Annotated in this window: 53 protein-coding genes (1 of these 53 running past the window's edge); 17 read left to right on the top strand and 36 right to left on the bottom strand. The window is 60.1% G+C overall.

Features of this window, described 5'->3' with window-relative positions:
• Positions 1-653 carry the 3' portion of a GntR family transcriptional regulator gene (locus D460_RS0106215; RefSeq protein ID WP_037110901.1) on the top strand. It extends 328 nt beyond the left edge of the window, so only the last 653 of its 981 coding nucleotides appear in the window; its start codon lies beyond the left edge, outside the window; the stop codon is at positions 651-653.
• A gap of 147 nt (positions 654-800) precedes the next feature.
• A complete protein-coding gene (locus D460_RS0106210; RefSeq protein ID WP_018897656.1) occupies positions 801-1004 on the top strand; it encodes a hypothetical protein in 204 nt (67 codons plus the stop codon).
• On the opposite strand, the gene D460_RS0106205 is transcribed toward D460_RS0106210, so the two are convergent.
• Positions 1001-1915, bottom strand: a complete 915-nt coding sequence (locus tag D460_RS0106205) for an AraC family transcriptional regulator (protein WP_018897655.1) — start codon at positions 1913-1915, stop codon at positions 1001-1003. The two genes, D460_RS0106210 and D460_RS0106205, sit on opposite strands and share 4 nt — an antisense overlap.
• A 331-nt stretch (positions 1916-2246) precedes the next feature.
• Here D460_RS0106205 and D460_RS0106200 point away from each other — a divergent pair, with 331 nt between their 5' ends.
• Both D460_RS0106200 and D460_RS0106195 read left to right on the top strand, forming a co-directional pair.
• The gene (locus D460_RS0106200) at positions 2247-3203 is read left to right on the top strand and encodes a phytanoyl-CoA dioxygenase family protein (RefSeq protein WP_018897654.1); all 957 of its coding nucleotides are present in this window, start codon (positions 2247-2249) and stop codon (positions 3201-3203) included.
• A 201-nt stretch (positions 3204-3404) separates the two neighbouring features.
• Positions 3405-4571 (top strand): ROK family transcriptional regulator, encoded by a 1167-nt coding sequence (locus D460_RS0106195; protein ID WP_018897653.1) that lies wholly within the window; start codon positions 3405-3407, stop codon positions 4569-4571.
• Here the strand turns inward: D460_RS0106195 and D460_RS32635 are convergent, their stop codons facing one another.
• A complete protein-coding gene (locus D460_RS32635; RefSeq protein WP_051110770.1) occupies positions 4572-5459 on the bottom strand; it encodes an alpha/beta hydrolase in 888 nt (295 codons plus the stop codon).
• 226 nt (positions 5460-5685) lie between these two features.
• Here D460_RS32635 and D460_RS0106185 point away from each other — a divergent pair, with 226 nt between their 5' ends.
• The 6 genes from D460_RS0106185 (at position 5686) to D460_RS0106160 (ending at position 12486) form a co-directional block, all read left to right on the top strand.
• Positions 5686-6429: an ATP-binding cassette domain-containing protein gene (locus tag D460_RS0106185; protein ID WP_037110899.1), complete on the top strand. Its 744-nt coding sequence runs from the start codon at positions 5686-5688 to the stop codon at positions 6427-6429.
• An 18-nt stretch (positions 6430-6447) separates the two neighbouring features.
• Complete coding sequence (locus D460_RS0106180; RefSeq protein ID WP_018897650.1) at positions 6448-7488, top strand: ABC transporter permease; 1041 nt, start codon at positions 6448-6450, stop codon at positions 7486-7488.
• A gap of 106 nt (positions 7489-7594) precedes the next feature.
• Positions 7595-8599, top strand: a complete 1005-nt coding sequence (locus tag D460_RS0106175) for a sugar-binding protein (protein ID WP_018897649.1) — start codon at positions 7595-7597, stop codon at positions 8597-8599.
• Positions 8600-8698: 99 nt separating this feature from the next.
• Positions 8699-9550, top strand: coding sequence for a sugar phosphate isomerase/epimerase (locus D460_RS32630; RefSeq protein ID WP_081619864.1), 852 nt, complete (start codon positions 8699-8701; stop codon positions 9548-9550).
• Positions 9551-9603: 53 nt separating this feature from the next.
• Positions 9604-10788, top strand: coding sequence for a Gfo/Idh/MocA family oxidoreductase (locus tag D460_RS0106165; RefSeq protein ID WP_018897647.1), 1185 nt, complete (start codon positions 9604-9606; stop codon positions 10786-10788).
• Positions 10789-10827: 39 nt separating this feature from the next.
• A complete protein-coding gene (locus D460_RS0106160; protein WP_018897646.1) occupies positions 10828-12486 on the top strand; it encodes an FGGY-family carbohydrate kinase in 1659 nt (552 codons plus the stop codon).
• A gap of 19 nt (positions 12487-12505) precedes the next feature.
• Here D460_RS0106160 and D460_RS0106155 read toward each other — a convergent pair whose 3' ends face one another.
• The gene (locus D460_RS0106155; protein WP_037110897.1) at positions 12506-14041 is read right to left on the bottom strand and encodes an altronate dehydratase family protein; all 1536 of its coding nucleotides are present in this window, start codon (positions 14039-14041) and stop codon (positions 12506-12508) included.
• Between the two features lie 133 nt (positions 14042-14174).
• On the opposite strand from D460_RS0106155, the gene D460_RS0106150 reads away from it, so the two are divergent.
• Positions 14175-15344 (top strand): fumarylacetoacetate hydrolase family protein, encoded by a 1170-nt coding sequence (locus D460_RS0106150; RefSeq protein WP_018897644.1) that lies wholly within the window; start codon positions 14175-14177, stop codon positions 15342-15344.
• A gap of 29 nt (positions 15345-15373) precedes the next feature.
• Here the strand turns inward: D460_RS0106150 and D460_RS0106145 are convergent, their stop codons facing one another.
• From D460_RS0106145 to D460_RS32625, 10 genes are all read right to left on the bottom strand, one after another.
• Positions 15374-16015 (bottom strand): transaldolase family protein, encoded by a 642-nt coding sequence (locus D460_RS0106145; protein ID WP_018897643.1) that lies wholly within the window; start codon positions 16013-16015, stop codon positions 15374-15376.
• Entirely contained in the window at positions 16012-17568 is a 1557-nt protein-coding gene (locus D460_RS0106140) for an FGGY-family carbohydrate kinase (protein ID WP_018897642.1), read from the bottom strand. The genes D460_RS0106145 and D460_RS0106140 overlap by 4 nt, the downstream gene beginning before the upstream one ends.
• A gap of 1 nt (position 17569) precedes the next feature.
• Positions 17570-18523, bottom strand: a complete 954-nt coding sequence (locus D460_RS0106135) for a carbohydrate kinase family protein (protein WP_081619863.1) — start codon at positions 18521-18523, stop codon at positions 17570-17572.
• 55 nt (positions 18524-18578) lie between these two features.
• Positions 18579-19622 carry an NAD(P)-dependent alcohol dehydrogenase gene (locus D460_RS0106130; RefSeq protein WP_018897640.1) on the bottom strand — a complete coding sequence of 348 codons (1044 nt, stop codon included), beginning with the start codon at positions 19620-19622 and terminating at the stop codon, positions 18579-18581.
• 11 nt (positions 19623-19633) lie between these two features.
• Complete coding sequence (locus D460_RS0106125; protein WP_018897639.1) at positions 19634-20446, bottom strand: SDR family NAD(P)-dependent oxidoreductase; 813 nt, start codon at positions 20444-20446, stop codon at positions 19634-19636.
• 63 nt (positions 20447-20509) lie between these two features.
• Positions 20510-21592, bottom strand: a complete 1083-nt coding sequence (locus D460_RS0106120) for an ABC transporter ATP-binding protein (RefSeq protein WP_018897638.1) — start codon at positions 21590-21592, stop codon at positions 20510-20512.
• A 3-nt stretch (positions 21593-21595) separates the two neighbouring features.
• Positions 21596-22507, bottom strand: a complete 912-nt coding sequence (locus D460_RS0106115; protein ID WP_018897637.1) for a carbohydrate ABC transporter permease — start codon at positions 22505-22507, stop codon at positions 21596-21598.
• Complete coding sequence (locus tag D460_RS0106110) at positions 22504-23442, bottom strand: sugar ABC transporter permease (protein ID WP_051110769.1); 939 nt, start codon at positions 23440-23442, stop codon at positions 22504-22506. Before D460_RS0106110 ends, D460_RS0106115 begins: the two co-directional genes overlap by 4 nt.
• Positions 23442-24290: a glucose 1-dehydrogenase gene (locus tag D460_RS0106105; protein WP_018897635.1), complete on the bottom strand. Its 849-nt coding sequence runs from the start codon at positions 24288-24290 to the stop codon at positions 23442-23444. Before D460_RS0106105 ends, D460_RS0106110 begins: the two co-directional genes overlap by 1 nt.
• Positions 24291-24368: 78 nt before the next feature.
• Positions 24369-25631 (bottom strand): ABC transporter substrate-binding protein, encoded by a 1263-nt coding sequence (locus D460_RS32625; protein ID WP_018897634.1) that lies wholly within the window; start codon positions 25629-25631, stop codon positions 24369-24371.
• 336 nt (positions 25632-25967) lie between these two features.
• Between D460_RS32625 and D460_RS32620 the strand changes: the two genes are divergently transcribed.
• The gene (locus D460_RS32620; RefSeq protein ID WP_081619862.1) at positions 25968-27035 is read left to right on the top strand and encodes a LacI family DNA-binding transcriptional regulator; all 1068 of its coding nucleotides are present in this window, start codon (positions 25968-25970) and stop codon (positions 27033-27035) included.
• Positions 27036-27105: 70 nt separating this feature from the next.
• On the opposite strand, the gene D460_RS0106090 is transcribed toward D460_RS32620, so the two are convergent.
• The 16 genes from D460_RS0106090 to D460_RS0106015 all read right to left on the bottom strand — a co-directional run bounded on the left by D460_RS0106090 (position 27106) and on the right by D460_RS0106015 (position 43468).
• Positions 27106-27342 carry a hypothetical protein gene (locus D460_RS0106090; RefSeq protein ID WP_018897632.1) on the bottom strand — a complete coding sequence of 79 codons (237 nt, stop codon included), beginning with the start codon at positions 27340-27342 and terminating at the stop codon, positions 27106-27108.
• A 181-nt stretch (positions 27343-27523) separates the two neighbouring features.
• A complete protein-coding gene (locus D460_RS0106085; RefSeq protein WP_018897631.1) occupies positions 27524-28978 on the bottom strand; it encodes an aldehyde dehydrogenase family protein in 1455 nt (484 codons plus the stop codon).
• Positions 28979-29038: 60 nt separating this feature from the next.
• Complete coding sequence (locus D460_RS0106080; RefSeq protein WP_018897630.1) at positions 29039-30190, bottom strand: mandelate racemase/muconate lactonizing enzyme family protein; 1152 nt, start codon at positions 30188-30190, stop codon at positions 29039-29041.
• A gap of 14 nt (positions 30191-30204) precedes the next feature.
• Positions 30205-31062: a class II fructose-bisphosphate aldolase gene (locus D460_RS0106075; protein WP_026282842.1), complete on the bottom strand. Its 858-nt coding sequence runs from the start codon at positions 31060-31062 to the stop codon at positions 30205-30207.
• A gap of 69 nt (positions 31063-31131) precedes the next feature.
• Entirely contained in the window at positions 31132-32130 is a 999-nt protein-coding gene (locus D460_RS0106070) for an N-acetylneuraminate lyase (protein WP_081619861.1), read from the bottom strand.
• Between the two features lie 325 nt (positions 32131-32455).
• The gene (locus D460_RS0106065; RefSeq protein ID WP_018897627.1) at positions 32456-32863 is read right to left on the bottom strand and encodes a hypothetical protein; all 408 of its coding nucleotides are present in this window, start codon (positions 32861-32863) and stop codon (positions 32456-32458) included.
• Between the two features lie 16 nt (positions 32864-32879).
• Positions 32880-34499: a GMC family oxidoreductase gene (locus D460_RS0106060; RefSeq protein WP_018897626.1), complete on the bottom strand. Its 1620-nt coding sequence runs from the start codon at positions 34497-34499 to the stop codon at positions 32880-32882.
• A gap of 248 nt (positions 34500-34747) precedes the next feature.
• Entirely contained in the window at positions 34748-35740 is a 993-nt protein-coding gene (gene iolG, locus D460_RS0106055) for an inositol 2-dehydrogenase (RefSeq protein WP_018897625.1), read from the bottom strand.
• Positions 35741-35836: 96 nt separating this feature from the next.
• Positions 35837-36655 carry a TIM barrel protein gene (locus D460_RS0106050; RefSeq protein WP_018897624.1) on the bottom strand — a complete coding sequence of 273 codons (819 nt, stop codon included), beginning with the start codon at positions 36653-36655 and terminating at the stop codon, positions 35837-35839.
• A gap of 164 nt (positions 36656-36819) precedes the next feature.
• A complete protein-coding gene (locus tag D460_RS0106045; protein ID WP_018897623.1) occupies positions 36820-37848 on the bottom strand; it encodes a LacI family DNA-binding transcriptional regulator in 1029 nt (342 codons plus the stop codon).
• A 267-nt stretch (positions 37849-38115) separates the two neighbouring features.
• A complete protein-coding gene (gene folD, locus D460_RS0106040) occupies positions 38116-39018 on the bottom strand; it encodes a bifunctional methylenetetrahydrofolate dehydrogenase/methenyltetrahydrofolate cyclohydrolase FolD (protein ID WP_018897622.1) in 903 nt (300 codons plus the stop codon).
• 3 nt (positions 39019-39021) lie between these two features.
• On the bottom strand, positions 39022-39906 hold the full coding sequence (purU, locus tag D460_RS0106035) for a formyltetrahydrofolate deformylase (protein ID WP_018897621.1): 885 nt from the start codon (positions 39904-39906) through the stop codon (positions 39022-39024).
• A gap of 48 nt (positions 39907-39954) precedes the next feature.
• Positions 39955-40773, bottom strand: a complete 819-nt coding sequence (locus tag D460_RS0106030) for a 3-methyl-2-oxobutanoate hydroxymethyltransferase (RefSeq protein ID WP_018897620.1) — start codon at positions 40771-40773, stop codon at positions 39955-39957.
• A 31-nt stretch (positions 40774-40804) separates the two neighbouring features.
• Positions 40805-42031: an FAD-dependent oxidoreductase gene (locus tag D460_RS0106025; RefSeq protein WP_018897619.1), complete on the bottom strand. Its 1227-nt coding sequence runs from the start codon at positions 42029-42031 to the stop codon at positions 40805-40807.
• A gap of 9 nt (positions 42032-42040) precedes the next feature.
• Positions 42041-42355, bottom strand: coding sequence for a MocE family 2Fe-2S type ferredoxin (locus D460_RS0106020; RefSeq protein WP_018897618.1), 315 nt, complete (start codon positions 42353-42355; stop codon positions 42041-42043).
• A 24-nt stretch (positions 42356-42379) separates the two neighbouring features.
• A complete protein-coding gene (locus D460_RS0106015) occupies positions 42380-43468 on the bottom strand; it encodes a fatty acid desaturase family protein (protein ID WP_018897617.1) in 1089 nt (362 codons plus the stop codon).
• A 145-nt stretch (positions 43469-43613) separates the two neighbouring features.
• Here D460_RS0106015 and D460_RS0106010 point away from each other — a divergent pair, with 145 nt between their 5' ends.
• Positions 43614-44642, top strand: a complete 1029-nt coding sequence (locus tag D460_RS0106010) for a LacI family DNA-binding transcriptional regulator (RefSeq protein ID WP_026282838.1) — start codon at positions 43614-43616, stop codon at positions 44640-44642.
• 29 nt (positions 44643-44671) lie between these two features.
• Here the strand turns inward: D460_RS0106010 and D460_RS0106005 are convergent, their stop codons facing one another.
• The 5 genes from D460_RS0106005 to D460_RS0105990 form a co-directional block, all read right to left on the bottom strand.
• Entirely contained in the window at positions 44672-45787 is a 1116-nt protein-coding gene (locus D460_RS0106005) for a Gfo/Idh/MocA family oxidoreductase (RefSeq protein WP_018897614.1), read from the bottom strand.
• A gap of 110 nt (positions 45788-45897) precedes the next feature.
• A complete protein-coding gene (locus D460_RS32615) occupies positions 45898-46194 on the bottom strand; it encodes a MurR/RpiR family transcriptional regulator (RefSeq protein ID WP_018897613.1) in 297 nt (98 codons plus the stop codon).
• A 189-nt stretch (positions 46195-46383) separates the two neighbouring features.
• Positions 46384-47409, bottom strand: a complete 1026-nt coding sequence (locus tag D460_RS0106000) for an ABC transporter permease (protein WP_018897612.1) — start codon at positions 47407-47409, stop codon at positions 46384-46386.
• 38 nt (positions 47410-47447) lie between these two features.
• Positions 47448-48989 carry a sugar ABC transporter ATP-binding protein gene (locus D460_RS0105995; protein WP_026282837.1) on the bottom strand — a complete coding sequence of 514 codons (1542 nt, stop codon included), beginning with the start codon at positions 48987-48989 and terminating at the stop codon, positions 47448-47450.
• 68 nt (positions 48990-49057) lie between these two features.
• A complete protein-coding gene (locus D460_RS0105990) occupies positions 49058-49987 on the bottom strand; it encodes a sugar ABC transporter substrate-binding protein (protein WP_018897610.1) in 930 nt (309 codons plus the stop codon).
• 809 nt (positions 49988-50796) lie between these two features.
• On the opposite strand from D460_RS0105990, the gene D460_RS0105985 reads away from it, so the two are divergent.
• From D460_RS0105985 to D460_RS0105970, 4 genes are all read left to right on the top strand, one after another.
• Positions 50797-51525 carry a gluconate 2-dehydrogenase subunit 3 family protein gene (locus tag D460_RS0105985; RefSeq protein WP_026282836.1) on the top strand — a complete coding sequence of 243 codons (729 nt, stop codon included), beginning with the start codon at positions 50797-50799 and terminating at the stop codon, positions 51523-51525.
• A gap of 38 nt (positions 51526-51563) precedes the next feature.
• Positions 51564-53339 (top strand): GMC family oxidoreductase, encoded by a 1776-nt coding sequence (locus D460_RS0105980; protein ID WP_026282835.1) that lies wholly within the window; start codon positions 51564-51566, stop codon positions 53337-53339.
• A gap of 3 nt (positions 53340-53342) precedes the next feature.
• Complete coding sequence (locus D460_RS0105975; protein WP_018897607.1) at positions 53343-54653, top strand: cytochrome c; 1311 nt, start codon at positions 53343-53345, stop codon at positions 54651-54653.
• A gap of 98 nt (positions 54654-54751) precedes the next feature.
• Positions 54752-55780, top strand: coding sequence for a LacI family DNA-binding transcriptional regulator (locus tag D460_RS0105970; protein WP_018897606.1), 1029 nt, complete (start codon positions 54752-54754; stop codon positions 55778-55780).
• 78 nt (positions 55781-55858) lie between these two features.
• Here D460_RS0105970 and D460_RS0105965 read toward each other — a convergent pair whose 3' ends face one another.
• Both D460_RS0105965 and D460_RS32610 read right to left on the bottom strand, forming a co-directional pair.
• The gene (locus D460_RS0105965) at positions 55859-56914 is read right to left on the bottom strand and encodes a porin (RefSeq protein WP_018897605.1); all 1056 of its coding nucleotides are present in this window, start codon (positions 56912-56914) and stop codon (positions 55859-55861) included.
• Between the two features lie 550 nt (positions 56915-57464).
• Positions 57465-57671: transposase domain-containing protein (locus tag D460_RS32610; RefSeq protein ID WP_018897604.1), on the bottom strand; the 207-nt coding region annotated here is incomplete at its 5' end.

The following is a 57671-nucleotide window of genomic DNA, read 5'->3' as shown; positions in this document are numbered from 1 at the left end:
ACGTCGAGCAGAAGGTCGTGCACCGCTCGTTCTTTGGTCGGGCAAGGCTCAACGAGCACGAGCTCGCCAGGCACTATGGCGTGGGCCGCACCGTCGCCCGCGATGTGCTTTCGCGATTGGAAACCCTTGGCATGATCGAGAAGGACGAGGCGTCCCGATGGTCGGTCGTCCCCTTGGACGAGCGGCGCATCCTCGAGCTTTACGAACTGCGCGAGCATCTCGAACCCGTCGCTCTCGCCGGCGCATTGGAACGGCTCACCGACGATGAGGTGGCCGCCATGACCGCGCGGCTGACTGATGGAGCGAGCCGTTATCCCGCGATCTCGGCCGCCGAAATGTATGAACTCGAAGTCGATCTGCATGTCACCTGCGTGCAACGCACCAGCAACCGCGAGCTTGCCAAGGCGCTGCAGCCGACGCATTGCTTGCTCACGCTATCCAAACATACCGTCGGAACCAAGGTCGAGAAGCTGCCGCGAGAAGCATTCTTCGATGAGCACGCGGCGGTTTTTGCCGCCATCCGCCAAGGAGACCCCGCCAAGACGGAAGCCGCCATGCGCGCTCATATCAGGAGTTCGGTCGCCGGCGTCGTTGCGCGCGCCGAGATGGTTCGCCACGAGGGAACGACGGAGCCTGCGAGTTTCTTCGTGTGAACCGAGCCGACCGGAATCATTTCTCCTATTGAAGCCCAAACGCCAGCGGGAACGCGACAATAGTATCAGAATGAGAGAAACCGGGACAACACGGGCTCCGGCGAATCCATATCCTTCGCACATGCCATATGTCTTGGGAGGACGAGTATGTGCCATGGTGGAGAACGGCGCGGGCCGTATGGATCGGACTATCATCCTGATGATATCGAGGCGGCTCGCTTCGTCGAAGGCCGTCTTGGCGATGATGACGAGGTGGCTAATCCCTGTCGCTTTGGCGGCAACTGCAAGCGCTGCCTGGCATCGCTGGAGCAACTCGCCACCTTCGGCGTCAGTGGCGCACCCGAGTCCTAAGTGTCTGCCGGGCCAACAACCTTCGTCGCTCGGTTGGATTGTCCGGCCCGCCCGGCGTTGAACCGCTGTCGGTATTCGCGTGGGGTCTGGCCCTTGAGCGTCTTGAACTGCCGCCCGAAGTTTGCAAGCGAGCGATAGCCGACGGCCTCGGCGATCGATGCAATCGGCCGATCGCCAGCAATCAACTCACCGCACGCTTCCCCGATCCGCAGTCGCGTGACGTATTCGCTGAGCGTCAAGCGCGTGTGCCGCAGGAACATGCGATGGAACGCGGACGTGCTGAGCGCGGCGAGCTCCTTCAGGTCGGCAACCCTGATCTCGTCCCGGTAATTCTTGTGGACGTGTTCGAGTACCCGGTCGATCCTCGAACCGGGCGCCTCGGTTGCCAGCGGTGCCTTGTTGGGCGCGCTCAGCGGAGCAGCACCCTCGTCCGTCGCAAGCGACAGGAGAATGGCCATCAAATCCATCAGCCGGTCGGCAGGCCGCTTGTCGAATATGGCTTCGATCGATGCTCGGACCCGATCGGACGCCTGCGGGGAAAACTGAAGACCGCGCGAAGACCGCTCCAACATCGCGTTGATCGGCTTCAGTTCGGTCAGAAGTTCGGTCAGCCCCCGCGCCCATTCAGGCCGAAACCAGATCACCATAACGTTGTGGGGTTGATCCTCGTTAATCTTGCTGGACGACGACCAGGTATGTGGAAGGTGCGGCCCTAACAGCACTAGGTCCCCATCGTCATACGTCCCGACATGGTCGCCGACGAAGCGGTGCCCGCGCGAGTTCGTGGTCAGTGTGAGTTCGAATTCCGGGTGATGATGCCACTCGAACGGAACGTTGGGGTGCCTCAGCGCCCGCACCATCGACCAAGACGCATCGTCGGCGACCACAACCTTTTCCAGAAACGGCTTCATGAAGTCTCCATCCCAAGACCGGCAAGCTCCGGCGCAACCTCCCCGCCCCGGATTCCCTCCAGTTTAGCGCTAGAAACGGCACTGAGGATAGACTTGCCACCGGAATTCCGTCGTTTCGTTCGCAACAGCGGTCTCGGTCGGGAGAAATCTGCCTCAGCGGCGACCGACCTGAATTGATGCTCACTGCGCCGATATACCGGAGGTGACGTTGAGCGCCGGATAGACGCGACAATAGTATCATTATTCAACACGGCGCTACCACATGGCCAGCAAGGCCTCGGATATCGTTCTCGAATGCCGGTTGGAGACTGGCTGCCAAGGAGGAGAAACGATGACCCACGCTACCGATATCAACAAGGACGACCATCCGACATCGAGCCGCGCCACGACGCCGCTCGCCCAGATCAACAAGAAGCTGCCCTTGCGCGTGCTCTCGGAGGAGGACTTCAAGCATTGGCAGAAATGCGGCTACGTGATCGTCCGCAACGCCGTGCCCAAGGAAAGCGTCGACCGCCTCAAGGCGATGCTGTGGGAGTTCGAGGAGAAGGACCCCAACGATCCATCCACGTGGGACGTCGCTTCACGCAATCCTGTTCCGGACGGCGCGGTTGCCAATACGGGCATGGTGGAGGTCTACCATCACCAGCTTCTCTGGAATAACCGGATGGAGCAGCGCATCTATGACGCCTTCGTCGACATCTGGGACATGGAAGACCTTTGGGTGTCGATCGACCGCGCAAACCTGAACACGCCGAACAGGGGCAAGCGCGCCTCCCCCGGCTTCATCCACTGGGACGCGGACACATCGCTTGATCCGCTGCCGATCGCGGTTCAAGGCGTGCTTTCGCTGGTCCATCAGGACGGTGGCGATATCGGCGGTTTCCAGTGCGTCCCGTATCTTTTCGAGCATTTCGACGAATGGGTGAAGACCCAGCCCGCGGACCGCGACCCGCACCGCCCCAACATGGCTGGTATCGAGAACAAGGCGGTCAAGCTCGAACTCTTCCCCGGCGATCTGATGATCTTCAACTCGCTGCTTGCCCACGGCGTCGCACCCAACACCTCGGAAAACAAGGTACGTATGGCGCAGTACATCTCCATGTTCCCCGCGGACGAACACGATCTCGTCGAGCGCGAAGCCCGTATCCGCTCGTGGCGCGAACGCGCTCCGATCGCGCGCGCCGGCTTCGTCGGCGATCCGCGTGGCCTGGAGAAGCTGCACGGCAAGACGGCGGAGCTCACGCCGCTCGGCGAAAAGCTGCTCGGCATGAAAAGCTGGAATGCCTGATTAATTGCAATGGAAAACGTGTTGACCAAGACCGGGCTCCCATTCGTGGGGGCCCTTTTCGTGGCCGCGAGATTTCGACTGCTTTAATTTGTCTCAGAGAAAAACTATCCTATCCGTAGAGCGGGATTCTGCTAACATCTTAGACAATCGAGCGTTGAGCCATGCACACTGCTCGGTGATTGAAAGGAACGAATTCGACCTATGACGACGACGCGCCTCCTCCGCCATGTCAACTCCCAGAAGTGCCTTCGCCTGCTCCGTGACAGAGGTCCTCAGTCGAAGGCTGACCTTGCAAGGGAGCTTGGCGTCACCAAGACGACAGTGGGCTATGCCGTGGGCGAATTGATGGATGCCGGATTGGTGGTCGAGGTCGGCATCGAGCAGGGTGGGAGTTATCGAGGACGTCCGGGCAACGCGCTGACCTTGAACTCGAACGGCGCATATTTCGTGGGCGTCGAAGTCACACCGGAGCACCTGCTGGTAGTTCTCTGCGATTTCTCGCTGGCGATCGTCAAGCGCGTGACCATCCCCCTCAAGATCTCGGAGACGCCGGCTGACAATGTTGTCCCGAGAATCAGATCCATCGTCGATACAATGCTTCGGGAGAGCCGCCTCTCCGAGACAGATGTCTACGGCCTCGGCATGTCGGTTTCGGGTATCGTCACGCCAGCCGGCCGGGTCTTTATCCCGCCGGTTCGCCTGTGGAACGAGGTCGATCTGACGGTGATGCTGACCGCAGCAATGCCGCGTGGCTGGGTCATCAAATGCTGCAACGACGCGGCCGCAACGGCCTTCCTCATCTCCGAACGATTGCCTGAGCGCGAGAAGGAGAGCCTGCTGGTTCTGGTCCTCGCCAACGGTATCGGCAGTGCAGTCGTTCGCAACGGCATCGTCGATCGTGGTGCACATGGGGTCGCCGGCGAAATCGGTCTGATGCGGCTGTCGGATGCGCTCTCGAATAGCGCCAACACGTTCCAGGACGGCGCCGGCTACGCGCACTTCGCCAAGTTCATCGGCACGGCCGAGGACCCGGAAGATGCCGTCAACGCCCTGGCTGCGATGGGGGAAACCGATGCGGAGTTGCTTGAAACCCTCTCCGTGTGGTCGGACAGACTCGCGGCGGCGTTCCTGAACGCGATCTATCTTCTCGACCCGGCGCTCATCGTGGTGTCGGGGCCGCTTTCTGTTCTCTATCCGAAGGTAGCGGAGAGAGTGGCCGAACGGCTGCAGGAGAAGTTCATTCCCGGACTGTCAGTCCCGCCGATCGTCGTCGATGGCCCCGGACAGCGCCTGCCCGCGGTCGGAGCGGCGGCCCTCATTCGCGAGGACCTGTTTCTCCTTCCAGCATTCAGTTCGGTCGCGGCCTGATTACCGTCCGCGAGCGACGGCGAACTGCGCGAGATCTTCGAGCGCGGTCTTCGCGATCTGCGATCCGCTAACGCTCCAGGCTTCCAGAAAACCGTGAATGGCGCGGGGGTAGATTTTCAGTTCCACGGAGACGCCGGCATAGCCGAGCTGCCGCGCCATCTCGATGTTTTCGTCGTAGAGATTGTCGTGGCTCGCGACCGACAGGAATGTCGGCGGCAGCCCCCGCAGATCGGCCTTTATCGGGCTGATGAGGGGGTTGGCGGGATCGCCATCCTCGCCGAGGTAAAACGCCTGTGATGAGCGGACGCCCTCGGTGGTCATAGGTAACTCGCCCCCGCCGTAGCGTGCTGACGACTCCCTTTCGCTTTCGAGATCGAAGCCGCCATAGATGAGCGCGAGCCCTGCAACATGGATTTTGTGTCGATCGCGCAGGATAATTGCCGTGCCGATCGCGAGGTTCGCCCCAGCGGAATCTCCCATCAGGACGATCGGCGTGTTCGGGTCGTCGAGGATAACCTGCCGGACAAAGCCTACGCAGGCTTCCATATTGGCTGGAAAGCGAACTTCCGGAACCAGGGGGTATTCGAACCCGATCACCTTGACCGGGCCGTCGGCGGCGATCTGGCGCATGATCGGATCGTACACATCGAGATCGAGATGGCTCCAAGCGCCACCGTGCAGATAGACGACGGTCACGCCCTCGGCGGACGCAGGCCGATAGGTACGATACCGCATTCCTTCGAACGCCCCTTCCTCGACAGTCTCAACGAACGGTATCACACGGCTTGCCTCATCACGGAGCCGTCGCGTCGCCGACCTGACATCCTCGATCGCCTCGGATGCCATCAGATCGTCCGCCTTCTTCAAATACCGGGCAAATGCCTGCATATCCGGCCCCAATTCGTCATACACACTCATTCTTCGCCTCCTCCCAATTAACAATTTGACACAAGTCTTAGACTAAGACTATATGCAGGTTACGGAGGATACAAGACGCCAGCGGGATGTGGAGGATTAATTTAGTTCAGGTCTAAGACAAAGATTCGATGTCTTGGACTTTGTTCCCGCCTGGTGACGGCATCCGACAGAAAACTCAGCGAGAAGGAGGAGAAGCTTGCAGAGTGTTCTTGAACTAGCGAACGTGTCGAAGAATTTCGGCGCGATCCAGGCGCTTACCGATGTTTCGTTTTCAATCAAGCCTGCGGAAATCGTTGGCCTGATGGGCGACAATGGCGCGGGGAAGTCGACCCTCATCAGGGTGATTGCCGGCAATCATACACCCAGTTCCGGCAGCTACAGGCTCAACGGGACCGACGTCCATTTCACCAAGCCCGCTGAAGCCCGGGCAAGCGGCGTCGAGGTCGTCTATCAGGACCTCGCGCTCTGCGACAATCTCTCAGCCTCGGCAAACGTCTTTCTCGGCCGGGAGATCATGCGCAAGATCGGCCCCTTCAAGTTCCTCGACCACGGCGCCATGCGCCGGCGAGCCGTGGAGATTTTCCGCGAACTGAAGACCGAGACGCGCGCCCGCGATCTGGTGGCGCGCATGTCCGGCGGCCAACGCCAGGCCGTGGCAATCGCCCGCACGCGCCTCGCCCAGTCGAAGATCGTTCTCATGGACGAACCGACGGCCGCAATCTCGGTTCGTCAGGTCGCCGAGGTTCTGGCGCTGATCAAACGCCTTAGAGACCAGGGCACGGCGATCGTTCTCGTATCGCACCGAATGCCCGATGTCTTCGAGGTCTGTGATCGCGTCATCGTGATGCGCCGCGGCCAGAAGGTCGCGGACAAGGCGATCGCCAGCACCTCGCCCCAGGAAATCACCGCGCTGATCACCGGCGCCCAGGCCAGCGCCTGATCAATTCTGAGAGCGAACATGACCGATCAAACCAATTCGACCGCAGGGTCGCCAAATCTCACAAGTTCAAACGCCGCCGATCTGGACGCAGTTCTGGATAAGCGCGAACGCAGTATCCTGAGGGCATTTCTGCACAGCCAGGAATTCTGGATCCTGCTCGTCGTCATCCTGTTGTGTATCGTCGTTGGCGCAGTTGCACCCAAGTTCCTTTCAGTCGCCAACCTATCCAACATCCTGCAGAATTTCGCCTTCGTCGCACTGATGGCGATCGGAATGACGCCGGTCATCATGACCGGTGGTATCGATATCTCGTCGGGTTCGAACCTCGGCCTCTGCGCGATCTCACTGGCAATCATGCTAAATGGCGGCATGCCATTCTTTCCGGCGGTGGTCTTGACCATGGCGGTGGGCGGCTTCGCCGGAGCAATCAACGGCTTCCTTATCACCGTTATGAAAATGCCGCCCTTCATCGTCACACTCGGGATGATGAGCGTCTTGAGATCGATCACGCTCGTCATCTCACGCAACCAGGTCTTCTACGACTTCGGCCCGGGCGGCGACATGCTGTCGGCGATCGGCGGCGGCACGCTTCTCGGCATTCCCACGGTGCTGATTGCAGTCTTGATCGCGGCGATCGCAATGCAATTCGCACTGACGATGACGCGTTGGGGCCGCTACGTGAAGGCGATCGGCGGCAACCAGAACGCCGCGGAACTGACGGGCCTGCCTGTCTATGCGATCAAGCTCTCTGTCTACATCCTCATGGGTGTGATCACGGCGCTGACGTCGGTGTTCCTGCTCGGCTGGCTTGGGGCAGCGACCAACGTGCTCGGCACCGGGCAGGAGCTTCAGGTCATCGCGGGGTCGGTCATCGGCGGTGCGAACCTGATGGGCGGATATGGCAGCGCTCCGGGCGCCGTCGTCGGCTCGCTCCTGATCGAGGTCATCCGCAATTCACTGCTTTTGGCCGGCGTCGATCCCTTCTGGCAGGGAACCTTCGTCGGGGCATTCATCATCTTCGCCGTCTGGCTGGAGCGACTGCGCATGTCGCGCCAATAGGCCACCGCTCGCCGGTGACCACAGGAGGAATTGCGCGAGACCAAAGCATACTGAGCAAAACCACACTGAGCCAAACCACACTGAGATTGTCGAGGAGGACATCAACGTGAATTCGAAATACAAAGCAAAGCAGGCATTGGCAGCACTGGCGGTCCTGGGAGGAGTGGCCACGGCACTGCCGGCGGGCGCATCCGCCGCCGAGACATACGCACTCATCCCCAAGGGCCTGATCGATCCCTTCGGCGCGAAGATGAAGGACGGTTGCGAGGCCGCCGCCAAGGAGATCGGTGTCACCTGCCTGTTTGTCGGCCCGACAAGCAATGACGAAGGCGCCCAGATCCAGACGCTGAACGACATGGTGACGCGCGGACTTGATGGCATCGCCATCGCGCCCAAGAACCCCAAGTCGGTCGCCCGCTTCATTCAGAAGGCCAAGGATTCCGGCGTTCCCGTCATCACCTTCGACAGCGATCTGCCCGAAGAAAATCAGAGCCTCCGCACCACCTTCGTCGGCACCGACAATTACAATTTCGGCGTCACGCTGGCCAAGAAGGTCATCGAGATGAAGCCCAAGGGCGGCAGTGTGTGCATTCAGTCCGGAACACCAGGTTCGATCAACCTCGACACCCGCGTCCAGGGCGTGCGCGATACGCTGGCTGGCTCGGACCGCACCAAGCCGGTCGCCAAGCTCGACGGCCAGAACGGCTGGACCGAACCGTCGGGATGCCCGCTTTACAACAACGACGACATCACCCTGGCCGCGCAGCAGCTCAACGATCTCGTCATCGCGCATCCCGATCTCGACGCGCTGATCGCGGTCGGCGGTTGGGCACAGTATGCGCCTGACGCCTATAAGCGGGCGATGAACAGGGTCAAGGAGCGGATCGATTCCCATCAGTTCGTCATCTCGTTCGGCGATGCCGAGCCGCCGCAGATGCCGCTGCTGAAGGCAGGACTGAGCAGCTTCAACGTCGGCCAAAACCCCTACCAGATCGGCTACAAGGCACTGATGGCACTCCACGACCTCAAGGCTGGCAAGACGGTTCCGCCGTCGATCGACACCGGGTTCGTGACCTGCACGCCGGAGCAAGCCGACACCTGCGGTAAGTAAGACCTCCCTGCCCTGCGCCCAGCAGCGGCTCGCCAAAAGTCAGGGCCATCAGGCCCTGACTTCCAAACCACAAGTCCTTCAAAAGCACTGGATGCGACCATGGCGACACTCGGCCTACTTTCCCCGGAATTCCCGTCCCCCAATCTGGAAGCTAACCTCAAGGCGATGGCCGCCGCCGGCGCGACGGGCGTCCAGTTCGACCTCGTGAACGCCTTCGGTGACACGTTCCCCGAGAGCCTTAGCGAGAGCCAGATCGCCGCCGTCAAGGATGGCTTTGCCGCAAACGGCCTTGAGCTCTCCGCACTGTCAGGCACCTACAACATGATCGACCCCGATCCGGCAAAGCGAGCTGAAGGCGCGGAGGGTCTGGACCGCCTGATCGCGCTCGCGCCTAGACTTGGCACCAAGGTCGTCACGTTGTGCACCGGGTCGCGCGATCCAGAGGATATGTGGAAAAGGCATGAAGACAGCGATAGCCCGGAAGCGTGGCAGGACCTCCTCGTCACAGTCAAACAGGCGGTGAAGACCGCAGAGGCACACGGCATTCTCCTCGGTGTCGAAACCGAAGTGGGCAATTCCATCAACACTGTCCGCAAGGCGCGGCGTCTGCTGGACGAGGTCGGCTCGCCGAACCTGAAAATCATCATGGACGGCGCCAACATCTTCCAGAAGGGCGAACTGCCGCTTATGCGCGAGAAGCTTGACGAGGCCTTCGACCTTCTCGGCAACGATATCGTGCTGGCTCACGCCAAGGATCTCGACCGGGATGGCGAGGCCGGACACGTGCCGGCGGGGCTCGGAAAGCTGGATTACCCTTACTACCTCCAGAAGATGCAGGAGAGCGGCTACCAGGGATCGATCATTCTGCATGCGCTGAAGCCCGAGCAGGCCGTCGCGCGTCTGGCATTCGTGAGGGGCGCGGCTCCGGCAGGCTATCTCAAGTCGCGATAAGCGATGTGGCCGCGTCCACATCAAATTCCATCACCTATTCAACGAGGGACCCAATGAGAGTTGGTATCATCGGCTGCGGCAACATTTCCGACATCTACGCCGCCAACAGCAAGCTTTTCCACGACATCGACATCGTCGCCTGTGCCGACGTCGTGCCGGAGGCGTCGAAGCGCATCGCCGGCAAATTCGGGCTGGAGGAGAGGTCCGTCGACAAGCTCCTTTCATCCAAAGATATCGATATCGTCCTCAACCTGACGATCCCCAGCGTCCACGCCGAGGTGAGCCGCGCGGTGCTCGATGCCGGCAAGCATGTCTACGTCGAAAAGCCTCTCGCGACCTCACTCGAGGACGGTATCGATCTGGTTCGCCGCGCGAAGGAGAAAGGTCTGCGCATCGGCTGCGCGCCGGATACCATTCTCGGTGCTGGCCAGCAGACGGCGCGACGGAACATCGACGACGGATCGGCGGGACAGATTCTCACCGGCGTCGCGGCGATCATGTCCAAGGGAATGGAGCACTGGCATCCCAACCCGTCCTTCTTCTACCAAGCCGGTGGCGGCCCGGTTCTCGACATCGGTCCGTACTACATCTCGTCACTCTGCAACCTGCTCGGCCCGGTCGCCTCGGTGTATGCGACCGGGCAGATCAGCCCGGCCGAACGCATCTATGGTGCCGAAGGTCCGAACAAGGGCAAAACCTTCAAGGTCGAGACTTTCACGACGATCAACGCCATCCTCAAGTTCGAGAGCGGCGCGACCATCACCTTCATCGCCAGCTGGGACATCTGGCGCAACGGCATGCGCCCGATCGAACTGCATGGAACCAAGGCATCCCTTCGCGTTCCCGATCCCGATACATTCGGTGGGGACGTGGAGCTCTCCGACACCACTTTGCCCCTCAATACGCATGACGCTGAGGCCTTGGCGCTGGTCGGACAAAGGCCGGATTGGAATCCTGTCGACACGACCAAGCTTCCGTTCGGCGCGATCAACTATCCCTTTGGCCGCCCCACGATCGCCAACTACCGCTCGCTCGGTCTTGCGGAGATGGCGAACGCCATTGCCAACAACCGACCGCACCGTTGCTCGGGAGACTTCTCGCTTCACACGCTGGCTGTCATGCTGGGCGTCCTCCAGTCGGCCGAGCTTAAGCGCGAGGTCCAGGTATCCCATCGGGCAGAGCGCCCAGAGGCGCTCACTCCGGAGCAGGCCTCCAGCCTTCGCAGCGAAAGCCTTTAGCCTGGCTGAGCCGATATCCCTATCGAAGAGGATCTCAACATGGTTTGTTTCATCGGCGTGGATGTCGGCACCGGCAGCGCGCGTGCAGGCCTCGTGACCGAAACGGGGCTCCTGCTTTCGTCCGCCCAATCCCCGATCCGCATGTGGCGGATCGGCATAGATATCGTCGAGCAGAGTTCTGACGATATCTGGTCCGCTGTTGTCCAAGCCGTCCGTGAGGTGATGACCAAGTCTCGCATGGACCCTAAGGAGATCGCCGGAGTGAGCTTCGATGCGACCTGCTCGCTGGTGGTGGTCGATGCCGCGGGATCGCCGGTCACGGTGAGCCCGACAGGAGACAATGATCGCAACGTTATCGTCTGGATGGACCATCGAGCGATTGACCAGGCCGATCGCATCAACCGGACGAAACACCTCGTACTCTCCTATGTCGGCGGCTCGATATCGCCGGAAATGCAAACGCCCAAGCTGCTTTGGCTCAAGGAAAACCTGCCGGATACATACAATCGAGCAGGGCATTTTTTCGACCTCACCGATTGGCTGACATACAAGGCGACCGGGTCTACCGATCGCTCCGCCTGCACAGTGACCTGCAAATGGACTTATCTGGCGCACGAAAAGCGATGGGATCCTGACTATTTCAAGCAAGTCGGCCTCTCGGATCTTGCTTCTAACGATTTCCAGCGCATCGGCCGGACAGTTGTTGCACCCGGAACCCCTGTTGGCTCGGGTTTGACGAGCGAGGTTGCAGAAAGTCTCGGCCTGCTCCCAGCCACGGCGGTCGGCGCAGGGGCGATTGATGCGCATGCCGGAGGCATTGGCTCGTTGAGTGTCGGGGCAGTCGCCCAAAGTCAAATGGCCTATGTGTTTGGAACATCCGCTTGCGCGATGGCCAGCACCTCAAGCGAACGATCGGTGCCCGGGGTATGGGGACCGTATTGCGGGGCAATGCTTCCCGATCTTTGGTTGCTGGAAGGCGGGCAGTCGGCGGCCGGCGCCGCGATCGATTACCTCGTGCAATGCCACCCATTCTTTCCGACAGCTCAGAAGATGGCCAAACTCGAGGTCTTGCACCTGTTGGCCTATCTTGAACAGGAATGCGAAAAACGGTTCCCGAATGCGGACAACATTCCGACGAGCATTCACGTCGTGCCGGAATTTCTCGGCAATCGCGCCCCGCATGCTGACCCACACGCAAAGGCGACCATCACGGGGCTCACCCTCTCCGACAATCTGGAAAGCCTGTGCGAACTCTATCTCGCCGGAATTGGCGGGATAGCCTATGGAGCACGCCAGATCGTCGACGCGATGAACGCAAAAGGCGTTGGTATTTCGCAGATCGTGGTCAGCGGCGGCGCGGGCAGGAGCAGCCTAGTCAGGCAGATCCTGGCCGACGCGACTGGGCTCGAAGTCGGCATACCCATGTGCAGGGAGCCAGTTCTGCTCGGAGCGGCAATCTTGGGTGCCGCAGCATCGGACAAGTTCGATGATGTTTCGAGCGCGATGCAAGCCATGACGAAAATGGGCGAAATCAAGAAGCCGCGTCAGGGACGTCTTCGCCAGCTGCATGACGCCCGCTATAACGTGTTCCTCAGCCTGCAGGAAGCCGAGCGAAAGGCGCGGCAAATCATGGAGGCGGTAAACATTGACTTGCACTCGGACGCGACCGGACAAAAGGCCCCACGCAATGTCGCGTGAGGCCTTCCCGTGATTTCGCTCAGGTAATTGCCCCGACCTGCCACGGCACGAACTCGTTGTCGCCGTAATCATAGACCTCGCTGACGGTCTTCTGTCCGGAAGCCACGGCGAGGATCTGCTCGAACAGTTTTTCGCCGGCGCCCTCGATCGTATCGACGCCCGTCGCGATGCCGCCGGTGTCGGCGTCCATGTCCTCGCGCATGTGCTCGTACATCTCGGTGTTAGTCGCGATCTTGATTGTTGGTGCCGGCTTCCATCCAGACACGGAGCCACGCCCCGTCGTGAAGCAAACGACATTGCAGCCCCCGGCGACCTGGCCTGTTACGGCAACAGGATCGTATCCGGGCGTATCCATGAACACGAAGCCGGTTTCGTTGATGATCTCCGCATATTCGTAAACAGCCTTGAGCGGCATCGAGCCCCCTTTGGCCACGGCGCCGAGAGACTTTTCGAGGATCGTCGTCAGGCCGCCCTGCTTGTTGCCGTAGCTCGGATTGTTGTTCAGCTCGGCGCCATTGCGCGCGGTATAGTCGCGCCACCAGTCGATGCGATCCATCAGCTTTTGCGCGATCTCCGGGCGCACGGCGCGACGGGTCAGAAGATGCTCCGCACCGTAAATCTCAGGCGTTTCGGCCAGGCATGTCGTCCCGCCATGGCGCACGATCATGTCCGAGGCGTGACCTAGGGCCGGATTGGCGGTAATGCCGGAATAGCCGTCGGAGCCGCCACACTCGAGCGCGACCTTGAGTTTCGACAAGGGCTGGGGCGTGCGCACCGCCTTGTTCACGGAAGGCAGCATCTCGCGGATCATGTCGCAGGCGGCTTCAATCGTCTTTCTCGTGCCGCCAAGTTGCTGGATCGTCAGCGTCTTGAAGCGCTGGCCCTCTTCCAGCTGGTAGTGTTCGAGGATCGGCTGAATCTGGTTTGTTTCGCAGCCCAGCCCGATCATCAGGATGCCGCCGAAATTCGGATGGCGCGCATATCCCTGGATGACGCGCGTCAGATACTTGTAGCCCTCGGACTTGTTGCTGATGGCGCAGCCGAGCCCATGCGTCAGCGCTACCACGCCGTCGACATTGTCGAAACCATCGAGACCGCCCATGCGGTTGAAATGATCGGCGATGTAGCGCGACACCGTCGCCGAACAGTTCACCGTCGTCAGGATGCCGATGTAGTTTCGTGTCCCCACCCCGCCGGCGCCGCGATCATACCCCATGAAGGTGCGGCGATCGGCGGGAGCGACCATTCCCGTCTCTTCTGTCTCCGTGGAAAACTGATGCGCGGCATGGCCTTCCGACATCGCAAGATTGTGGAGATGCACGTGGTCTCCGGGCCGGATCGCCTGTGTGGCAACGCCGATCACCTGGCCGAACTTCCTCAGCTCCGATCCGGCAGGCATGTCGCGAAGAGCAACCTTGTGGCCACGCGGTACCATCTGATTGGCAACGATCCCCGACACACCCGTCGTTTCCCCGGCGCCGATCCTACGGCGCGCGACGGCAACATCGTCAGCAGAGTTGAGAAGAATTGCTGCGGCGCTCGAATCTGTAGACATGGACAAGCTTTCTGTATATTGCGTGCAAGCAACAGAAAGCTTCGACCCGACAAATGTCAAGAGGTTTTAGGGTCGGGACCGCCGCGGCAACGCGATAGCGCGCACCAATAATTCTGCATCGTGAGGAGAGATCATGCGTTCGAACAATGTGCTGACGTCCCAGGACGTGCTTCCCCAAGACGCCACTTCGGCAATCCTCATCGGCCGGATTTGGTCCGACAAGGCTGGCGGCCCTTGCCCGGTTCTGGTGCGCGAAGGGCGCCTTCTCGATCTTACCGAGATTGCCGTCACGGTCTCCGGCCTGCTTGAGCTCGAAGGGATCGCACAGAAGCTCGCATCGACGTCATCCCTACCGGATCTGGGACGCCTCGATGACATCCTCGCAGGCAAAGGCGGTCGTCTTCTCGCGCCGATCGATCTTCAATCGGTCAAGGCGGCCGGCGTCACGTTTGCCGACAGCATGCTGGAGCGCGTCATCGAGGAACAGGCAAAGGGCGACGCCGGTCGCGCGCAGGAGGTCCGCGATCGTCTCGCTCCCGTGATCGGCGACAGCCTCAGGGGCGTGGTTGCCGGATCGGAGAAAGCCCGTCAGGTCAAGGAGCTTCTCCAGGGCATGAACATGTGGTCGCAATATCTCGAAGTCGGCATCGGCCCGGACGCGGAGATTTTCACCAAGGCCCAGCCGATGTCATCGGTCGGATGTGGAGACGATGTCGGCATCCATCCGATCTCCGAGTGGAACAACCCGGAGCCGGAGGTCGTGCTCGCGGTCCGCTCGGACGGTCAGATTGTCGGCGCGACGCTTGGCAACGACGTGAACCTTCGGGATGTCGAGGGACGGTCCGCTCTTCTCCTCGGAAAGGCCAAGGACAACAACGCCTCGTGTTCGATCGGCCCGTTTATCCGCCTGTTCCATGGAACGTTCACCCTGGAAGAACTCGGCAAGGTTCGCGTGACGCTCCGCGTCACAGGCGACGACGGTTTCGAGATGACCGGCGAGAACGCCATGGAAGCGATCAGCCGCAAGCCGGCCGACCTTGTGGCCCAGCTTCGCAACCGCAACCATCAATATCCTGACGGTGTCGTGCTGTTCCTCGGAACGATGTTCGCCCCCGTCAAGGACCGGCGCGGCGTCGGCAAAGGCTTCACCCACGAGATCGGTGACATCGTCGAGATCGGCACGCCGCTTCTCGGCCGCTTGGCGAACCGCGTCACGCGCACGGACGAATGCCCTGAATGGACCTTTGGGACACGCGCTTTGCTCCGGAACCTTGCCGATCGCGGTCTTGCGTCCCGCATTTGAGAACGCGGGACACGAGGAGCTGCCTGAAATCAGGCAGCAACCGCGTTGAAGAAGTCGACCATCTTTTCCGTGGCATCCTCGCGGAAAAGGTCGTCGGCGATCTTCGGCGTAATCGTCAGGAAGCCGATGCCGAGTTCGGCGACCTTGATCAGCGTCGGCATGTCGTGGAGCCCGGCCATGAGCAGCCTGGTGTCCGTTTTCGCGGCCGAGAGCATCTTCTGCATGGATGTGATCTGCGCGATGCCATCACGCCCGGCCTGATACATTTCCGAAAGATAAGGCGTGACATAGGTCGCGTGTGCCGCCATTGCGGTGACCGTCTGCTTGGCATCGTGAACGGCGGTCATCAGGACCCTGACCTGTCTTTCACGCAGCGAACGGCACACCGAAGCTCCCGATAGCGTGCCCGGTATCTTGATGACCACCTCCGGCCCATATTCAATGTAACGCATTGCTTGGGTCATCATGGCGTCGGACGTCTCGCCGGAAACCTGGATGAAGACTTCCTTCGCTCCGGCGCCTACGGCGCACTCATAGAAGCTTCTCGCTGTCGCGGCACTCAGGCCGGCTGCCTTCAGGATAGCCGGATTGCACGTGACGCCCTCGAACAGGCCACTCCCGAGATGGCGCTCGATCTCAAGGCGGTCGGCGGTATCAAGATAAAGCTTCATGCTCTTCCTCCCTCAGTTTTCGCTGCCCCTGCAGCACGGCAATTGGCAAATGATCGGTTCGCGCTCGCCAGACTATGGTGGAGATCGCGGTAGACGGACGCGTAAAGCGTCTCGTAAACCCGCCGCCAAGCCGGATTCGGCGCAACCTTTCTTACCGGAAGCGAGAGCCCGGATGCGGCCGCGGCGAAATCCGGCCATAGTCCTGCGCCCAACCCGCCGAGCAAAGCCGCACCGACCGCCGTCATTTCCGGCTCGTCGTACACGGTAAGCGTCCGCCCCAGCACGCTTGCCTTAATCTCCAGGAACAATGCGTTGCGGGTGCTGCCGCCGATCAGCCTGAAATCATCGGGTTGGCCAACACCGGGAAGCTCAAACAGCGCGTCGGAAACAAGCCGGGCTTCCATCGCCACGCCCTCGAAGACGGCTCGCAGCAGGGAGGAACGCTTGGTGGCATCGGTCAGTCCGATGAAAGCGCCCGCTGCAGCGCTGTCCGGGCTCGGCGCCGTACTTCCCGCCAGATTTGGCACGAAGATAACGCCGCCACCGCCGGCCGGCTCGGCCATCGCTTCTTCAAGCAGGTCCTGCCTGGGAATACCGGGGGCAATCGTCCGAAGCGCCCACTCGATCGCCCCGCCGCTTCGATTGAGCCCCGAACCGATGAGATAGAACCGTTCATCCAGGGCAGCGCTCGTTTGAACGAAGCCGAAGCGCCTATCGTCCAGCTTCAGCTTTGGTCGGTCGGTCGTTACCAGGATTGCCTCGGATGTCCCCAAACTATCCAGAAACACGCCCGGCCGCGTTGCGCCGGCAGCGAAGCCGCCTGCGATGTGGTCCTGGGCGCCGACACAGACCATCGGGGCGCCAGCGAGCCCCGTCTGCCTCAGAACGCTGGGCAACACCGGCCCCAGGGGCGTGCCACTCGGCATGATTGGAGGGAACAGGGAGCTCTTCAGTCCGAAGGTGCCGAGCAGTTCATCGGACCACGTGCCGGTATTGACGTCGAGGCATAATGTTCGCGCAGCAAGCGAAGGATCGACCGCGGCGACGCCGCAGAGCTTGAACGCGATCCAGGGAGAGATGGGCAGCACGAGCTTCACATGCGCGAAGCAATCCGGTTGCGACCGCCGATGCCAGAGCAGCTTGCACAAGGTCAGGGTGGCGTCCGGCGGATAGCCGGTAATCTCGAACAGCCGATCCGCGCCGATCAAAGCCGCGACCTCTTCCGCATCAGCTTCAGTGCGGCGGTCGAACCAAGCGAGCGCCGGCGCCAGCGCCTCGCCTCCCACGCCGACCAGCACGCAGGATTCGCCCATGCTCGCGCAGGAGATACCGGCGACGACCTGCCCCTTGGGGACATGTTGCGCGAGTTCCCTGAGGAGCTCGATCACGCATGACCAGAGTACATCAGGGTCGTATTCGGCACTGTACTCGCTGATGCGTCGGCTTGGTGTCGCGCGACGCACGCATGCAAGAGTGCGGCCGGCTGCGTCGGCGAGCAGCGCTCGAACGCTCTGCGTGCCGACATCGACACCGATGATCAGACCTTCGCCCACCTCAAGCCTGCACGCGCTGTTCCGCCAGGAACCGCTCGACCTGAGCGAGATCCTTCAAACCGGCACCGGCTCCGACCGCCTGTACTGACAAGCCAGCGACTGCCGAAGCAAAACGCAACGTGTCAGCGAGAGGCATCTTCCGCACAAGGCAATGCACGAGACCACCGACGAAATTGTCGCCCGCCCCGGTGGTGTCGATGACGGGAACGCTGAACGCCGGGCAAGCCACCTCTTCTCCGTCAACGAAGCCGACGACACCCTGCGACCCGCGCTTGAGGATCACATTCTTCACGCCTCGTCTGCGGAAGTCCGCGGCAATCGCCTTGGGATCGGTCGATCCGGTGAAAATCTGGGCTTCGAGCTCGCTCGGCACGACATAGTCAAGATATTCCCACGCCTCTGCCAGGCCATCGAGACCGTAGCCCTGCTGGTCCATCACCATATCGGCGACGGTGATCGCTCCGACCGATTTGGCCTTGCGCAGCAATGGGGCGAGCGCCTTCGTGTCGAAGGGCTGCGAGGTAAAGATACTTCCAATGGAAAGCGCCTTGAGGCCGGGGCGGATGATGTCGAGATCGACGTGCTCCGGACCGTAGGCGCCGATCGAGGCGTTGCGTTCGGACAGAAAGCTGCGCTCCCCGGATTTGTCGAGGAGGACGATCGAGGTCGTGGTCGAACGCTCGGGGTCGGCGTGCAGGCCCTCTGTCGAAACCCCATAATGGACGCAGCGGTCCCTGATGAACTGCCCCTGGCTATCCTGCCCAATGAGCCCCATGAGGCCGACATTGTTGCCAAGCTTGGCAATCGCGAAGGCCTCGTTGATCGCGTCGCCACCCGAGGCCAGCGTTACGCTCGACACCCGCCCGGTTTCGCCCGGTCGAGGCATTGCTTCCAGCCCATCCACGATGACGTCGACGACAATCATTCCTGCGCACAGAATGTCTGGTGCGGTCATTTCATGCTCCTTGAAGGTCGTTCCCGGTTGAAGCCAGGAACGACCGTTGATGCGATCAGGCGTCTTCGAACTTGATGACGGCCTTCACCATCGTCGACTTCTCGTTGATGCAGTCCTCGAAGGCCTGGGGAGCTTCGCTCAGCTTGTAGTAGCGCGAGATGATGCTCTTCACATCGATCTTTCCGGACGCGACCGCGTCGATCGTCGTCGGATAGATGTTGCTGTAGCGGAAGTTCGACTTGATCGTCAGTTCCTTGTTGGTCATCAGCTGGAGATCGAGTTTGGTCTCGCCCGTGACGTTGCCGACGATCATGATCGTGCCGCCCCGCTTGCACATCTTGATGGTTTGCGAAGCAGCAACGGTGCTGCCGGCCGTTTCGAACACCAGATCCGGGCCAAGGCCATCGTGCAGGCGGATTACCTCAGCGATCGGGTCCTTCTCGCGGGCGTTGACAACGTTCTTCGCTCCGAGCTCCTTGGCCTTGTTCAGGCGGATATCGAAAAGATCGACCACTGTGATGTTCGACAGCCCCATGGCGCGAAGGGCAAGTAGCGTCACGAGACCGATGCAGCCGCCGCCGAGGATAACGGCCGACTGGCCGATGCGGGCGCCGGCCTCGCGCGCCGCGGTCATGGCGACCGCGAGCGGCTCGATCAGCGCGCCCTCTTCGTAGGACATGTTATCCGGCAGCTTGAAGCATAGGTCGGCCGGATGGCAGACGTAGTTGCGCAGGATGCCTGGCTCGCGCGGAGCGGACGGGAAGACGACGTTCGGGCAAAGGTTATAGCGGCCGCCGGAGCACCACTCGCAGGTACGGCAGGGAATGCCGGGCTCGATCGCCACACGGTCACCGACCTTGAGGTTCTTGACGGCGCGGCCCACAGCGATGACTTCGCCAGCACCCTCGTGGCCGAGGATGAACGGATAGACATCCGGGAATTCCGGCTCGCCGTGTTCGTAGAAGTGGACGTCGGAACCGCAAACGCCGCAATACTTCATCTTGATCAGGGCGTCGTGGATGCCGACTTCCGGCATCTTTGCTTCGCCGAACGTCATCTTGCGGTTTTCGAGTACGTAGGCTGCGTGATTGATGGTCATGGAATGTCCGTTCAGATGCCGGTGAGTTCAACAGAGAGATCGCGAAGCTTCTTGCGCGCGGCAAGGTCGTAGCACTGCTCGTTGGCAGGCATGTCGACGCCGCGGTTCAGGTAACGGCCGGTGACGCCGTCGAACTTCGGATTGAGCGCGAGATCGGCCAGGTGCCCGGCGCCGACATCGATGCTTTCGACAACGGCGTGCTTCATCTGGCGAACCATGGTGGTGTCCATGAAGGAGCTCGGGTGCATCGTGTTGACGGTGACACCCTTGCCCTTCAGCTCTTCGGCGAGATCGAGCGTGAACATGATCTCGGCGACCTTGCTGCGGCAATAGGCGGCCTCGCCCGAGTAATCGCGTTCCAGCTGAACGTTGGAGAAATCGATCGCTTGCTGGCCGTCAGAGGCGACGTTGACGATGCGCGACGGCGCTGCGGCGATCACGCTGTCCTGTACGAGGCGGGTCAGCAGGTAGACCGACAGGTAGTTGACCGCAAAGCGGCGCTCCAAGCCATCGTCGCTGAACTCGCGCGCAGCGTCCTCCGGTCCCGTGCCGATGCCGGCATTGTTGATGAAAAGGTGGATTTTCGGGAACCGGCTTTTCAGCTCCGTAGCGAATCGGCGGATGTCGGCCAGCGACGCCAGGTTCGCGCCCATGAATTCGGCCGAACCACCCGCTTTCTTGATCTTGTCGACGACTTCAGCGCCGCGTTCCGCGCTGCGGCCGTGGACGACCACATGGTATCCCGCCTCGGCGAGTTGCGGCGCAACCACCCTCCCCATACCATCCGTCGCTCCGGTGATGACGGCGACCCTTTTGGTGGACATAAACTAGCTCCCTATGAATGTGGCGAAGGGCACTCCCGTCCTTCGCATTTGGCTCGCCGGGCGTTAGACCCTTTCGCCCGACGAGGTGTCGAATACTGATACGAACGCCGGGTTGAAGGAAAGCCGAAGCTTCTGTCCTTCATGATATCCGGTATCATCAGCGACCTTGACGGAGACGGTCTCGTCTCCGACCTTTGCCCAGATCAGGCTCTCCGCGCCGGTATTTTCGACAACGGTGACTTGTGCGTCGAGGGCCTGGCCGCTTGCGGACTGTCCATCGATAATCCACTGCTCGGGGCGAATACCGATCTCGATCTGCTTGCCCGCAGCCAACCGGTCTCCGCCTTCGTAGCCCTTGAGCGAGATGGAGCGTCCGTCCGCCGTCTTCGCATCCTGCCCGGCATCGCTGACGGTCGCCTTGATGAAGTTCATCGACGGCGATCCGACAAAGCCTGCGACGAAGCGGTTTGCGGGACGCGTATAGACTTGCTTGGGAGCCGCGAATTGCTGGATGATCCCCTTGTTCATGACCGCGATGCGGTCAGCCAAGGTCATCGCCTCGATCTGGTCGTGGGTGACGTAGATCATCGTGGAGCCGAGCTGCTGGTGCAACTTCTTGATCTCGACGCGCAGTTCCGTGCGAAGCTTCGCGTCGAGGTTGGAAAGCGGCTCGTCGAACAGGAACACATCGACATCGCGCACCAGCGCACGCCCGATCGCCACGCGCTGGCGCTGACCACCCGACAATTCGGCTGGCCGCCGGTCGAGCAGCTTCTCGATCTGCAGAATGCTCACTGCGCGCGCGACGCGCTTCTCGATCTCCGCCTTGGGCATCTTGGCCATGCGCAGTCCGAAGCTCAGATTTTCACGCACCGTCATCCTGGGATAGAGCGCGTAGGACTGGAAGACCATACCGACGCCACGATCCTTGGGTTCAGCCCAGGTCACATTGTCGTCGCCGATCCAGATTTCACCGTCGGCGATCTCCTGGAGGCCGGCGATGCAGTTCAGAAGGGTCGACTTGCCGCAGCCCGAGGAACCAAGAAGAACGACGAACTCGCCTTCCTTGATGTCGAGGTTGAGGTTTTCGATGACCTTCACGGCACCGAAAGCGACCGAGACATTATTCGCTTTGACCACACCCATGACTTATCCTTTCACTGCGCCGGCCGCGATCCCGCGGACGAACCAGCGTCCGGACAGGAAATAGACGGCCAATGGAACGAGAGCGGTGATCATGGTCGCAGCCATGTTCACATTGTATTCCTTCTCCCCGGACACCGAGTTGACGATGTTGTTCAGCTGAACGGTCATCGGCTGGTTGTTCGGGCCGGCGAAGACGACGCCAAGAATGAAGTCGTTCCAGATGCCGGTGACCTGAAGGATCACGGCGACGATCACCATCGGCGTCGCCATGGGCAGCATGATGTGCCGGAAAATCTGCCAGATGCTCGCACCATCGACACGCGATGCTTTGAACAGATCGATCGGCAGCCCCATGAAGAAGTTGCGGAAGAGCAGGCTCAGCATCGGCAGGCCGAAAGCGGTGTGCACGATGACGATGCCGGTGACCGTTCCGAAGATGCCCACCGTCGAAAACACGCGAACGAGCGGGTAGATGAACACCTGGAACGGAATGAACGCGCCGACCATCAGGATCGTAAACAGGACCGTTGCTCCGCGAACCCGCCAGAAGGAGAGCATGTAGCCGGTCCATGCCGCGATGCCGATGGACAGGATGGTGCTCGGGACGAGAATGCGGATCGAGTTCCAGAACCCGACCTTGACGCCATTGCAGGTGAGACCTGTGCAGGCGCTAGTCCATGCCCTGACCCAGGCATCGAAGGCGAACGGGCTCGGCAGGTCGAACAGGCCGCCCTGACGAATTTGATCCATCGTCTTCAACGACGTGATGATCATCACGATCAGCGGCAGCAGGAAGAACAGGGCCGTGATGATGATGAAGGCGTAGAGCCCGACGCGACCGGCGGTTACCTGCTTGGGCTTGCGCCCGCTTGCGTTCGGATTATGCCGTAGTGTGTGCTGGATATCCGCGGTCATACCGGGGTCCTCCCCTTCTGCTTACGGAAGTGTTCGAGGTAGACGTAGGGGACGACGACCGCGATCACCGTAATGAGCATCACCGAAGCCGCCGCCGACGCGAGACCGATGTTTGCCCGACGGAACAGGAATTCCATGACGTACTTCGCGGGAACCTCGCTCGATATGCCCGGCCCGCCGTTGGTCAGCGCGACGACCAGGTCGTAGACCTTGACGCCACCCACCGCGAGCAGCACCACGGCCGTCGCGAACATCGGCTTCAGCAGCGGAAGAACGATGTGGACGTAGAAGCGGAACGGGCTGATGCCATCAACCTTCGCCGCCTTGGCGAGGTCTTCATCGACGCCGCGCAGGCCAGCCAGCATGATGGCCATGACGAGTCCGGATGCCTGCCATACGCCAGCTAAGGCCACGACGTAAATCGCCTTGTCGGAGCGGGTGAGCCAATCGATCGTAACCCAGGTGAGACCGAGATCGTGGAAGAACTGCTGCAGACCCATTTGCGGGTTGAGAATCCACTGCCAGATCAGTCCCGTGACGATAAACGACATCCCCTGCGGATAAAGGTAGATCGTGCGCAGGCTATTTTCGAACCGGACGCGTTGGTCCAGCGCGATCGCCATCAGCAGACCGAGTACCAGACTGGCGCCGATGAAGAGCGAGCAGAAAATGCCGAGGTTGACGACCGATATCTGCCAGCGTTCGTCACCGAAGAGGCGGCTGTACTGGGCGAAGCCGACGAACTCGTTGACCGGAAGCATCTTGGATTTCGTGAACGAGATCCAGATCGTCCAGGCCATTGCGAAGATGTAGACGAAGAGAACGACGAGCAATGCAGGGAGGAAGCCGACATAGCTTCCCCATTTCGATGCCGTCCTCCGTCTGGGGGTAGCCTTCCTGGCGGCAACCCGTGCGGTGTTCTCGAGGACAGCCATCACAGCAGCCGATTTTCGAGCGGCGTCAGAGAGTAACCGCCATCGATGACCATGCACTGCCCGGTCATGTAGCTCGAGGCATCCGATGCGAGGAAGACCGCGGCGCCCGCGAGTTCGTCCGGCGTGCCGATGCGGTTCATGGCCGCCGGCTTAATCATGTAGCCGTAGGCTTCATCCGGGAATTCGCTGAGATAGGGGCCCAGAATATCGGTCATGATGAAGCCGGGCGCGATGGCGTTGACACGGATGTTGTGGCGCGCCCATTCGTAGGCAAGGCATTTGACGAGCATGTTCACGCCGGCTTTCGACGTGTTGTAGCAGGCCTGCGGATTGCCGTTGGCGACATAGGCGGAAAGCGACGAGGTGACGATGATGTTGCCGGCCTTGCGCGGTATCATGTGACGGGCAGCGGCCTGCGCAGCAAAGAACACGCCCTTGAGGTTCACGTCCATCAGACGATCCCACTGCTCCTCGGTCATATCCTCGGCATTGACGTCGATGCCGATGCCGGCATTGGCGACCATGATGTCAACCTTGCCGAGACGCTTGACGGCTTCATCGACGGCTGCGTCGAGCGCCGAACGGCTCGTGACGTCCGCCAGCATGGCGAAAGAACCCTTGGTGCCGATCTCGCGGAGCTGCGCGGCCACGGCCTCGCCTTCTTCCTTCGAGCTCTTCGAGAGAACGACGACGTCGGCGCCGGCTTCGGCGAGGCCGATGGCGAATGCCTTGCCGATGCCACGCGACCCACCCGTGACCATTGCCACCCGACCCTTGAGGCTCAAGCGTTCAGTGACGGGGCCAGCGATATCAGTACCGACGCGGCCTTGTTTCAATTGGATGTTCATGCGTTCCTCCCACATGTTGCTGCCTGCGAATTAAAGTATGGGTGACCCGCCGACCTTGGCCGGCGGGCCGTCGTCAAATCAGCGCATCGACTTTTCGGCTTCGATGATCTTGGTGAAAGACTCGATGAACTTGTCCGGCGTGTAGCTTGGGTCGGCCCAGGCCTGGGCAGCCAGGTCACGCTCGGCACCGATCGTGTCCGGGGAAACCAGGAAGTCGACGTTTGGAATGCGCTGGGCCGGGTCCTGCAAGATCTTGATACCCTTTGCCGCGCAGGCATCGAGCTTGCTCGCATCGACGTCGAGACGCGCCGGAACCGAACCCTTCTTCGAGTTGAAGGCGACCTGGACGTCCTTGCCCATCATGATGCGCTCGAGCATCGCCTGAGCCTTGTCCTGGTCGGCGCCCTTGTTGACCGGAAAGATGATCGCGTCGGACGATACGTTGAAGTACTGCTTGCCGTCGCCGTTGCCGAGGATCTGGCAACCATATTCGACATCGGGCTTGAGGCCCGCGGCAGTGTATTCACCCTTCGCCCAGTCGCCCATGAACTGGAACCCGGCCTTGCCCGTGATCACCATGTTGGCGGCAACGTTCCATTCACGGTTTGCCGCGCCGTTGTCCGAATAGTCACGGAGCTTGAGGAAGGTTGCCACTGCATCCTTGAACTCCGGCGACTTCACGGCGTCGAGGTCGAGATCGGTAAACACCTTGTTGAAGAGAACAGGACCCTGCTTGGTCAGCAGGACAGAAAGGAAGGTCTGGCCGAGCTGCCATGGCTGAGCGCCGACGGCGATCGGAACCGCGTTGCCCTTGGCCTTGATGGCGTCAACAGCGGCAAAGAAGTCGTCCCAAGTCACCGGCTCTTTCGCGCCTGCGTCGGCCAAGACCTTCTTGTTGTACCAGAGCCAGTTGTGGCCGTGGTCATTGATCGGCAGAGCGTACATGTGGCCATCTGGGAAAGTCATGGCCTTCTGGAAGGTCTCGGGAATGTTGTCGTAGAAGCCGGTTTCCTTGGCGGCATCGTCGACGGGCGCAAGCAGACCTTGCGCGACCAGGTCGTCGAGCTGCTTGCCAAGCGGCATCTGCGCTGCGGTCGGCGGATTGCCGCCGGTGATACGGGAGATGATGTTGGCAATTGCCACTTCGCCGCCCGCGATTGCATTGTCTTTCCAGACGCCACCCTGCGCGGTATAGGCGTTGGCGATTTCCTTTACAGCGGCGGATTCGCCTGCGGAAACCCACCAGTGCATGACTTCAGCCTGCGGACCATCGGCCATCGCGGAAGCTGCGTGCATGAACAGTGCGGCCGCAATCGCGACCACAGACACGGAACTCTTCATAGATTGTCCTCCTCAGAACCTATAGCGCCCCTACCCAGCGATCTTGTCGGGATTTCCGAGTACCGCCTCCAAAATGTAGCGCTAAACCAAATTAGCGCTAAACTAACTGTTGTCAACTACATTTCGATCGGGCAATGATTCAATTCACGACGGGTAAACGCGGCAGATGAGCGTTCGTCCAGAATTCAATCGGCTAGACAGTTGTTTAGCCAACGCGAGGACACGAGCAGGCAGACGCGGGACTACACCAGATATCGGCCCTTTGCGCGACGATCCGCGCATCGATCGTTCGGATCGTATAGTTATCCCCCTTCCCCCAGGGCTCCGGAGACAAAAATGGACACAAAAGACACGCCACGCCGACGCGGTCGAGGAACGCAGAAGGTGACTTTGAAGGAGGTTGCCGACGCGGCCGGCGTGTCGATGATGACGGTGTCGAACGTCATCCACGAGCGCGCCAACGTCGGCAATGACCTCAGAGCTCTCGTCCAGGCTAAGATCAAGGAGCTGGGCTACACGCCCAACCGCGCCGCGCAGCAGCTCGCCGGTATTGCTCGCCCGCATATCGGCCTGATCTACACCGGCGTCACCAACCCGTTCATTGCGTCGGTCATCGTTGGCACCATGAAGGCGGCATCGCGCCTGCAAGTCGACGTCTCTGTCGAATTGGCCAAGCTCGACGATCCCAAAGCGCTCAGAAACACCATGCACCGCATGGAAGAGGCCGGCATCGACGGCTTCCTGCTTCCCTCACCGGTCGCGGAATTCGCAGCTTCGACCTTCAAGAAGAAGGCATTGGATGTGCCCGCCGTAGCGATCGCGCCGGGCTTCCCTATCCCGGGAATGTCGGCGGTGCGTGGCGACGACCGAAAGGCCAGCCACGAGCTGGTGACGATGCTTCTCGACCACGGTCATACCAAGATCGGACACCTCGCGGGCCCAGAAACACAGAGCGGCAGCATCGCGCGACTTGAAGGTTACAAGGACGCGCTGGCTGACGGTGGGATCAAGGGAAACCCCGCTTGGATCGTGCGGACAGACTTCAACTTCCAGGAAGGTGTGAAGGCGGCGGAGCGCTTGCTCAAGCAGGAGCCTGGACTGACTGCAATCTTTGCCGCCAACGACACCTTGGCCGCCAGTGTGCTCGCCGTCGCGCATAACAGCGGGATCGCCGTCCCCGAAAAACTCTCCGTCGTCGGATACGACGACTCGCCTGTGGCCGAGCAGGCGTGGCCGGGTTTGACGACCATTCATCAGGACGCCCTTGCGATGACCGAACGCGCCGTCGAACTATTGGCAGCCGCCATTGGTCGCAGGAAGGCCAACCCTGAAGACGACGCCGACGCGGATGTCGTGTTTCCCTATCAGATGGTCACGCGCGGCTCGGTGGCGAAGGCGTCATAGCGCCGGTGTGTCGAAGCATGCTTGGTGCATTGCCCCGGATTGTCGCCAATCCGCGGCGGTGCCACTCTGTCTAGCGGCCAAGCAACGCCCGCCATCTCTTGACATATCCGTCTACTATCGGTGGGTTCAAGTCGGATGCGACAAGCAGCGCCTTCAATGCCTCGACATCGAAATCCTGCAGCGACGTGTCTTTGGGGTAATGCTTGAGCGTATACTTGAACATATCTTCCCAGCTACGCCGCACGCCAACGGTCTCCTCGGCGAGCTCTCGGCGCTTGCTATCGATCAGCTCTCCCAAAGTCGTCACCTGCTGTTTCCTTGCCGGTTGGCCCTGCATCCACCAAAATGGTGCAGCCCTACACTCGATCGGCGCTTAACCCAATCACAAATGACAAGGGCTGCCCGTAGGAGAAACGGGCAGCCCCTTATGGGCGTCGCAATCTGAAAGTCGCAACTGGACTGTGGAGTGAGACTGCGGCGCCTTCGCGTCAATCCTGCTTGAAGACGTTGCGCAGAATGATCGACTTCTGATGCGTGACCTCGCGCATCACTTCCGACATGCTCTCGCGGCTGTTGCCGCTGCCTTTCTTGCCGCCGCCGAACGGCAGTTCCGCCGCGCGGAAGCCGCCGGATGCGTTGATAGCGACGTGGCCCGTCACCATCTTGCTCGCCGCCTGGAGGGCCTTGCGGGTGTCCGGCGTGATGATGCCGCCACCCAGGCCGTAGCTCGTGTTGTTGTGGATCTGGATCGCTTCATCCAATGTATCGAAGCCGATGATCGGCCAGACCGGACCGAAGACTTCCATGTCGCGCGCGATATCCATGTCAGGCGTGACGTCGGCGATGACGGTCGGCTCATAGAATGCGTAGGAGTTGCGGCGCTTGCCGCCGAACACGACCTTGCCGCCCTGATCCGCCGTCTTGTTGACCTGCTTCTCGATGTTGTCGGCAGCCTGCTTGTCGATGACGGGACCCATCGTGGTCATCGGGTCCATCGGATCGCCGAGAACGAGCTTGGACAGCTTCTCGTCGATCAGGCGCTCCATGAAGCGCTTCTTGACGGAATTGTGGACGATGAAGCGCTTGGCGGCACTGCACGCCTGGCCGGAATTGCGCGACTTGTCGCCGGCTTCGTTCACAGCGAGATCGATATCGGCATCATCGCAGATGATCAGGCCGTCGTTGCCGCCGAGCTCGAAGTAGTATGGCGTCAAATGCTCGGCCGCAGCCTTCGCGATCAGCTTGCCGGTATGGGTGCTGCCCGTGAAGTTGATCATGTCGATGCGCGGATCGGCGACGAGCGTGCCACCGACGCGAGGACCGTTACCCGTCAGGCACTGGGCGACCGCCGCAGGAATGCCGGCCTCGATGAGGATCTTGTGGCATTCGATGACGGCAAGCGGGTTCTGGTGCGGCGCCTTGACGATGATGACGTTGCCGGCCGCAAGCGCGCCGCCGACCTTGAACGACCAGATTGCCGGCGGGAAGTTGAACGGCACGATGGCCGCGATCACGCCGCGCGGGATATGCAGGGTGAACTGCAGGTCCTCGTCATAACCGGATTCCGTGGAAGACGGCATGACCGCACCGTAGTGGTGCTTGGCGACTTCGCAGCTTGCCTCGAGGATGAAGGCTACGGAATCGAATTCCCAGACAGCTTCAGCCATATAGGGTTTGCCGGACTCGAGCGACAGGATCTTACCGAGTTCGAGGCGGCGACTGCGGATAATGCCGGCAGCCTTGCGGATCAGGTCAGTACGCTCGCGGGTCGTGCGGGCCGCCCAGTCCTTCTGTGCTTCGACGGCAACGGCAATGGCGCGCTGCACGTCTTCGACGCTGGCTTCCGGCACGGTGTCGACTGTTTCCCCGCTGGCCGGGTTGATAATCAGCGCTGTCTTCTTGTCGCTGGCATCGGCCAAGCCGTGTCCAAGGATCATTTGCATTTAAGTGTCTCCTCAACTCCGCATGCTAGGCGGAAATATCTGCAGAAATCGATCGCGATCTCAATCGCGTTCGTCGTTGGAGCGGATGAAATCCATGTTCAGCTGGAGGCCGTGACCGGGCGCCTCGATGACATCGAGATAGCCGTCCGTCGGCACCTGGGCGTTCAGGTAGACCGCGTGGGTGATCGGCTCGAAGAGGCGCAGGCGCTCGAGGAACGGCACGATCGCGACCGTGCTAGCGATTGGGATATGGATATGCTCCATCGCATGCGGTGCGAACTTTACGTTCCAGGCCTCGCAAAGCGCTGCACACTTCATCATCTCGGTGTAGCCGCCGGCGCGGGCGCCATCGACCTGAACGATGTCGGCAGCGTCTGCCATCAGCAGGTCACGAACGCCCCATTTCGTGTATTCGTGCTCACCGGTACCGAGCGGGATATCCGTTCCACGCTTGAACCGGGCAAGACCCGGAATGTCGTCGGCGAATACAGGCTCTTCGAGAAGCATGGGATTGTATTCGCGAACGCGGTTTGCGAACTGGATTGCGGTTGCCGCGTCCCAGCAGTTGTTGGCGTCGATCATCAGGCCGATATCCGGGCCGAGGGCCTCGCGGACCTTGCGGACACGCTCGACGTCTCTGCTCGGATTGCGACCATTGTCGTAACCGATCTTGAACTTCACCATCTTGTAGCCCTGACGGACCATGTCCTGCATTTCTTCGACAAGCTGGTCATCTTCATAGCTCGCCCAGCCGCCGCTTGCGTAGACGGGGATGCGGGAGCGACCACCCCCGAACAGGCGGTGCAGCGGCATATCCAGGATCTTGCCCTTGAGGTCCCAGAGCGCGAAGTCGATTGCCGACAGTGCGCAGAACATCAGGCCCTTGCGGCCGACGCCGCGGAAGATCGCGAAGAATTCGCGCCAGATGACTTCGGTATCGAACGGATCGCGACCCTTCAGACGAGGTGCCATATCCTTCTTGATCAGCGCGCGGATCGCTTCGCCGCCGACCTCGTGGTAGGTCACGCCGATACCTTCGAGACCCTGGTCCGTCTTGACACGGACGACTGTCATGCCGACGGTCTCGACCTTGCGCGTCGCGTCGGCTAGGCCCGAAGGAGCCTGGGTCGAAACGAGATGGACTTCGATGTCCTGAATCTTATGGCCCTTCACGTGCCCCTCCACTTCGAATTTTTCGGTTCTTACGTTCATAATCAGGTCTCCAATCAACGCAGGCGGCCGGCCGACATGGTCATTTCCATGTACTGCTGAACGACCTCCGCGCCCGCGGCGATGCCGGCGGTGCCAATTGTCATGAGCGGCAGATCCTTGGTCGGCTCTCTGTCACAGGTGTCTTTCGCCGCCTTGACAAAGGCGTAGCGGAGCGCAGTGCCGACGTTCATCTTGGCGACGCCCATGGTGATTGCGCGCTGGACCTGGTCGTAAGGGATACCGGTGCCGCCATGGAGAACCATCGGGATCTTGATCCGGCGACGGATTTCCTCGACGAGGTCGAAGCGCAGCCGCGGCTCTTCGGCGTAGAAGCCATGGGCGTTGCCGATGGCGACGGCGAGGCAGTCGATACCGGTATTCGCCAGGCGCTCGGCCCAATCGGGATCGGACAGATGGGCGTTTTCGAGCTTGTTGCCGAATTCGTCGGTGTTACCGATCGTGCCGATCTCGCCTTCGACGGTGACGCCCACAGCATGTGCGATTTCGACGACACGACGGGAATTCTCGACGTTCTGATCGATCGGCAGATGCGAGCCGTCATACATGACGCTGGAGAACCCGCCGCGGATGGCACCCATGACGGACTTCTCGGAGTCGCCATGATCAAGGTGGATGGCGACTTCAATGTCGAGGTCCGCGCCCACAGTCTTCGCGATCGCCACCGGCACCGCGGCGCTACCGAAGTAGGCAACCTCGACCGGGTGGATGCCGAGGATAACAGGCGAACGCAGCTTCGCCGCGGTCTGAAGCACGCACTGGATCATCTCCAGGCTCGCGCAGTTGAATGCGGGGACTGCGTACTTGCCTTCGTACGCCGCATCCATGAGCTTCTTCATCGGTACCAGTTTCATATCTCATCCTCATGAGTCATTGGGCGGCGACCTCCTGGCGGTCGCCTGGTTCGTGATATCAAGGCCGCGTCAGGCGAGCCGGGCGGCAATCTCTTCAAGGCGACCGCATGTCGACGACGACAGCGTCAGCAGCGGCTTGCGGCAAACCGGCGTGTCGATCACGCCCAGGCGATAGAGCAGGTATTTCATGCCGGGGAACACGCTCACCCGGACGAGTTCGTCGATCACCTCGTTGCAGGCGGACTGGATGCGCGCGGCACCGGCCAAGTCCCCGGCGGCTAGTTTCTCCTGCATCTGGAGATACCGCTGCCCCATGACGTTATAGGTGCTGCCGACGCCGCCATTCGCTCCGGAAGCGAGGCCCGCCATCAGCATTTCATCGAAACCGTTCAACAGGAGCGCGTCGGGGAACGAGCGGCGCAGCTGCTCCATCTGGTACATGTCGATACTGGTCTGCTTGATCCCGATAACGCCGGGCAGGCTCAGGAGCCGTGCAAGGTCATCGAGCGTGAAGATGACTCCGCTCATATTCGGAATGTTGTAAATGATGAGCGGAGTGCCTTGGGAGGCATCAAGAATATCTTCGTAGTATCCGAAGATCGCATCCTTGCGGTGCGGGAAATAAATGGGAGGGATAGCGGATACGGCATCATAGCCAAGATCGCTACATCCCTTTGCGAGCACCTGTGCGTCGCGGGTCGCGATTGCGCCGACATGGCCGATCTTGGCGCCCGAGCCCGCCTCGGCAGCAACGGTCTCGAAGATGGCCAGCCGCTCATCAACGGATTGCAAGAGCCCTTCGCCCGTCGAGCCGCCGACATAAAAACCGTCGATGCCCATTCCCTTGACGTGTGCGATAAGGCGCTTGAGAGAAGCAACCGACACCTCTCCATCGGCATCATAAGGCGTCAGAAGCGCAGCGTGCAGCCGGGCCAGACGTTGAGCAACCGACGAGGGTCTCGGAGTTTCGGGGCGGGACAGGTCCATTATGCGGTTCTCCACGTTCGACCCATTGCTGGGCCATTCCTCAGGGAAACTCCCTGCCTGGTGGAAGGCATCGATCGACATGGCCAAGCATCGGGCGTAACGCTCCTGGCGCCAGGCCAATCCGCCTGTCGTTTGGTGCGCTACAATCGCCTCCGCCTGACTATCTCCACGTGGACATGGTCAGACGTGCTTTTTGTAAAAAGATAGCCTCCCTAATGCGACAGAGCCTCATCTCCCGAGACGTCCATTGCACGTTTTTAACGCTAAACAAAGCTTATAGCGGTGTCAACGGTTAAATTGAGCGCTAAACAAAATGCATTGAACTTAATCGAGTCCAAGCCAGGATTCACGCAAGGGTTGGCCCGCGAATAACGCGGAGCCATGGTCCTGACATCGTCAGAAGCGTTTAGACCGGACGGTAACACGGGCCCCGAGCGATGATCGGCTCCACGGCTTCCATGATCTCGTCATAGTCGGGCTCGATATGCAGCGCTTGGAAGCCCGGGTATCCCAGCTGAGCCATGACGGCCTGACTGGCAAGATAGGCACCAGCGACGAACCTGCCGAGAAGCGCGCGATCATCCGGGCTGAGGGCGGCCACCAAAGCAAGTGGATCGTCTGGACGTTCCCTCGGAAACCCGGCCACGATCGACAAGACCGCAGGAGCCAGGTCGGACCGGGTCTTGAGCGCCATCGGCAACAGCGTCTCCTGGACGCCAACGTCCCGCGCCGACGGAAAGCCCAGCTCCGGATCGCCAGGGATCATCGCATCGCAAAGCCAGTCCAATTGCTGGCGGACATCATCATAAGTCATAGACATATCCCACCCCTCAGAATTTCTGATCGCGACGATCGGCAACGATCGCCTCGGCATTGCGTAAAGCGAGCGCTGCGACAGTGGCCGTCGGATTGACGGCAGCCGACGTCGGCATGACGCTCCCGTCGATCACGAACAGGTTCGGAACATCATGCGAGCGCCCGTAGCCATCGACCACAGACGTTTCAGGATCATCGCCCATGCGTGCGGTACCGAGAATATGCCACCCGGTTTCACGTAACGGCGGAGCGGCTATCGTCTCGTAGGCGCCGGCCTCGCGCATTGACGTTTTCGCCTGCTCCTGCATGAACTTCTGGAGTTTATACATGCCGTCGTCATAGCGGTAGCTGACCTTCGGCGCCGGAATTCCGTCGGCGTCCTTCAACTCCGGATCGATTGTCACCCGGTTGTGCTCGAACGGCAGGTCCTCAGCGATGATGTCCCAGATGGCCGAGCGGCCAAAGCGCTTGTAGACCGTCTTGTGAAACTCTTGCCCCCATTCCGTCTCCGTGCCCCAGGGATGCGCGTTGATGGTGCCCAGCGGAGAGCCTGTCGGCATCAGCATCAACTTCGCTCCCCGCATGAACCCGCGAGCAGCATCCGTTTCCGCGAATTCAAGTGAATAGGCACGCTGTGCGGCCGTTCCCTGCCAACTGTCCATCACCTCGTCGAACAGCCCGGTGACCGTGGTAAAGGGATGCAACATGAGATTACGGCCAACCAGATCTGAGCTATTCGCGAGGCCCGTGGGACATCTTGACGTGGCCGAGTTGAGCAGAATGCGCGGTGTACCGATACCGTTGGCACAGATGACGACGATCTTGCTTTTCTGCGTATGCGTCTTTCCGGTATCGCGGTCGACATAGGTCACGCCTGTGGCCAGCCCGCGTGAATCGGTCTCGATGCGGATGACGCGTGCCCGTTGCACCAGTTTGACGCCGAGCCTGATATTCGTCGGCCAATGCGTGCGGTCCACGGAAGCCTTCGCGCCATCGAAACAGGCCGGCGCCGAACAGGCTCCACGACGGACACAGGGTTGCAGACCGGCATGCCGAACGGTCGCGATCGCATTGGTGCCCGGCCAGATATGCCAGCCCAGACGCTTGTGCGCGCCAAACAACCGCCGCTCGATCGCGCCCAACGGCAACGGCGGCAGCGGTGGGTCGAAATGCGGATAGGCTGGATCGCCACCGACACCCGATACTGCCATCTGCAACTCGACACGCTCGTAGAACGGAGCCAGATCGTCATAATTCAACGGCCAGTCAGCACCGACGCCATCAAGCGTCTTGACCTTGAAGTTGCTCGGTTGGAAGCGATTCCAGGCTCCGGCATAGATGACGGAACCGCCTCCAACACCGTTCCACATCAATGGGTTGATGTCGGAATCGTCAACGTTGATGGGATAGTCCGAAGCCATCTTTCTGCGGTTTGGATTGAACCCAAAGCCCATGTCCTTGCGCAACTCGAAGCCAGGCTCTTCAAACTTGATCGACGTGTAGTCCGGGTACTCACCTTGCTCGAGACAGACCACCGACATTCCCGCTTTGGCGAGAACCTGCGCCGTAATCGCGCCACTCGGTCCCGCGCCAACGATAGTGACGTCGCTTTCCTCCATGCCGGCAGCATTCATCCAGTTTACCCCCTCCCAGGGAAAAGCGTGGCGCACGCCACGACTGATCATCACGACTTGAGCAGATGCATTGCGGCAAACTCCTCGGGACGAAGGGAATTCAAAGGTTCACCGCGACTTTGTTTAACGCTAAAATTGATTGGAGGGCAAGAGAAACTGAAGGGACTCGAACCGCTGCACCCTGAAATAGAAATGGCCGGGTCGGGCCCCGGCCATCTCCTATGTGGCTTTCGGTCGGGAGAAAACCGTCAGCAGATCTTGATCAGCTTGCCTTCCTTGACGGACTGGACGGCCGCGTCGGCGAGCACGAGGGCGGCAAGGCCATCGGCGCCCGAGGGGGAGATCTTGGCGCCCTTTTCGATGGCGGCGATGAAGCTTGCGATCTCGTTGGCATAGGCTTCAGTGTAGCGGGTCATGAAGAAGTCGTGCAGCGGCGGGCGGGTGTAGCCTTCGCCGTTGGCGACTTCGATCGAGACGGCGCGCTGGTTTTCGGCCGAGACCATGCCCTTGGAGCCGTGCACCTCGATGCGCTGGTCGTAGCCATAGGTGGCGCGGCGGGAGTTGGAGATGATCGCCTGCTTGCCCGACTTGGTCTGCAGGATGACGGAAACGCTGTCGTAATCGCCGGCTTCGCCGATCGCCTTGTCGACGAGGACGGCGGCGGTTGCTGTGACGGCGACCGGCTCTTCGCCGAGCAGGAAGCGGGCCATGTCGAAATCGTGGATCGTCATGTCGCGGAAGATGCCGCCCGAGCGCTTGATATAGTCGACAGGCGGGGCGCCAGGATCGCGCGAGGTGATCGTCACCATCTCGACGTCGCCGATGCGGCCATCGTCGATGGCATGGCGCACGGCCATGAAGTGCGGGTCGAAGCGGCGGTTGAAGCCGACCATCAGCTTGCCCTTGGTCTCGTCGACGACCTTGATGCAGGCCTTGACGCGCTCGACGGAGAGATCGACGGGCTTCTCGCAGAAGATCGCCTTGCCTGCGCGGGCGAAGCGCTCGATCAGGTCGGCATGGGTGTCGGTCGGCGTGCAGATGACGACGGCGTCGATGTCGCCGGCGGCTTCGATCGCCTCGATGGTGCGGACTTCGCAGCCGTAGGCGGATGCGATGGCGTTGGCGGCCTCCGGAAAGGCGTCGGCGACGGCAACGAGCCTTGCATTGGCATCGCCGCTGACCGCCTTGGCGTGAACCTTGCCGATACGACCGGCGCCGAGAAGACCAAATCTCACTGTCATAAAAACCTCCCTAGGAAATAACCGCACGCGGTCGGAGTGAATGGATCGCCGAAGTCGGTTCAAGCTCTAGCAAACCGATCCGGCTCCCATTTGGATTTATGCGGCCGCGTTGGTGGCAACTCCGGCCTCAATGAACGCCATCGACGCCTTGATGTCCTGGTAGGGATCTTTCACGTCATGAACCAAAGGCGAGAAGCACTCGTAAGAGATCGGACCCTTGTAGCCGGCGGCGAGGAGTGCCGCGATCTGGCCAACATTGTCCAGTCTGTCGTCGGCGCCCACGAGTACTCGGTGCTCGTCCTCCATCTGGTCCACGCGCAGCGATGGATCAGCCACGGCGGAGATATGGACGATCCCGGTGTTCTCGGGGAAAATGGCGCCACCGTCGGCGAGTACGTGATGGAAGGTGTCGTGCACGAGCTTGTACCTGTGGCTGGCGACAAGCGCGTTGATCTCCGACACGAGCTCGGATTTGCTTCGCAGCGACGAGCGGAGGAAGCCTAGCGGCTCCACCAACGCCGTCATGTCAGCGTCCTCCAAGAGCGGCAAAATCTCGCGCAGTGCTTCAGCAAGGTGGGCCTTGCGTTCCACTTCGTTGGTATCCAAGCCCTCGTTGCGGGGTATGAGGCTGATGGTTTCGGCGCCCGCCGCCTTGGCGACAGCGATAAGTTTCTGCACTTCACTCTTGATCGGTGGCGACCAGATGTTGAACGGATAGACTTGGGAAAGACCGACAAGACGCAGTCCCTCGTTTTGGGCGATCCGCCCCGCCTCTGTCGGCGCTAGCCCATCGAAAAGCGGCCGCTTCAAATCGTTGCGGACTTCGACACCGACGCAGTTCAGCGATCGGGCCAGCACCAGGAAATCCTGGTAGCTGAGGTGAGGTGTCGTCATTTGGTTCAGCGCCCATTCCATAGATAGTCTCCTCTCCCATCCATACGGGCGGAACCGAACCGCCCTCCCAATTGGCTACGGACTGTCAAATGACAAATTCACTATGCCAGAACAATGGCCGCTCGCGGGAATACGTCTTTGCTGAGGTAGATGTTCGTAGGTCTTGAGGTATTCACCTCATAGAACTACACTGAAGGCGGTAGATAGATTTGGGGCTCCAGGAAGCGTTGACCGAGCTGTTGTGTCTGGCCGTCTATAACCGATCGAACCATCAGTTCTATCGTCTCGCGGCACAAAGCGGACAATGGGGTACTGATGACCATTGTGGCATAGCCGTCCGACAGCGCCGCACGGCTCACCGTCGTAATTTCGTTTACGACGAGCGCGACCTCGCCGGGCTTACGCATCTCGCGCAGTGCCGCGATCGCCCCCTCCATGCCGCCTCCGGCAACGCAGATGCCCGTCAGGTCGGGGTAGCGTTCAAGAAGGGCGAGGGTCGTCTCGTAGGTAAGCTGGCGAGTTTCGAGGTTGATGACGGAATCGAGCAGAGCCAAGTCTGGCCCGGATTGCCTAAACTGGGATCGAAATCCTGTCTCCCGCAACTCGTGACCGACCCAACGGTTGCTGCCCATAAACAAGGCTACCTTCCCGGGACCCTTGGCCGCCGTCGAAATCATCCACCCGGCAATCTTCCCTGCTTTGAGGTTGTCCAGTCCGATGTAGTGCTCCCGCGCGCCCGGGGCGAAGTCGTTCAGCAGTGCGAAAACAGGTTTGCCCCTTTGCCGCAAGGTCTCGGTGGCTGCCGTGACCGCGTGATGATTGACGGCGGTGCAGGCTACCGCATCGGTGTGCTCTCCGACCGCGAGCATTGCCTCCGCCATGTCGGAGGGCGACTGCGATGATACGAAACGGACGAGCGGCGTTGCTCGCACATCCTCCCGTGCCATCGCAGCTGCTTCGAGTTCGTTTTTGAAATTCTGGTAGAACTCCTGCTTCTCCTTGATCAGGACAAACCCCAGTCTCACACGGGTGAGCTTGATCGCCAGCTGCTGATCAATGAGATTGGCGCCGTAGTAACCCAGCCTGTGTGCTGCCTCGGCAACTTTGCTGGCGGTCTCGGCACGGACATGACCACGCTTGTGCACAACACGGTCAACCGTCGCCTTGCTGAGGCCAGCCTCTTCAGCGATATCTTCAATTCTCACTCGCCTCATGATGTTCACCTCGTCAACGCGGAAATACTTTTTTGAGGTCTTGAGGCGATTACGTCAACTCGGCTCCCGCAGACAGGCGTGACTTCAGGCCTCGCGAGAATGAGCGCGAACAGTCAGACAGTGTTCTGGAGCCGGCGCGATGAGATTTGGTGCTTGGGCAATTCACGTCGGCCGCGCTCAACGCCAGATTACTTTGCCCTGCGCTCGCGACGAGCGCCTAATCATCACAGACGGAGATTGGCCACGGCAGCTCTCCCGCAATCCGCGCTAACAGAAACGGGGCACGACCTGGCCGGCGGCGCGGTGCGCAGCGATCACGGTGTTGGCCATCAGCATGGCAATGGTCATCGGACCGACGCCACCGGGAACCGGGGTGATGACATCCGCGACTTCGGCCGCCTCGGCGAAGGCGACATCGCCGACGAGACGCGTCTTGCCCTCACCCTTTTCGGGCGCTGCGATGCGGTTGATGCCGACATCGATGACGGTCGCGCCGCGCTTGACCCAATCGGCCTTGACCATCTCGGGACGGCCGACGGCGGCAACCAGGATATCGGCGTTGCGGCAAACTGCAGGCAGATCCTTGGTTCTCGAATGCGCGATGGTCACCGTGGCGTTGGCGTTGAGCAGCAGCTGCGCCATCGGCTTGCCGAACAGATTGGAACGACCGACCACGACGGCGTTGAGGCCGGAGAGATCCTCGCCGTGGGTGCGGCGCACGAAGACCATGGCGCCGGCGGGCGTGCACGAGACGAGGCCGGTCTCGAGATCGCCGACCGCCAGCTTGCCGGCGTTGACGACGTGAAGACCATCGACATCCTTCTCGGGCAGGATCGACTGGATGATCGGCTCGGAATTCAGGTGCTTGGGCAGCGGCAGCTGCACGAGGATGCCGTGGATCGTGTCATCGGCGTTGAGGGAAGCGACGAGCGCGGCCAGTTCTTGCTGCGTCGTCTCGAGCGGCAGCGTGTGCTGCACGGACTTGAAGCCGCATTCCTTGGCCATCTTGCTCTTGGAGCCTACATAGGCGTGGCTTGCCGGATCGTCGCCGACAATGATGACCGCGAGACCGGCCTGAACGCCGCTCTGCTTTTCCAGTGCCGATGTTGCCGCCTTCACCGTGTCGATGACCGAAGCTGCAACCTTTTTACCGTCGATTACTGTCGCCATCGTTTAGCCCATGCGCTCGGAGGCGTAGCTGCCCGGGCTTGCCGGGAAGACTACGGTGCGGTTGCCGTTCAGGAACACGCGGTGGTGGATGTGGGCGTGGATGGCGCGGGCGAGAACCTGGCTCTCGACATCGCGGCCGATCGAGACGTAATCGTCCGCCGACTGTGCATGGGTGATGCGTGCCGTGTCCTGCTCGATGATCGGACCTTCGTCGAGATCGGCGGTAACGTAATGCGCGGTGGCGCCGATCAGCTTCACGCCACGCTCATAGGCCTGCTTGTAGGGGTTGGCGCCCTTGAAAGACGGCAGGAAGGAGTGGTGGATGTTGATGATGCGGCCGGACATCTTCTTGCACATGGCATCGGAGAGCACCTGCATGTAGCGGGCGAGCACGACGAGTTCCGTGCCAGTCGATTCGACGATCTGCATGATCTGCGCTTCGGCCTCGGGCTTGTTTTCCTTCGTCACCTTGATGTGGTGGAAGGGAATGTCGTGATTGACGACGACCTTCTGATAGTCGAAGTGATTGGACACCACGCCGACGATATCGATCGGCAGCGCACCGATCTTCCAGCGGTAGAGCAGATCGTTGAGGCAGTGACCGAAGCGCGAGACCATCAATAGCACTTTCATGCGCTGGTCGCCGTCGTGGATTTCCGCGGTCATCTCGAACTTCTCGGCGATCGGCTGGAAGCTTTCGCGAATGGCCGCCAGTGTCGCACCTTCTTCGGAGATGAAGCTGACGCGGGTGAAGAACATGCCGGTGGAGAGATCGTCGAACTGCGAGCTATCGATGATGTTGCAGCCCTTGTCGGCCAGATAGGTCGAAATCGCCGCCACGATGCCGCGTGTCGATTTGCAGGCTACCGTCAATACGTAAGTCGTCATTTTTATTCCCATGTCTCTGGAGTGTAATAGAGAGCGATTTGACGGCGCTCAGTCTTCCGTCTTGACCAGATTCTTCTCAACATGGGCGAGAAAGGCTTTCAGCTCGTCCGTGTCGATCGACACGAGGTGACGTTTGTCCGGGTATGCGCTGGACTGAACGTCAGCCACGAACTCGCTGAAGGCAGCGACCCGCTCGCGCTGCAGCCGATCATACTCGGACGCGAAGTCGCGATAGACCTTGGCATGGCGGGGATAGTGATCGCGGTTGGCACCGAGCACGTCGTCAGCGAATAGATACTGCGCATCGCAGCCGCTGCCCGCCCCCATCGAGATCATGAGCATCGACGTGTTGTTGCTGATGATCGCGGCGACATCACCCGGAACGACCTCAATTTCGACAGCGAAGGCACCGGCATCTTCAAGCGCTTTCGTCTGTCGCCAGATTTCGATCGCGCTCAGCGCGGTTTTTCCCACTGCCCGGAACCCGCCGGTCCACGTCGCTTTTGACGGGATGAGCCCAACGTGACCGCAGACAGGAATGCCTTCCTCGCGCATGCGGCGAATGATCCGTGGGCTCGCCGCACAATAGACCGCATCGCCACCGGCCTTCAGGGCGATGAATGCCTCACGCATATACTCCTCGGCCGACACGTAGTCGCCGTACTCGAGACCGGGGATCGCAAAAGGCGATGGTGCGGCCTCGCGAAATGCCGGGCCAAGAAGAGCTGGCGGTACAGAGACGATATCCACAGAGGCCTGCTGGGCGGCCTCGGCTTCATCTAGCGTCGTGACGCGCAGCATGGTGAGCTGACGTTTGCCCTTTAGCGACAGGAGATCGGCTACGGTCGGCCGGCCGTGTTTCTTCATCGGATTGTCCTTTTCCAGAATCGATTGCCGCTCACGCGGAAAGCAGGGATTTGAGTTTGACGCCGGCGTTGACGAGCGCTTGCGGATCGGGATGCGAGCGGGCAGCGATCAGCATCTCTGCAAGGCGGATGTCGCGCGCCACCGCGTTTCCTGGGCCGATTCCGCTTGCGGCGATTAGCCTTCCGGCCTGATCGAGGTGAAAGAGAATGAAGGCCCCTTCCCCAATGTCCCGGCGCAGGTGTCGGACCGCGCCGTCCGCGAGGCCGGCGATCTGAAGCGTCATGTCGTACTGGTCCGACCAGAACCAGGGCACGGCGGAGATTGTCTCGCCGCCTCCCATCATGTTGACCGCCGCCATCGCGCCCTGCTCCTGCGCATTGCGCCAGGATTCGAGACGCACTCGCTTGCCGCCATAAAGATCGAGCGGGAACGAGCAGCAATCGCCGGCAGCATACACATCGGGCGCGGACGTCCGCAGTTCTTCATCGACGGCAATGCCGTTGTCGATCGCAAGTCCAGCTTGCTCCGCCAGCGCTGTGTTAGGTACCGCACCGATCCCGACCAGGACGAGGTCCGCCTGAATGACGTCGCCACTTTTGAGACGGACAAGCGCCTTGCCCGCATCCTCGGTGAGCGCCTCGATCGTGACACCGCAACGCACGTCCACGCCTTCAGCACTGTGGCGTGCCGTCACGGCGGCGGCGATATCTTCGGGCACGCCGCGCTTCAACACGCGTTCAAGCCCTTCGATCACGGTGACCGTCGCTCCGAGCTTGCGGGCTGTCGCGGCCAGCTCGAGCCCGATGAAGCCACCGCCAATAATCGCAATGTGCTTGCCCGGCTGCATGGCGGCGCGCAGTGCGACTGCATCGCCATGGGTCCGCAGCAAACGGATATGCGGGCTCGTCACAGCCGCCCCCGGAAAAAGCTTCGGCCGGGCACCAGTTGCAATAAGCAGCTTGTCATAGGTAAGCACTCGCGCATCGGACAATGTCAGTTGCCTCGCCCCGACATCGAGCCCTTCGACGGCGACGCCGATGAGCAATGCAATGCGCTCCTCGGCGTAGCGTTGCTCGTCGGCGACATACTTTGGATGCTGGCCATCCCCGAGTGCTGCTTTGGACAGTGGCGGGCGCTCGTAAGGAGCATGCGGCTCGTTACCGATCAGCGTGATGTCGCCGTCGAAACCCTTTTCCCGCAGCGTCCATGCTGCTCGAGCGCCGCATTCTCCGGCGCCAACAATCACGAAATGGGACATGACCGCCCCTCAGATCGAAATGAAGACGGAATCGCCTTCGACCTTGACCGGATAGGTCTTCAGATTGACGCAGACGGGCGCACCCTTCGCTTCGCCGGTCTTGTAGTTGAAGCGGCCATTATGTTTCGGACATTCGATGATCTCGTCCATCACGAGACCGTCGGCGAGATGAATTTTTTCATGGGTACATAGGCCGTCGGTTGCAAAGAACTCGTCGTCAGGGCTCCGATACACTGCAAAGGTTCTGCCGGCGTGGTCGAAGCGAAGCACGTCCTCCTCGTCGATATCGTCCTTGGCGCAGACTTCGATCCAGGTCTCACTCATGATTTTTCCTCCCATGTAGACTGATTACTGTGCGGCCGGGGCAAGCTCGGCGTGAAGCTCCTCGCGATAGGGCCGCGCGCTGGCCGGCAGCTCGCGCTTCAGGAAATAGTCCTCGTTGCGCAACTGACGCAGGAACGCCGGGATCATTTCGCGATAGCCAGACCACATCGACGGGTTTGGCGCGGGCAGATCATGCTTGATCATTGCGTGGAGGCGGGGAAGCGCGTGATAGGGCACCATCGGAAACATATGGTGCTCGACGTGGTAGTTCATATTCCAGTAAATGAAACGGCTGATCGGGTTCATGTAGACCGAACGACTGTTCAGCCGGTGGTCGATGACATTGTCGGCCAGGCCGCCATGCTGCAGGAGCCCTGTCATGACGTGGTGCCAGGCGCCATAGAGCCTTGGAAGGCCCATCAGAACCAGCGGCAACCAGGAGCCCATGATCAGCGCGGTCGCGATCGTCGCAAGGTAAATGACGAGCCAGATGCGGGCGATGCGGATTGCGCGGGGTTGCTCGGATTCAGGTACGAAGGTCTTTTCCTCGGCACTGATGATGCCGACTGCGTTGCGCAGCATGTCGATCATCGCGTGATAGGCGTCGAGCAGGCCGAAGGCATTGAGAACGAGCCGAAGAAGGTCCGGTGGCCTCATGACGGCAATCTCGGGATCGCGACCGACGATAACCGTATCGGTGTGATGGCGAGTATGACTCCAGCGCCATGTTACCGGGTTACGCATGATCATGAAGCAGGCGATCTCGTAGACCACGTCGTTCATCCAGCGCGTTTTGAAGGCGGTACCGTGGCCGCATTCGTGCCAGCGGCTGTCGGATGCCGAGCCGTAGAGTACGCCGTAGGCGAGGAAGAACGGTAGTGCGAGCCAGGATCCCCAGAAGTAAGCCCCGAGCCCGCCAAGAATGACCATGCTGCCCAGCCAGATGACCGTGTCGCGAATTGCCGGCATGTCGGAACGCTGCATTAGCGCTTTCATATCCTTGCGCGGCACATCAGTGTGATACCACTGCGCGGCAGCGAGTCCGGTTTCAACTGCCGTACGGGCACTTTGCCCAAGCAGGCTGTAATCGCGCTTTGGCACGTTCGTCGTCATTTCCGCCTCCCAAGCCGGCCTCCAACCGCCGGTGAAGCTTAAGATAGATTGACTTATCCAACCGCTCAATGCAGCCTTGCTATTATCTATCAAAACATATCATAAAGCTGGGCGAAGGAATGACAAATTACCTCAGGAGCAAGCGATGAGCCGCCCAACAATCGCAGATCTAGCCCGGGTTTCCGGCGTCAGTGTCGCAACGGTCGACCGCGTATTGAATGGTCGTCACGCTGTCCGCGAGGAGACCGCAAGACGGGTTTATGATGCCGCCCAGGAAATCGGGTATCATGCCGTAGGATTGATCCGGAAAAGAGTCTTCGAAGATCTGCCCCGACACCGGCTGGGCTTCCTTTTGCAAAAGCCGATGCAACCCTTTTATCAAAGCTTCGCGAAGGAGATCGAAGTTGCCGCGCGATCTGTGACGACCGCACGCATTCAGGCCGAAGTGGACTTCGTTCAAGCCAGCACTCCTGCGGCCATTACCGAGAAGTTGAAAGCGCTGGCGGCTCGAAACCAAGCAGTCGCGGTCGTTGGCCCCGACTATCCGGCTGTTTCCACAGTTGTCGAGGAACTGAAAGACAAGGGAATTCCGGTCTTCGCCCTTTTATCCGATTTTGCCGCCGGCGTGCGTGATGGTTACATCGGCGTTGATAACCGCAAAGTCGGGCGGACGGCAGCCTGGGCGGTCGCGAAGACGGCGGCGCAAGCGGGAAAGGTTGCGCTGTTCGTCGGCAGTCATCGGTTTCACGGGCACGAGTTGCGGGAGGTTGGCTTCCGTTCCTATATGCGCGAAAACGCGCCCGAATTCGAGGTGCTAGACACGCTCGTCAATCTCGACGCAGCAGATATCACTCATGAGGCAACAGTTGATCTATTGCATCGGCATCCCGACCTGGTCGGCCTCTACGCGTGCGGTGGCGGCATGGAGGGCGCTATTGAAGCAGTACGGGAAGAAGGTTTCAGCGGAAAGTTAGTGCTCGTTGTCAATGAGTTGACGCCCGACAGCAAGGCTGGACTTGCCGATGGCACGGTTGCCATGGCGATTGGCACGCCACTTCCTGCGATGTGCTCGGCGGTCATGCGTCTTATGACCGCCGCGATCGGCGATCGTGACGCTGCCGTTCCCGACCAGGTTTTTCTGCCCTTCGACATTCATATTCCGGAGAACATCTAGCTCGGGGCCCATCACCCAAGAGCCTCCACTCAGGCGATCTCGATCCAGCGGCGCTGGTGGAACGACTCTGCCATGGCGTGAACAGACTTTTCTATCCTAAGACCGTCTTCGAATGTGACGATCACCGACGGCTCACCGGAAATCGCACGAATGAGTTCGCGGCATTCGATGATCTTCAGATCGTTGAAGCCAAGGCCGTGGCCGGGCGCGGGAATGAAGCGGTCATAGGGATGGTGGGCGGGTGCGGCCAGGATTTTGCGGAAACCCTGCTCGCTGCCGCGGCCATCGGCCTGATAGAGCTCGAATTCGTTCATGCGCTCCTGGTCGAAGGTGATCGCCCCTTTCGACCCGAATATCTGCAAGGCTATGCGACCCTTTCGACCCCAGGCGGCACGGTTGGCCATCAATACGGCGGAAATGCCGCCGCCAAGACGCATCAACACATTGGCCCCGTCGTGATTCTCGACCGAACGCCGTCCACCGTCCTTCACTGGGCGATCGGCGTAGGGCTTGGCCATGTCAGTGACGACAGCCTCGACATGGCCGAAGAGGCACCAGAGCAAAGACAAAGGATGGACGGCGAAATCGTCGAGCGCGCCGTAGCCGGCCGACAATTCGCTCTTCCAATAGAAGAGCGCGTTCGGATCGGCCATGAAGTCCTCGTCCATCTCGACGCGGATGTGATTGACCTGGCCGATGGCGCCTTCGCCGATCAGCGCCTTGATGTGGCGAATGATCGGGTTCTGGATATAGTTGTAGCCGAGCACGGCAACCTTGCCGGCGCGCCTTGCGGCATCCAGCATGCGCTCAGCATCCGCAAAGGCAGGCGCCATCGGCTTTTCGCACCAGACGTGCTTGCCCGCTTCGAGCGCCGCAATCGCCATCTCGGGATGAAACTGGTTCGGCGTGGTGACGGAGACGACATGGACATCGGGGTCGGCGATCAGCTGACGCCAGTCCGCGGTCGCCTTTTCAAAGCCGAACTCCGAGGCGCGCGCATCGGCAAGATCCCTGTTCGCCTCGGCCAGATGCACAAGGCGCGGACGCTCGACATCGCCGAAGACGGTCTTGACCGCATTCCATGCAAGCGCGTGGCACTTGCCCATATAGCCCGTGCCGATCAAGCCGACGCCCAACGATTTCATTTGCGCTCCGTGTGTTGTGTTTGAGAATTTTGGTAATCGGATCGCGATCCCAAAGGCTGTCCGCGTCCATGCGATGGGGCGGCGCGAGACGCCGCATATGGCTAAATCGCTCAGGAAGAACCAGCGCGCGCCGCCGAACTGGCCAATACATGCTGCCTGAAGAAGCGCCGAAACTCGCTGAAATTTGTGAAACCGAGGGCGTTGGCCGTCCGAAACACTGTGGAGGGCGCCACGGAACATGCCGAAGAAATCGATTGAGCCGTCCCAAAGGCAATGAGAGCAGGCTTTTCCAATGCGAAGCGCGCAACGCGCTCCGATTGTTCCGGAAACTCGCAAGCCCGCGCAGCGATCATGTTCTTAAGTTCCTGGAGATCTTTCGGTTCGCTTGCTGAAAGACGGTGTTTCATGACGGTTTCCTAAGGGCTTCAGTGCACAAGACCGACCTTCCGCGGCATACGACGAGGCGCGACCGCCAGTTCCTGTTCGAACGCATTTCAGCTGCTTGAAATACGTCGTGCGGGGAATGCCCCCGCACGACCAGCGCCTTGGGCTACGCTCGGTTATTCAATGGCTTGTCCGCGCAAGCACTTTCTCGCTCAATGTTTCGCCCGCTTCTTTTGCCGATAGACGTCAATGACAACAGCAGCGACGATGATGAGGCCTTTCACGATTTCCTGGTAATAGGCATCCACCCTGAGGAAGGTAAATCCAGAAGTCATGACGCCGAGGATGATGGTGCCGATGACAGTGCCGGTAATGCGGCCGACACCGCCGGTCAGCGAGGTGCCACCAATAACAGTGGCCGCAATCGCGTCGAGTTCGTACATCACGCCCATGCCTGCCTGCGCTGTTTGGGCTCGAGCAGCGGTGACCACGCCGGCGAGGCCCGCCAGCAAGCCAGCGATTGCATAGACTTTGATCAGATGGGCTTCGATGTTGATACCCGACACTCGCGCGGCCTGAACGTTCGCACCAATCGCATAGGTGAACTTGCCGTACCGGGTATAGCGAAGTGCAATGTGAAAGATCAGTGCAACAACGAGGAAGACTACGACGGGCCATATCCCAGTGCCAATGAAATTGAACTGGTCCGTGAGGCCCGAAACCGGCTGGCCCTTTGTGTACCACTTGGAGATGCCACGCGCCGAGACCATCATGCCGAGCGTGGCGATGAACGGCGGGATTTTGGTCTTGGCGATAAGCTGGCCGTTGATGTAGCCGGCGGCCAATCCGATGAGCAGGCCGACGCCGATCGGGATGAAGAAGGGTAAATCCGTGAGGCTTGGATACAGAGCCCGCGACCATGTCGAGGCCTGCGCGAAACTCGCAGCGATCATTGCTGTCATGCCGACGACAGAGCCTGAGGACAGGTCGATGCCCCCAGTAATGATGACCTGCGTGACGCCGACTGCGATGATGCCGATGACGGAGACCTGCAGGATCATGATTGTCAGGCGTTGCGAATTGAACAGGAAGCTCTGACCAACGAAGATCCAGCCCAGAACCTCATAAACAAGCGCGATGCCGATGAGCACGAGGAAGATGCTCAGCTCCGGCGGTACGCGACGGCGCCTGGGGCTCTTCAAAAGCGGGCCGGCGGCCTCTGCTGTATTGTTTGTCATGGAATCCTCCCTTAGATAATCGAAGATCGCGCGCGCGGCTATTGCGCGGCGAGCTCCATCACCTTGATCTGCGTTGCTTCGTCTCGATTGAGAAAACCGGTCACCCGTCCCTCATGCATCACCATGATGCGGTCGCTCATGCCCAGCACTTCGGGCATCTCCGACGAGATCATGATCACGGCCACGCCGTTGCGGGCCATCTCGGTGACTAGGCGGTGGATCTCCGCCTTGGCGCCCACGTCGATACCGCGGGTCGGCTCATCGAGAATGAGGATCTTCGGGTTGGTGAGCATCCAGCGGCCGATCAGGGCCTTCTGCTGGTTGCCGCCGGACAGGTTCTCAATGCGCTCGAAGAGATTGGGCGTCTTTACGCGCAGCTGGCGCGCCATCGTCTCGCAGGCTTCCTCGATCTTGCTCTCCTGGACGAAGCCGCCCTTGACGAACTTGTCCTGAAGGACCGCGATCTGCATGTTCTCCAGAATGTTGAGAACGAGAAGACAGCCCGTATCCTTGCGGTCTTCGGTCAGGAACGCCATGCGGTGCTTGATCGCCACCGTCGGCGAGGTAATGTCCACCTTTTTGCCGAAGAGCTCGATCGTGCCGGTCTTGGCCGGCGTCACGCCGAAGATCGTCTCTGCGACATTGGATCGGCCGGAGCCGACCAGGCCGGCCACGCCGAGGATCTCGCCGGCGCGCACCTCGAAGGAGACGTCACGGAAGAACCGGCCGTCGCTCAGATCCTTGACGGAGAGCACGACGTCGCCGATCGGAACCTCTTCCTTGGGGAACATCTGGGTGATCTCGCGGCCGACCATCATGCGGATGATGTCGTCGCGCGTCACGTCCGTCGATGCGTGGGTGCCAATGTATTTGCCATCTCGGAACACAGAGAACTCGTCGGCGATTTCGAACAACTCGTTCATCTTATGCGTAATGTAGACGATACCGATCCCCTGCGCCTTCAGGTCACGGATGATGCGGAACAGGTGGGCGACCTCGCGCTCGGTGAGCGCCGACGTCGGCTCGTCCATGATGAGCACGTCGGATTTGTAGGAAACCGCCTTGGCGATCTCGACCATCTGGCGGCTGGCGACGGAGAGCTCACGGATCTGGATCTCGGGATCGATCGCGATATTCAATCGGCTCAACAGATCTTCGGTCATCTGGCGCATGACGCCGTGGTCGACGAATCCGAAGCGGTTCTTTGGTTCGCGGCGGATCCAGATGTTTTCGGCCACCGTCATGTAGGGCATCAGGTTGAGCTCCTGATGGATCATGGCGATGCCGTTCTCCAGCGCATCAAGCGGCGAGCGCAACTGGATCTCGATGCCCTTCAGACAGACCTGGCCCTTGTCCGGCGTATAGATGCCGGCCAGGATCTTCATCAAGGTCGACTTGCCCGCGCCATTTTCGCCCATCAAGGCATGAACCGTGCCGCGCCGCAGGCGAAACTGCACGTCATCGAGCGCCACGACGCCCGGAAATTCCTTGCGGACACCTTCAGCACTCAAAAGAAATTCGGCGTTCGGTACTGCTCCGCTGGCGCGCACAGCCGCCATCGTGGATGGACTAACCACCATATCAAATCCTCCCTGATCCCACTGCGGTCGATGTGTGCGGGGGGATGCCCCGCACACAGGCAACAGCATCAGTTCTTGGAAGCGAAGTCCTTGACGTTTTCAGGCGTGACGAGCTGGAAGGGAATGTAAACCTTCTTGTCGACCTTTTCACCCTTGGCAAGCTTCAGCGCGGCGTCGATCGAGCCTTTGCCCTGACCGGCAGCGTCCTGGAATACCGTCACGTCGAGATCACCCGCCTGCATGGAGGCCAGAGCGTCCTGCGTAGCATCGATGCCGCCGACAACAACCTTCTTCATGTCCTTGCCAGCTGCCTTCAGCGCCTGGATGGCGCCGATCGCCATTTCGTCGTTGTTGGAGATGACAGCATCGAATTCGACACCGCTTGACAGCCAGTTGGTCATCAGGTCGGAACCCTGGGTTCGATCCCAGTTGGCGGTCTGCTCTTCGACGATTTCAATGCCCTTGCACTCGTCAGTCTTGATGACGTCGTGAATGTCCTGAGTACGCATGCGAGCGGCCTGGTTGGAGAGCTCGCCCATGATAACCACGGCCTTGCCTTTGCCACCGAGAATGCGGCAGATTTCCTTGGTCTGCAGCGTGCCGGATTCCTGCTCGTTCGACGCGACGAATGCCTGCTTGTCCGGCAGCGTGTCAACGTTAACTGGCTGGCGGTTCACGTAGACGAGCGGGATGCCAGCATCGGCGGCAAGCTTCGACATGGCGGCCGTCGCATCGGTATCGACGGGATTGACGACGATCGCATCAACCTTCGAAGCGATGAAGTTCTGGATCTGGCTCTGCTGCTTCGAAACGTCGTTTTGCGCGTCTTCAACTTGCAGCGTGACGCCATTGAGCGTTTTGGCGTAGTCGCTCATGCCGTTGCGCAGAACCGTCAAAAAGTTGTCGTCGAATTTGGCGATCGATACGCCGACGGTTTCGGCGTGCGCTGCCGTCGACAAGGCGAGCATCATCGTTGCGCCCAAGATAAGCTTTTTCATGTTTTCTCCTCCATAAAACGGTGTCCGGCCGCACCCTCCTCACGCCGGAACTCCTGGCTCCCACCAGGAAGTCGATCGATCGGCCATCGTTAATGAAACAAATAGACCGAAATCTTGCATCGATGAAATATTCATTCCATTATTTTTGAGCGAGGTCAAGACGTTTGTATTAGGCTTCGATAAAGGTTCGGCATTGGTCGAGGCGGCAGCAATTCCGAGCAAAGCGAGCGGTTCGTCCAGTATTTGTGAATGGACGCTCAGAACCGACGTTCCAACTCATCAGCCACATCAGTGGACACTTACGTTGCGTCGGTGACGGTGGTTGATTTCAGCCGTTTTCTGGGAAGCATCGCGTTCACACAGCACCACATCGGACGATCCGAAGGTGGTTCGGTTATCGCTTTAGACAGCGTTCTGTCGTGCCCTCAGAAACACTGATCGTTTGGCTAATATCTCACGCATCCATCATCCCTTCATTCATAATGAAAGAGTTTCGATGTGCTCTCGCAAATTCTTGTTGCGTCGTCTTGTCGCGTTGGATGCCACAGCATAGGAAGCGGATGGGAGGCACGAGGTGAAAATGTTGCAGAACATTCGTATTAGCCAAAGCCCCTTGAAGCGATCCAGAGGATCGATCTGTCTTTTCGGCGTACACCCGCCGAACGCACGCTTTTAAGCACCCTCCTCCTCCGCCGCCGAACGCCGACCACTGGTCTGGCAGTCTTCGCGGATCCCTTCCAACGCCCCCACGACAGTTTACCCTCGGCAACGCCGGCGGCCGCTGTCGCATGCTCTATCGAAAGCATCCGATGAAAAGACGACAAGCACTATTCTCGCTCGGTGCGCTCATGGCCGCACCGGCGCTCGCCGTTCCCGCCAAGGCTGCCGAAGTGCACGGCTATCCCGAGGACATGGCGCTCAACCCGGATTCTGTGCCGCAAGGCATTCGCCGCGGCGGGGTCCGGCTCTCGCTCACAGATGACACCGATTATAAGACGGTGAAGGTAGTATTCGATCGCCTGATGCCAGCCGATGAGCTTGGCCCGTCGGCAAGCGAGGCCGGCTGTCTCGACTTCCTCGACGCCCAGCTCGCCGGTCCCTTCGGCGAGGGGCAATCGCTTTACCGCGACAAGCCGCTCGACCCGAAGGCCGACGAGATGATGCAGGTACCGCAGTTCATCGCTACACCGCGTGAGCGCTACGACACCGGCCTGAAGGCGCTCGAAGCCTATGCCCGCAAGACGGATGGCGCATCCTTTGCCGATCTGCAGCCGAACCGCCAGGACGAGATCCTCGAAGGCATGGAAAACGGTACGATCAGCCTCGGTCCGGACATCAACACCAAGGCATTTTTTGAGCTGATGCTCCAGAATGTTCGCGAAGGCTATTTCGCCGATCCGCTCTATGGCGGAAACAAGGATATGGTCGGCTGGAAGATGATCGGCTTCCCCGGCGCTCGTTACGATTACCGCGCCTATACTGACAAGAACGGCCAGAAGCTTGGCCTGGAACCCGTCAGCCTGATCCCGCGCGACTGATCTTTTCCCGTTATCTGAAAAATCTTCAAGGTATTCTTATGGTTATGAAACGCCCGAAGGCCGATGTCGTCGTCATCGGACTTGGCTGGTCCGGCTCCCTGATGTGCGAAGAGCTAACGCGTGCCGGCCTCAATGTCGTTGCGATCGACCGCGGCCCCTGGACCGATACGTCCACCCACACCCCACCTGCTGTCGACGCCGACGAGCTGCGCTGGGCAAGCCGCAAGGAATTGCTGCGCAAGCCGCGTGATCTCACCACCACGTTCAGAAACACTGTCGACCAGATTGCAGCGCCGCAGCGTGACTTCGGCGTCTACGAACTGGGCGGTGGCGTCGGCGGCGCCGGCTTCCACTGGGCAGGCATGGCATGGCGCTTCTCGTCTTGGGACTTCCAGGTTCGCTCGAAGACGATCGAGCGGTACGGCCTGAAGCGCGCGGAAGACGGCGAAATGCAGTTGCAGGACTGGGGCATCACCTATGATGAGCTGGAACCCTTTTACGACCGCTGGGAGCGGATCGCCGGCATTTCCGGCAAGGCCGGCAATCTAAAGGGCGAGATCCAGTCGGAAGGCAACCCGTTTGAAGGGCCGCGCCAGCGCGACTATCCGACCCCGCCGTTGAAAACGCTGCGCATGATGGAACTCTTCAACAAGGGCGCCAAGGACCTTGGCCTGCACCCGTTCACCATTCCGGTCGCCAATATCAGCCAGGCCTACGTCAACCCGCTCGGCGTCAGCATGGGTCCATGCACCTATTGCGGCTTCTGTCTCTACTATGGCTGCGGCAACTATTCGAAGTCCTCGCCGCAGGCCTGTATCTTCCCGACCCTGATGCGGCGCGACAACTTCTCCGTCATCACCGAAGCCTGCGTGACGCGCATCAACAAGAGCAGCGATGGCAAAACGGCGACCGGCGTTACCTATATCGACGCGAAGGGTAATGAGGTCGAACAGCCGGCCGACATCATCTGCTCGACCGCCTTCATTGTCGATAACGTCCGCCTGCTTCTGACCTCGGGCATCGGCCAGCCCTATGATCCGCGCACCCAAGAAGGTGTGGTCGGCCGAAACTTCAGCTTCCAGACCGTGTCTGGCGCCGACATGTGGTTCGAGGACGACCAGATCAATCCGTTCATCGGTGCAGGTGGCCTCGGCTCGCAGATCGACGACTACAATGGCGATAATTTCGACCATTCCGAACTGGACTTCATCGGCGGTGCCGGCATCCTGACGCTGTCGCGCGATGGCCAACCGATCGCCAAGACCAACAACATCCCGCCGGGCTCGCCGCGCTGGGGTTCCGGCTTCAAGAAGGCCTATTCCAAATACTACCAGAACTACGGCACGCTCTTCAATCAGGGCTGCTCCATGCCGGTCAAGGGTGGTTACATGGATCTTGATCCGAACTACAGGGATAAGTTCGGCGTGCCGCTGATCCGCCTGACGTATGACTATGCCACCAGCGACCGCAACATGGCGAAGTTCACCATGGACCGCTCGGTCGAATTGGCCAAGGCCATGGGTGCTGCCCAGGTCTCGCCATTCAACTTCGCGGCCAAGTCCTTCTCAACCGCAGTCGTCGCCTCCGACCACGTCATCGGCGGCGCGGTCATGGGTGCCGATCCAAAGACCTCTGCCGTCAACACCTACCTACAGAGCTGGGATTGCCACAACGTTTTCGTGGTCGGCGCCTCTGCCTTCCCGAACAATGCCGGCTACAACCCGACAGGAACCGTCGGCGCGCTTGCGATCCGCACGGCGCAGGCAATCCACCAGACTTATGTGAAAAACCCTGGCGCACTGGTGGAGGGCTGATCGATGGCGAACTGGAAACAAGCGCTTGGCGCCGTCGTTGTTCTCGGCATTGCCGGCTGCGGGTACTGGGCCTATGACCGCTTGAATACCAGCCGGTCATCTGTTGCAGACGACACGACCGCACTGTTCGACGTCAAATCGACCGATGCAGCGGCTATCAAGCGCGGTGAATATGTCATGCGAACAGGTGACTGCATGGCCTGCCACACGGTGCCGGGCAATGATCCCTTCGCCGGTGGCTACGTGTTCAAGACACCGTTCGGCACCCTGTTGTCGTCGAACATCACGCCCGACCGGGATACCGGCATCGGCAAGATGACGGAGCGCGATTTCTTCAATGCGGTACGGCATGGCCAAGGCTCGAAGGGCTTCTTCTACCCCGCGATGACCTATACGGCCTATGCCAAGCTGACCGATCAGGACATGCACGACCTCTGGGCCTACATGTCCACCATCACGCCGGCAAAGAATGCCGTCGATGAGAATGCCGGCATGCGCTTCCCCTATAATATCCGTCTCGCCATGGCCGGCTGGAACATGCTGTTCTTCGACAATAAGGGCTTTGCCGGAGATACCGGACAGTCCGAGGCGTGGAACCGTGGCAAGTACATCGTCGAGGGCGCTGGTCATTGCGCCGCCTGCCACAGCCCGCGTAACAACCTTGGAGCAGAGATTGCCAGCCGGCTTATGCAGGGCGGCAACCTCGGCGACTGGTATGCACCCGACATCACCGGAAACCCGCATTCCGGCATCGGCCATCTTTCGAATGAGAGCATCGTCGAATACCTGAAGACTGGCTCCAACGATATCGCCATAGCGTCCGGCCCGATGGCCGAGGCGGTGGAGAATTCGACCCAGTACCTGACGGACCCCGATCTCGAGGCCATCGCGACCTATCTGAAGTCCATTAGCGGCGCCAAGGCCGAAGTTCCGGCTTCCATTCCGGCCAGCCAGCCGGAAATGAAGGCCGCAGCACTTCGCTACGAGGTTAATTGCTCTGCCTGCCACGGCTTGCAGGGTGAAGGGATCAAGTCGATGATACCTGCTTTCGCCGGCAATAACGCGATCATGGCCGACGATGCGACGAACCTGATCCGTGCAATGCTGGTGGGTGCGCGAGCAGTTGCCACGCACGACAAGCCAACCGGCGCCGGGATGCCCTCCTTCGAATGGAAGATGGATGATCGGCAGATTGCCGAGACGCTGACCTACATCCGCAACACCTGGGGCAACGCGGCCGCACCGGTTCGTCCGGAGGATGTCGCCAAGATGCGCCAGACCCTCGCCGCCCGCCCAAACCTCGCGACGAACTGACTGGATTATCTTTGAAGGATACGGCAGCTTGACACAAACTGCCGTATCCCATTGAAAGCTAATATTCACACGGGAACGTCGCTTACAGATCGGTCATCATGAAAAACCGCGTTACGATCATCGATCTTGCGAAGGCCGCCGGCGTCAGTGTTTCGACCGTCGATCGAATTATGAACAAGCGCGGCCCAGTGCAGCGGGCCACGGCCGAACATGTCTTCTCCGTCGCGCAAGAGATCGGCTTCAAGGGCGTGCCCAGCCTGCGGCAGCGCCTGTCCGAGGATGCGCCTGCAAAGACCCTCGGCTTTGTCCTGAACAAACGCGAGCGGCATCTCTACGGCAGCTTCGCCAAGGCTCTGGTCGATGCCACCAACGCCTCCACCAAGATCAAGGGAAAGGCTATCATCCGTCACGTTGACGATATGTCCGCGCGCTCGATCGCCGACGCGCTGCTCAGCCTGGCGGACGAATGCGACAGCATCGCCGGGGTGTGCATCGAACATCCCCGCGTCAACCAGGCCATACACGAGCTTGCGATGCGCGGCGTGCCCTTCTGGGCGCTGCTTTCGGACCTGTCAGCGCCTCATCGCGCCGGCTTCATCGGAACCAACGGCTGGAAGCTCGGAAGAACAGCCGGATGGTTCATGTCGCGGCTTTGCGCGCCAGGCAGCACCATCGGCGTGCTCATCGGCTCGGAACAATATCTCTGTCAGAAAGAGTACGAAGCTGGCTTTCTCAATTACCTGCGGGAAGCGCAGAGCGACTTCAAGCTTCTTCCGGCTCGTCAGACGATGGAAGACGACGAGAACGCTTATCGTCTGACCAGACAATTATTGGACGAGAACGCCGGACTCTCCGGTATCTACATGGGCGGCGGTGGTATCGACGGCGTGGTCCGCGCTTTACAAGAGCGACCTGATTCTAAGATCAGAGTTGTCAGTGCCGAAATCTCCGACCTGACGCCGAAGCACTTGATCGACGAGGTAATCGACGTGGCCCTAAGCCACGAGTTCGGCAGGGTTGCGGCCCTTGCGGTGCAGACAATGGAATCACCGGTTGCGGCCCAACCGTCGAGTACTCCTGCGATCCACTCAGTACCTATGAAAATCTCGTTGCGTGAGAATCTGTAGCGTCAAGCTTGATGGGAAGCGGATTAGGTGGTTGGCCCCGATCCCTGGTCACGGATCGGGGCCTTCGACTAGCCTCTTTTAGAAGGCTCTCTGCAGGCGGAAGAAACCTGTCGTCACGTCGTCGCCTCGGTCCGGATCGAGATAGTTGAGCGTCGCCTTGGCATAGAGGTTGTCGGCGATTTGGTAGTCAACGGTGACACCGACCTTCCACGCATCGCCCAGACCATTAAACGTGTCCGGCACCCCCGCCTTGTTAGCTCCGTAGTAATTGCCGAAGTACTGAACGGCCGGCGTGATCTTCAGCTTGTCGGTCGCATCGATCGCGTACTGAGCCACAGCGGCCCATTCGGCTTTGCTGTAGTAGGAGTTTGGACCGGAGGAGTATACTGCGGCTAGTCCGAGCGTTCCGGGGCCGACCTTCACGTTGCCAAGGGCGCGAATAGCGCCATCGCTGTTGTCGGTGTCAAAGCCACCAGTGACCTGGTAGCTGAAGATACCGGCTTTGCCGCCAACAGCAAAAGCGATCCCAACATTGTTGCTGCTTTCACCGACCTGGTAGACCCCATCTTCCAGCTCATCGACGCTCAAGCCTGCATAAAACTCCGGCGTTTCGTATTGGTAGCGCAACGAATTATGCAAAGTGACTGCCGAACCGATCTCATCGGTCTCGCCGGAAAGACCATCGTCCCACCAAGAGTAGAAAAGACCGGCGCGAATGCCGGCGACGTCGATATACGCCGAGTCGAGAATGGCCGCTTGGGACGAAGCGTTGTCGGCGTTCGTCTGCAAAACGATCACGCCTGTCAGAGGACCGTATTCCGTGTCACTCTTGGCGGTAAGCTGGACCTGACCACGTGTGAACGCATCCCAATCGCTTCTATTGGCAACAGTCGAGCCATTGCCGACAGTCTCGCTGCGGTTCGGGCCGGCGCCTACCTGGAAGCGGACGTAGCCGTTGATCTTCAGGCATGTCTCCGTGCCAGGAATGTAAAAATAACCCGTCCCGTAGGCGTCGCAAACGCGAACGTATTCAACGGCCTCAGGCTCTGCGGCGACAATCGCGTCCGCAGCGTATGCGCCAGAAAAAGCCGCAAGTGCGGCCGTGGAGCCGAGAAGGAGGCTCTTGATACTCATATTATGGATATCCCCAAGTAGCACGACTTCCCTCGTTCGATGTCCGATAGACATCACCCTCGAACGCGGTCGTCGAATGAAAATCGAAGCGGATGCTTCACCTATAATACTCTATAATTTTTATAGAGTATTAAACCTGCAGAATTCTAAAATCGCGAGGAAAAGGAGCAAAAATCTGCAGATATCACGGGCTGCGGCATGGATTCATATCTGAAGATGAAACGTAGCGCGAATGGCTGGAGACGAGCGCTCAAACTGGCACTCGGACTACTTTGAAAGCACGCTCAAGTAAGTCCGTCTGATTGCAATTTCCCGGCCGTCCAAGCACGCCAAGCAGCAATACGACGTCGATGTTGAAGCTAATGCAGTGCCCTCGTTCTACAAAAGCTGGCCAAGTTGAAACCGCATCGCTTTATACCTCGCTCTTTTTATAGATTATTATAGACACGAAATACCGTTGAGGCCGAAATGAAGGTAAGCGCGATTTTCCATGCGCGTTGACGGCTGTTTTAGGGCCAGGTCGGCTACATTGAGAGCGACATGCGGCTAATTAGGCGGCTGAGTTTCTGGAGAAGTTGAACGGCAGCAGGTCGCCAATGCCGGCAGTTTCTTTGCGCTGAGGCAACTCAGTGAGCGCATGGCGCAGCCAGGCGAGCGGATCGACGCCGCAGGCGCGGCAGGTCAGCATGAGACTGTAGATCACGGCGCTGGCTTTGGCTCCATCGACGGTATCGCTGAACAGCCACGATTTTCTTCC

The sequence above is a fragment of the Rhizobium sp. 2MFCol3.1 genome, from assembly GCF_000377565.1.
Lineage (GTDB): Bacteria > Pseudomonadota > Alphaproteobacteria > Rhizobiales > Rhizobiaceae > Rhizobium.
The sequence above is the reverse complement of the archived record's forward strand: the minus strand, read 5'-3'. Positions and strand labels throughout refer to the sequence as shown.

Bases quoted from the DNA above. Each gene is read 5' to 3' on its own strand.
- D460_RS0106210 (WP_018897656.1), top strand. From the start codon at position 801: ATGTGCCATGGTGGAGAACGGCGCGGGCCGTATGGATCGGACTATCAT.
- D460_RS0106205 (WP_018897655.1), bottom strand. From the start codon at position 1,915: ATGAAGCCGTTTCTGGAAAAGGTTGTGGTCGCCGACGATGCGTCTTGG.
- D460_RS0106200 (WP_018897654.1), top strand. From the start codon at position 2,247: ATGACCCACGCTACCGATATCAACAAGGACGACCATCCGACATCGAGC.
- D460_RS0106195 (WP_018897653.1), top strand. From the start codon at position 3,405: ATGACGACGACGCGCCTCCTCCGCCATGTCAACTCCCAGAAGTGCCTT.
- D460_RS32635 (WP_051110770.1), bottom strand. From the start codon at position 5,459: ATGCAGGCATTTGCCCGGTATTTGAAGAAGGCGGACGATCTGATGGCA.
- D460_RS0106180 (WP_018897650.1), top strand. From the start codon at position 6,448: ATGACCGATCAAACCAATTCGACCGCAGGGTCGCCAAATCTCACAAGT.
- D460_RS32630 (WP_081619864.1), top strand. From the start codon at position 8,699: ATGGCGACACTCGGCCTACTTTCCCCGGAATTCCCGTCCCCCAATCTG.
- D460_RS0106165 (WP_018897647.1), top strand. From the start codon at position 9,604: ATGAGAGTTGGTATCATCGGCTGCGGCAACATTTCCGACATCTACGCC.
- D460_RS0106160 (WP_018897646.1), top strand. From the start codon at position 10,828: ATGGTTTGTTTCATCGGCGTGGATGTCGGCACCGGCAGCGCGCGTGCA.
- D460_RS0106155 (WP_037110897.1), bottom strand. From the start codon at position 14,041: ATGTCTACAGATTCGAGCGCCGCAGCAATTCTTCTCAACTCTGCTGAC.
- D460_RS0106150 (WP_018897644.1), top strand. From the start codon at position 14,175: ATGCGTTCGAACAATGTGCTGACGTCCCAGGACGTGCTTCCCCAAGAC.
- D460_RS0106145 (WP_018897643.1), bottom strand. From the start codon at position 16,015: ATGAAGCTTTATCTTGATACCGCCGACCGCCTTGAGATCGAGCGCCAT.
- D460_RS0106135 (WP_081619863.1), bottom strand. From the start codon at position 18,523: ATGACCGCACCAGACATTCTGTGCGCAGGAATGATTGTCGTCGACGTC.
- D460_RS0106130 (WP_018897640.1), bottom strand. From the start codon at position 19,622: ATGACCATCAATCACGCAGCCTACGTACTCGAAAACCGCAAGATGACG.
- D460_RS0106125 (WP_018897639.1), bottom strand. From the start codon at position 20,446: ATGTCCACCAAAAGGGTCGCCGTCATCACCGGAGCGACGGATGGTATG.
- D460_RS0106120 (WP_018897638.1), bottom strand. From the start codon at position 21,592: ATGGGTGTGGTCAAAGCGAATAATGTCTCGGTCGCTTTCGGTGCCGTG.
- D460_RS0106115 (WP_018897637.1), bottom strand. From the start codon at position 22,507: ATGACCGCGGATATCCAGCACACACTACGGCATAATCCGAACGCAAGC.
- D460_RS0106110 (WP_051110769.1), bottom strand. From the start codon at position 23,442: ATGGCTGTCCTCGAGAACACCGCACGGGTTGCCGCCAGGAAGGCTACC.
- D460_RS0106105 (WP_018897635.1), bottom strand. From the start codon at position 24,290: ATGAACATCCAATTGAAACAAGGCCGCGTCGGTACTGATATCGCTGGC.
- D460_RS32625 (WP_018897634.1), bottom strand. From the start codon at position 25,631: ATGAAGAGTTCCGTGTCTGTGGTCGCGATTGCGGCCGCACTGTTCATG.
- D460_RS32620 (WP_081619862.1), top strand. From the start codon at position 25,968: ATGGACACAAAAGACACGCCACGCCGACGCGGTCGAGGAACGCAGAAG.
- D460_RS0106085 (WP_018897631.1), bottom strand. From the start codon at position 28,978: ATGCAAATGATCCTTGGACACGGCTTGGCCGATGCCAGCGACAAGAAG.
- D460_RS0106080 (WP_018897630.1), bottom strand. From the start codon at position 30,190: ATGAACGTAAGAACCGAAAAATTCGAAGTGGAGGGGCACGTGAAGGGC.
- D460_RS0106075 (WP_026282842.1), bottom strand. From the start codon at position 31,062: ATGAAACTGGTACCGATGAAGAAGCTCATGGATGCGGCGTACGAAGGC.
- D460_RS0106070 (WP_081619861.1), bottom strand. From the start codon at position 32,130: ATGTCGATCGATGCCTTCCACCAGGCAGGGAGTTTCCCTGAGGAATGG.
- D460_RS0106065 (WP_018897627.1), bottom strand. From the start codon at position 32,863: ATGACTTATGATGATGTCCGCCAGCAATTGGACTGGCTTTGCGATGCG.
- D460_RS0106060 (WP_018897626.1), bottom strand. From the start codon at position 34,499: ATGAATGCTGCCGGCATGGAGGAAAGCGACGTCACTATCGTTGGCGCG.
- iolG (WP_018897625.1), bottom strand. From the start codon at position 35,740: ATGACAGTGAGATTTGGTCTTCTCGGCGCCGGTCGTATCGGCAAGGTT.
- D460_RS0106050 (WP_018897624.1), bottom strand. From the start codon at position 36,655: ATGGAATGGGCGCTGAACCAAATGACGACACCTCACCTCAGCTACCAG.
- D460_RS0106045 (WP_018897623.1), bottom strand. From the start codon at position 37,848: ATGAGGCGAGTGAGAATTGAAGATATCGCTGAAGAGGCTGGCCTCAGC.
- folD (WP_018897622.1), bottom strand. From the start codon at position 39,018: ATGGCGACAGTAATCGACGGTAAAAAGGTTGCAGCTTCGGTCATCGAC.
- purU (WP_018897621.1), bottom strand. From the start codon at position 39,906: ATGACGACTTACGTATTGACGGTAGCCTGCAAATCGACACGCGGCATC.
- D460_RS0106030 (WP_018897620.1), bottom strand. From the start codon at position 40,773: ATGAAGAAACACGGCCGGCCGACCGTAGCCGATCTCCTGTCGCTAAAG.
- D460_RS0106025 (WP_018897619.1), bottom strand. From the start codon at position 42,031: ATGTCCCATTTCGTGATTGTTGGCGCCGGAGAATGCGGCGCTCGAGCA.
- D460_RS0106020 (WP_018897618.1), bottom strand. From the start codon at position 42,355: ATGAGTGAGACCTGGATCGAAGTCTGCGCCAAGGACGATATCGACGAG.
- D460_RS0106015 (WP_018897617.1), bottom strand. From the start codon at position 43,468: ATGACGACGAACGTGCCAAAGCGCGATTACAGCCTGCTTGGGCAAAGT.
- D460_RS0106010 (WP_026282838.1), top strand. From the start codon at position 43,614: ATGAGCCGCCCAACAATCGCAGATCTAGCCCGGGTTTCCGGCGTCAGT.
- D460_RS0106005 (WP_018897614.1), bottom strand. From the start codon at position 45,787: ATGAAATCGTTGGGCGTCGGCTTGATCGGCACGGGCTATATGGGCAAG.
- D460_RS32615 (WP_018897613.1), bottom strand. From the start codon at position 46,194: ATGAAACACCGTCTTTCAGCAAGCGAACCGAAAGATCTCCAGGAACTT.
- D460_RS0106000 (WP_018897612.1), bottom strand. From the start codon at position 47,409: ATGACAAACAATACAGCAGAGGCCGCCGGCCCGCTTTTGAAGAGCCCC.
- D460_RS0105995 (WP_026282837.1), bottom strand. From the start codon at position 48,989: ATGGTGGTTAGTCCATCCACGATGGCGGCTGTGCGCGCCAGCGGAGCA.
- D460_RS0105990 (WP_018897610.1), bottom strand. From the start codon at position 49,987: ATGAAAAAGCTTATCTTGGGCGCAACGATGATGCTCGCCTTGTCGACG.
- D460_RS0105985 (WP_026282836.1), top strand. From the start codon at position 50,797: ATGAAAAGACGACAAGCACTATTCTCGCTCGGTGCGCTCATGGCCGCA.
- D460_RS0105980 (WP_026282835.1), top strand. From the start codon at position 51,564: ATGGTTATGAAACGCCCGAAGGCCGATGTCGTCGTCATCGGACTTGGC.
- D460_RS0105975 (WP_018897607.1), top strand. From the start codon at position 53,343: ATGGCGAACTGGAAACAAGCGCTTGGCGCCGTCGTTGTTCTCGGCATT.
- D460_RS0105970 (WP_018897606.1), top strand. From the start codon at position 54,752: ATGAAAAACCGCGTTACGATCATCGATCTTGCGAAGGCCGCCGGCGTC.
- D460_RS0105965 (WP_018897605.1), bottom strand. From the start codon at position 56,914: ATGAGTATCAAGAGCCTCCTTCTCGGCTCCACGGCCGCACTTGCGGCT.